The organism is Clostridium malenominatum, assembly GCF_039521365.1.
GTDB classification, from domain to species: domain Bacteria; phylum Bacillota; class Clostridia; order Clostridiales; family Clostridiaceae; genus Clostridium_AW; species Clostridium_AW malenominatum.
Window position 1 is genome coordinate 403,701 of record NZ_BAAACF010000001.1, and the last position, 57,671, is coordinate 461,371.

The 57,671-nt window shown below is 30.6% G+C and carries 56 protein-coding genes and 1 riboswitch (1 of these 57 only partly in view); of the genes, 42 read left to right on the plus strand and 14 right to left on the minus strand.

Annotation, left to right across the window (positions count from 1 at the left end; genetic code table 11):
- The 26 genes from ABDZ69_RS02100 to ABDZ69_RS02225 form a co-directional block, all read left to right on the plus strand.
- Positions 1-549, plus strand: partial view of an ABC transporter ATP-binding protein gene (locus ABDZ69_RS02100; RefSeq protein WP_343765973.1) — the 3' portion only. The gene continues 1,164 nt to the left of window position 1, outside the view; the window shows 549 of its 1,713 coding nt (coding positions 1,165-1,713); its start codon lies off the left edge, out of view; the stop codon is at positions 547-549.
- 62 nt (positions 550-611) lie between these two features.
- Positions 612-713: riboswitch (purine riboswitch) on the plus strand.
- 85 nt (positions 714-798) lie between these two features.
- Positions 799-1,374, plus strand: a complete 576-nt coding sequence (locus ABDZ69_RS02105) for a xanthine phosphoribosyltransferase (protein WP_343769552.1) — start codon at positions 799-801, stop codon at positions 1,372-1,374.
- Positions 1,375-1,408: 34 nt separating this feature from the next.
- A complete protein-coding gene (locus tag ABDZ69_RS02110; protein ID WP_343765975.1) occupies positions 1,409-2,512 on the plus strand; it encodes a BMP family ABC transporter substrate-binding protein in 1,104 nt (367 codons plus the stop codon).
- 17 nt (positions 2,513-2,529) lie between these two features.
- Positions 2,530-4,062, plus strand: a complete 1,533-nt coding sequence (locus ABDZ69_RS02115) for an ABC transporter ATP-binding protein (protein ID WP_343765977.1) — start codon at positions 2,530-2,532, stop codon at positions 4,060-4,062.
- Complete coding sequence (locus tag ABDZ69_RS02120) at positions 4,055-5,125, plus strand: ABC transporter permease (protein ID WP_343769553.1); 1,071 nt, start codon at positions 4,055-4,057, stop codon at positions 5,123-5,125. The genes ABDZ69_RS02115 and ABDZ69_RS02120 overlap by 8 nt, the downstream gene beginning before the upstream one ends.
- 2 nt (positions 5,126-5,127) lie before the next feature.
- Positions 5,128-6,063 carry an ABC transporter permease gene (locus tag ABDZ69_RS02125; RefSeq protein WP_343765979.1) on the plus strand — a complete coding sequence of 312 codons (936 nt, stop codon included), beginning with the start codon at positions 5,128-5,130 and terminating at the stop codon, positions 6,061-6,063.
- A 441-nt stretch (positions 6,064-6,504) separates the two neighbouring features.
- The gene (gene pyrB, locus ABDZ69_RS02130; protein WP_343765982.1) at positions 6,505-7,428 is read left to right on the plus strand and encodes an aspartate carbamoyltransferase; all 924 of its coding nucleotides are present in this window, start codon (positions 6,505-6,507) and stop codon (positions 7,426-7,428) included.
- Positions 7,428-7,874 carry an aspartate carbamoyltransferase regulatory subunit gene (locus tag ABDZ69_RS02135; RefSeq protein WP_343765984.1) on the plus strand — a complete coding sequence of 149 codons (447 nt, stop codon included), beginning with the start codon at positions 7,428-7,430 and terminating at the stop codon, positions 7,872-7,874. The genes pyrB and ABDZ69_RS02135 overlap by 1 nt, the downstream gene beginning before the upstream one ends.
- On the plus strand, positions 7,862-9,049 hold the full coding sequence (locus ABDZ69_RS02140) for a dihydroorotase (protein WP_343765987.1): 1,188 nt from the start codon (positions 7,862-7,864) through the stop codon (positions 9,047-9,049). Before ABDZ69_RS02135 ends, ABDZ69_RS02140 begins: the two co-directional genes overlap by 13 nt.
- Entirely contained in the window at positions 9,036-9,902 is an 867-nt protein-coding gene (gene pyrF, locus ABDZ69_RS02145; RefSeq protein ID WP_343765990.1) for an orotidine-5'-phosphate decarboxylase, read from the plus strand. The genes ABDZ69_RS02140 and pyrF overlap by 14 nt, the downstream gene beginning before the upstream one ends.
- Before the next feature lie 13 nt (positions 9,903-9,915).
- A complete protein-coding gene (locus ABDZ69_RS02150; protein WP_343769554.1) occupies positions 9,916-10,650 on the plus strand; it encodes a dihydroorotate dehydrogenase electron transfer subunit in 735 nt (244 codons plus the stop codon).
- 1 nt (position 10,651) lies between these two features.
- Positions 10,652-11,545: a dihydroorotate dehydrogenase gene (locus ABDZ69_RS02155; RefSeq protein ID WP_343765993.1), complete on the plus strand. Its 894-nt coding sequence runs from the start codon at positions 10,652-10,654 to the stop codon at positions 11,543-11,545.
- A gap of 12 nt (positions 11,546-11,557) precedes the next feature.
- Entirely contained in the window at positions 11,558-12,130 is a 573-nt protein-coding gene (gene pyrE / locus ABDZ69_RS02160) for an orotate phosphoribosyltransferase (protein WP_343765995.1), read from the plus strand.
- A gap of 99 nt (positions 12,131-12,229) precedes the next feature.
- On the plus strand, positions 12,230-13,315 hold the full coding sequence (gene carA / locus ABDZ69_RS02165) for a glutamine-hydrolyzing carbamoyl-phosphate synthase small subunit (protein ID WP_343765998.1): 1,086 nt from the start codon (positions 12,230-12,232) through the stop codon (positions 13,313-13,315).
- A gap of 14 nt (positions 13,316-13,329) precedes the next feature.
- The gene (carB, locus tag ABDZ69_RS02170; protein ID WP_343766001.1) at positions 13,330-16,521 is read left to right on the plus strand and encodes a carbamoyl-phosphate synthase (glutamine-hydrolyzing) large subunit; all 3,192 of its coding nucleotides are present in this window, start codon (positions 13,330-13,332) and stop codon (positions 16,519-16,521) included.
- Between the two features lie 142 nt (positions 16,522-16,663).
- Complete coding sequence (locus ABDZ69_RS02175) at positions 16,664-17,458, plus strand: hypothetical protein (protein ID WP_343766003.1); 795 nt, start codon at positions 16,664-16,666, stop codon at positions 17,456-17,458.
- Between the two features lie 200 nt (positions 17,459-17,658).
- A complete protein-coding gene (gene tig / locus ABDZ69_RS02180) occupies positions 17,659-18,951 on the plus strand; it encodes a trigger factor (protein WP_343766005.1) in 1,293 nt (430 codons plus the stop codon).
- A gap of 70 nt (positions 18,952-19,021) precedes the next feature.
- Positions 19,022-19,633 carry an ATP-dependent Clp endopeptidase proteolytic subunit ClpP gene (gene clpP, locus ABDZ69_RS02185; RefSeq protein ID WP_343769556.1) on the plus strand — a complete coding sequence of 204 codons (612 nt, stop codon included), beginning with the start codon at positions 19,022-19,024 and terminating at the stop codon, positions 19,631-19,633.
- 21 nt (positions 19,634-19,654) lie between these two features.
- Positions 19,655-20,944: an ATP-dependent Clp protease ATP-binding subunit ClpX gene (gene clpX / locus ABDZ69_RS02190; protein WP_343766008.1), complete on the plus strand. Its 1,290-nt coding sequence runs from the start codon at positions 19,655-19,657 to the stop codon at positions 20,942-20,944.
- Positions 20,945-21,055: 111 nt separating this feature from the next.
- Positions 21,056-22,738 carry an ATP-dependent protease LonB gene (lonB, locus tag ABDZ69_RS02195; protein ID WP_343766011.1) on the plus strand — a complete coding sequence of 561 codons (1,683 nt, stop codon included), beginning with the start codon at positions 21,056-21,058 and terminating at the stop codon, positions 22,736-22,738.
- A gap of 166 nt (positions 22,739-22,904) precedes the next feature.
- The gene (gene lon / locus ABDZ69_RS02200; RefSeq protein ID WP_343766014.1) at positions 22,905-25,220 is read left to right on the plus strand and encodes an endopeptidase La; all 2,316 of its coding nucleotides are present in this window, start codon (positions 22,905-22,907) and stop codon (positions 25,218-25,220) included.
- 33 nt (positions 25,221-25,253) lie between these two features.
- Entirely contained in the window at positions 25,254-25,838 is a 585-nt protein-coding gene (gene yihA / locus ABDZ69_RS02205) for a ribosome biogenesis GTP-binding protein YihA/YsxC (RefSeq protein ID WP_343769558.1), read from the plus strand.
- 81 nt (positions 25,839-25,919) lie between these two features.
- Positions 25,920-26,624: a CPBP family intramembrane glutamic endopeptidase gene (locus ABDZ69_RS02210; RefSeq protein ID WP_343766016.1), complete on the plus strand. Its 705-nt coding sequence runs from the start codon at positions 25,920-25,922 to the stop codon at positions 26,622-26,624.
- A 136-nt stretch (positions 26,625-26,760) separates the two neighbouring features.
- Positions 26,761-27,162 (plus strand): hypothetical protein, encoded by a 402-nt coding sequence (locus ABDZ69_RS02215; RefSeq protein WP_343766018.1) that lies wholly within the window; start codon positions 26,761-26,763, stop codon positions 27,160-27,162.
- A 42-nt stretch (positions 27,163-27,204) separates the two neighbouring features.
- Positions 27,205-27,396 carry a hypothetical protein gene (locus tag ABDZ69_RS02220; protein ID WP_343766021.1) on the plus strand — a complete coding sequence of 64 codons (192 nt, stop codon included), beginning with the start codon at positions 27,205-27,207 and terminating at the stop codon, positions 27,394-27,396.
- 66 nt (positions 27,397-27,462) lie between these two features.
- Positions 27,463-27,786 carry a hypothetical protein gene (locus ABDZ69_RS02225; protein WP_343766024.1) on the plus strand — a complete coding sequence of 108 codons (324 nt, stop codon included), beginning with the start codon at positions 27,463-27,465 and terminating at the stop codon, positions 27,784-27,786.
- Between the two features lie 34 nt (positions 27,787-27,820).
- On the opposite strand, the gene ABDZ69_RS02230 is transcribed toward ABDZ69_RS02225, so the two are convergent.
- Positions 27,821-28,171: a bactofilin family protein gene (locus tag ABDZ69_RS02230; RefSeq protein WP_343766027.1), complete on the minus strand. Its 351-nt coding sequence runs from the start codon at positions 28,169-28,171 to the stop codon at positions 27,821-27,823.
- Between the two features lie 315 nt (positions 28,172-28,486).
- On the opposite strand from ABDZ69_RS02230, the gene ABDZ69_RS02235 reads away from it, so the two are divergent.
- Complete coding sequence (locus tag ABDZ69_RS02235) at positions 28,487-29,749, plus strand: ABC transporter substrate-binding protein (RefSeq protein ID WP_343766029.1); 1,263 nt, start codon at positions 28,487-28,489, stop codon at positions 29,747-29,749.
- Between the two features lie 10 nt (positions 29,750-29,759).
- Here ABDZ69_RS02235 and perR read toward each other — a convergent pair whose 3' ends face one another.
- The 3 genes from perR to ABDZ69_RS02250 all read right to left on the minus strand — a co-directional run bounded on the left by perR (position 29,760) and on the right by ABDZ69_RS02250 (position 31,739).
- On the minus strand, positions 29,760-30,182 hold the full coding sequence (perR, locus tag ABDZ69_RS02240) for a transcriptional regulator PerR (RefSeq protein WP_343766032.1): 423 nt from the start codon (positions 30,180-30,182) through the stop codon (positions 29,760-29,762).
- Positions 30,183-30,286: 104 nt separating this feature from the next.
- The gene (locus ABDZ69_RS02245; protein WP_343766034.1) at positions 30,287-31,072 is read right to left on the minus strand and encodes a metal ABC transporter permease; all 786 of its coding nucleotides are present in this window, start codon (positions 31,070-31,072) and stop codon (positions 30,287-30,289) included.
- Positions 31,073-31,082: 10 nt separating this feature from the next.
- Positions 31,083-31,739: a metal ABC transporter ATP-binding protein gene (locus tag ABDZ69_RS02250; protein ID WP_343766037.1), complete on the minus strand. Its 657-nt coding sequence runs from the start codon at positions 31,737-31,739 to the stop codon at positions 31,083-31,085.
- 161 nt (positions 31,740-31,900) lie between these two features.
- Here ABDZ69_RS02250 and ABDZ69_RS02255 point away from each other — a divergent pair, with 161 nt between their 5' ends.
- From ABDZ69_RS02255 to ABDZ69_RS02270, 4 genes are all read left to right on the plus strand, one after another.
- On the plus strand, positions 31,901-32,818 hold the full coding sequence (locus tag ABDZ69_RS02255) for a metal ABC transporter substrate-binding protein (protein ID WP_343766039.1): 918 nt from the start codon (positions 31,901-31,903) through the stop codon (positions 32,816-32,818).
- Positions 32,819-32,909: 91 nt separating this feature from the next.
- On the plus strand, positions 32,910-33,314 hold the full coding sequence (locus tag ABDZ69_RS02260) for an HNH endonuclease (RefSeq protein ID WP_343766042.1): 405 nt from the start codon (positions 32,910-32,912) through the stop codon (positions 33,312-33,314).
- Positions 33,315-33,399: 85 nt separating this feature from the next.
- On the plus strand, positions 33,400-34,377 hold the full coding sequence (locus tag ABDZ69_RS02265) for a tocopherol cyclase family protein (protein ID WP_343766045.1): 978 nt from the start codon (positions 33,400-33,402) through the stop codon (positions 34,375-34,377).
- A 47-nt stretch (positions 34,378-34,424) separates the two neighbouring features.
- Positions 34,425-34,571, plus strand: a complete 147-nt coding sequence (locus tag ABDZ69_RS02270) for a small, acid-soluble spore protein, alpha/beta type (protein WP_343766047.1) — start codon at positions 34,425-34,427, stop codon at positions 34,569-34,571.
- 26 nt (positions 34,572-34,597) lie between these two features.
- Here ABDZ69_RS02270 and ABDZ69_RS02275 read toward each other — a convergent pair whose 3' ends face one another.
- Complete coding sequence (locus ABDZ69_RS02275; RefSeq protein WP_343766049.1) at positions 34,598-35,011, minus strand: bacteriohemerythrin; 414 nt, start codon at positions 35,009-35,011, stop codon at positions 34,598-34,600.
- 153 nt (positions 35,012-35,164) lie between these two features.
- Here ABDZ69_RS02275 and thrC point away from each other — a divergent pair, with 153 nt between their 5' ends.
- The 5 genes from thrC to ABDZ69_RS02300 all read left to right on the plus strand — a co-directional run bounded on the left by thrC (position 35,165) and on the right by ABDZ69_RS02300 (position 40,738).
- Positions 35,165-36,634, plus strand: a complete 1,470-nt coding sequence (gene thrC, locus ABDZ69_RS02280; protein ID WP_343769560.1) for a threonine synthase — start codon at positions 35,165-35,167, stop codon at positions 36,632-36,634.
- Positions 36,635-36,643: 9 nt separating this feature from the next.
- Positions 36,644-37,504: a homoserine kinase gene (gene thrB / locus ABDZ69_RS02285; protein WP_343766051.1), complete on the plus strand. Its 861-nt coding sequence runs from the start codon at positions 36,644-36,646 to the stop codon at positions 37,502-37,504.
- Between the two features lie 25 nt (positions 37,505-37,529).
- A complete protein-coding gene (locus ABDZ69_RS02290) occupies positions 37,530-38,846 on the plus strand; it encodes an aspartate kinase (protein WP_343766053.1) in 1,317 nt (438 codons plus the stop codon).
- Positions 38,847-38,866: 20 nt separating this feature from the next.
- Entirely contained in the window at positions 38,867-40,162 is a 1,296-nt protein-coding gene (locus tag ABDZ69_RS02295) for a homoserine dehydrogenase (RefSeq protein ID WP_343766056.1), read from the plus strand.
- Positions 40,163-40,243: 81 nt separating this feature from the next.
- Positions 40,244-40,738: a metallophosphoesterase family protein gene (locus ABDZ69_RS02300; RefSeq protein WP_343766058.1), complete on the plus strand. Its 495-nt coding sequence runs from the start codon at positions 40,244-40,246 to the stop codon at positions 40,736-40,738.
- A gap of 41 nt (positions 40,739-40,779) precedes the next feature.
- On the opposite strand, the gene safA is transcribed toward ABDZ69_RS02300, so the two are convergent.
- From safA to ABDZ69_RS02315, 3 genes are all read right to left on the minus strand, one after another.
- On the minus strand, positions 40,780-41,391 hold the full coding sequence (gene safA / locus ABDZ69_RS02305) for a SafA/ExsA family spore coat assembly protein (protein ID WP_343766060.1): 612 nt from the start codon (positions 41,389-41,391) through the stop codon (positions 40,780-40,782).
- Between the two features lie 123 nt (positions 41,392-41,514).
- Complete coding sequence (locus tag ABDZ69_RS02310; protein ID WP_343766063.1) at positions 41,515-41,649, minus strand: hypothetical protein; 135 nt, start codon at positions 41,647-41,649, stop codon at positions 41,515-41,517.
- 53 nt (positions 41,650-41,702) lie between these two features.
- Complete coding sequence (locus ABDZ69_RS02315; protein ID WP_343766066.1) at positions 41,703-42,278, minus strand: flavin reductase family protein; 576 nt, start codon at positions 42,276-42,278, stop codon at positions 41,703-41,705.
- Positions 42,279-42,405: 127 nt separating this feature from the next.
- Here ABDZ69_RS02315 and ABDZ69_RS02320 point away from each other — a divergent pair, with 127 nt between their 5' ends.
- Positions 42,406-42,735, plus strand: a complete 330-nt coding sequence (locus ABDZ69_RS02320; RefSeq protein ID WP_343766069.1) for a DUF4912 domain-containing protein — start codon at positions 42,406-42,408, stop codon at positions 42,733-42,735.
- A 14-nt stretch (positions 42,736-42,749) separates the two neighbouring features.
- Positions 42,750-44,336 (plus strand): glycoside hydrolase family 57 protein, encoded by a 1,587-nt coding sequence (locus ABDZ69_RS02325; protein ID WP_343766072.1) that lies wholly within the window; start codon positions 42,750-42,752, stop codon positions 44,334-44,336.
- A 10-nt stretch (positions 44,337-44,346) separates the two neighbouring features.
- Here ABDZ69_RS02325 and ABDZ69_RS02330 read toward each other — a convergent pair whose 3' ends face one another.
- Positions 44,347-44,844 carry a QueT transporter family protein gene (locus ABDZ69_RS02330; RefSeq protein WP_343766074.1) on the minus strand — a complete coding sequence of 166 codons (498 nt, stop codon included), beginning with the start codon at positions 44,842-44,844 and terminating at the stop codon, positions 44,347-44,349.
- 184 nt (positions 44,845-45,028) lie between these two features.
- Here ABDZ69_RS02330 and ABDZ69_RS02335 point away from each other — a divergent pair, with 184 nt between their 5' ends.
- Genes ABDZ69_RS02335 through ABDZ69_RS02345 form a run of 3 tightly spaced genes read left to right on the plus strand, consistent with a single transcriptional unit; the run spans position 45,029 to position 48,089 of the window.
- Positions 45,029-46,261 carry a M16 family metallopeptidase gene (locus ABDZ69_RS02335; protein WP_343766077.1) on the plus strand — a complete coding sequence of 411 codons (1,233 nt, stop codon included), beginning with the start codon at positions 45,029-45,031 and terminating at the stop codon, positions 46,259-46,261.
- Between the two features lie 4 nt (positions 46,262-46,265).
- Positions 46,266-46,919 (plus strand): recombination regulator RecX, encoded by a 654-nt coding sequence (gene recX / locus ABDZ69_RS02340; RefSeq protein WP_343766080.1) that lies wholly within the window; start codon positions 46,266-46,268, stop codon positions 46,917-46,919.
- A gap of 9 nt (positions 46,920-46,928) precedes the next feature.
- A complete protein-coding gene (locus tag ABDZ69_RS02345; RefSeq protein ID WP_343766082.1) occupies positions 46,929-48,089 on the plus strand; it encodes a transglutaminase-like domain-containing protein in 1,161 nt (386 codons plus the stop codon).
- 29 nt (positions 48,090-48,118) lie between these two features.
- Here ABDZ69_RS02345 and ABDZ69_RS02350 read toward each other — a convergent pair whose 3' ends face one another.
- From ABDZ69_RS02350 to ABDZ69_RS02360, 3 genes are all read right to left on the minus strand, one after another.
- Positions 48,119-48,481, minus strand: a complete 363-nt coding sequence (locus ABDZ69_RS02350; RefSeq protein ID WP_343766084.1) for a tetratricopeptide repeat protein — start codon at positions 48,479-48,481, stop codon at positions 48,119-48,121.
- Between the two features lie 125 nt (positions 48,482-48,606).
- Positions 48,607-49,401, minus strand: a complete 795-nt coding sequence (locus ABDZ69_RS02355; protein ID WP_343769561.1) for an ABC transporter permease — start codon at positions 49,399-49,401, stop codon at positions 48,607-48,609.
- On the minus strand, positions 49,398-50,159 hold the full coding sequence (locus ABDZ69_RS02360) for an ABC transporter ATP-binding protein (RefSeq protein ID WP_343766086.1): 762 nt from the start codon (positions 50,157-50,159) through the stop codon (positions 49,398-49,400). The genes ABDZ69_RS02355 and ABDZ69_RS02360 overlap by 4 nt, the downstream gene beginning before the upstream one ends.
- Before the next feature lie 221 nt (positions 50,160-50,380).
- Between ABDZ69_RS02360 and ABDZ69_RS02365 the strand changes: the two genes are divergently transcribed.
- A complete protein-coding gene (locus ABDZ69_RS02365) occupies positions 50,381-54,682 on the plus strand; it encodes an acyl-CoA dehydratase activase-related protein (RefSeq protein ID WP_343766088.1) in 4,302 nt (1,433 codons plus the stop codon).
- 40 nt (positions 54,683-54,722) lie between these two features.
- Here the strand turns inward: ABDZ69_RS02365 and gltS (ABDZ69_RS02370) are convergent, their stop codons facing one another.
- Positions 54,723-55,913, minus strand: coding sequence for a sodium/glutamate symporter (gene gltS, locus ABDZ69_RS02370; protein ID WP_343766090.1), 1,191 nt, complete (start codon positions 55,911-55,913; stop codon positions 54,723-54,725).
- 332 nt (positions 55,914-56,245) lie between these two features.
- Positions 56,246-57,442 carry a sodium/glutamate symporter gene (gene gltS, locus ABDZ69_RS02375; RefSeq protein ID WP_343766092.1) on the minus strand — a complete coding sequence of 399 codons (1,197 nt, stop codon included), beginning with the start codon at positions 57,440-57,442 and terminating at the stop codon, positions 56,246-56,248.
- Between the last annotated feature and the right edge of the window lie 229 nt (positions 57,443-57,671).

Genomic DNA, 57,671 nt, shown 5'->3' on the forward strand with positions numbered 1-57,671 from the left:
AGTATTAAAATAGATGATGTAGATATTAAGGATTTAAAACTTCATAATTTAAGAGGTAATATAGGAGTAGTTCAGCAGGATGTATTTTTATTTTCAGGTACTGTAAAGGAAAATATATTATATGGTAAATTAGATGCTACAAATGAAGAACTAATAAGTGCTGCTAAAGCAGCAAATGCTCACAATTTTATAATGGAATTACCTGATGGGTATGATACATATATAGGAGAAAGAGGAGTAAAATTATCTGGTGGACAAAAACAAAGAATATCTATTGCTAGAATGTTTTTGAAAAACCCTCCTATACTTATTTTAGATGAAGCCACGTCATCGTTAGATAATCAAAGTGAGGCTGTAATTCAAAGCTCTATAAATGAATTAGCTAAAAATAGAACTACTTTTATAATAGCTCATAGATTAGCTACGGTAAAAAGTGCAAAAAGAATTATAGTATTAACAGATAATGGAATAGAAGAGGAAGGTACCCATATTGAACTTATGGAGAAAAAAGGAGTTTATTATGGACTCTATAATTCGCAATTTGAATAAAATAGTCCTTGATTTTTGTAGAGATATGTTATATTATAATATTAACGAACGATAAAAAATAATTAAATGAAAATATTCGCACTCATATATGCTTAGTAATAAGGTCTAAGCGTTTCTACCAGGCTACCGAGAATGGCTTGTCTATGGGTGTTTATGAAGATATATTATTTTCTTGTAATGAATCTTTATAAACTCCCTTGTCGAAGAAACAAGGGAGTTTTTGTTTTTAGAAATAGAAAGGAAGATATTATGGAACTTTTAAAAGAAAGAATAAGAAAAGATGGAATAATTATAGAAGATAGAATCTTAAAAGTTGACAATTTTTTAAATCATCAATTAGATGTAGAACTTTTTAGTGAAATGGGCAAGGAATGGAAAAGAAGGTTTAAAGGTAAGAACATAAATAAGATAGTTACTGTGGAAAGTTCGGGGATAGCCATTGCATGCATTACAGCTCAACATTTTGGAAATATACCTGTAGTTTTTGCAAAAAAACAAAAACCAAATAGTATGGATGGAGAGCTATTTGAAGCCAGAGTTTATTCCTTCACAAAAGAACAAGAATGCTATATAAAGATTTCAAAGAATTATTTAAATGAAGATGATTGTGTGCTAATTATAGATGATTTTTTAGCCAGTGGAAGTGCTGTTGCTGGAATGATAGATATTTGTAAGCAAGCTAATTGTACTATAGCAGGAGTAGGAATTGTAATAGAAAAGAAATTCCAAGGAGGAAGAGAGTTAGTATTAAGTCAAGGTATTCAATTAGAGTCCTTAGCAATCCTTGAAGGTTTAAAAAATGGAGAAGTTATTTTTAGTAAATAATATATATTTTAAATATGAAGGGAGAAATTAAAAAATGAAGAAGTTTAAGGTATTTTCTTTATTAGTAATTTTTACAATGATAATTACTTTATTATCAGGTTGCGGAAGCAAGAAGGACGAAACTTCAAAAGACGGTAAAGGAGAAATTAAAGTAGGTTTTATATATGTAGGACCTATTGGAGATGGTGGATGGACCTATTCTCATAATGATGGAAGATTATATTTAGAAAAAGAATTAAATGTACCTACTATTTATAAAGAGTCAGTAAAAGAAGACACTGCAGAAGTTCAAAAAGTTGTTGAAGACATGATAAATCAAGGCGCTAACGTAATAATTGGAACTAGCTTTGGTTTTATGGAAGGTATGAAAAAACAAGCAGCTAAACATCCAAATGTTAAGTTTTTACACTGCTCAGGCTATGAAACAGCAGAAAATATGTCAAATTATTTTGGAAGAATATATCAAGCAAGATATCTTTCAGGTATAGTTGCTGGAATGAAAACAAAAACTAATAAAATAGGTTATGTAGCAGCATTCTCATTACCTGAAGTAGTTAGAGGAATAAATGCTTTTACTCTTGGAGTACAGTCTGTAAATCCAGAAGCTAAAGTGGCAGTAAAGTGGACAAACACTTGGTATGATCCAGTAAAAGAAAAAGAAGCAGCAAAGGCATTGTTATCTGAAGGTGCAGACGTTATAACTCAACACCAAGATACAACAGGACCACAACAGGCAGCAGAAGAAAAAGGAGCTTTCTCCATAGGATATAACACTGATATGAAAGATAAAGCACCTAAGGCTTACATGACAGCACCAATTTGGAATTGGGGACCATATTATGTTGAACAAGTTAAAGCTGTTCAAGCTGGAACTTGGAAATCAGAAAGTTATTGGAAGGGATTAGACGCAGGAATTGTTGCTCTTGCTCCATTAACTGAAAATGCTCCTGCTGGTGCAAAGGAAGCTGTAGAAAAGGTTCAAAAGGATATACTTGCAGGAACAAATAAAATATTTGTTGGACCTATAAAGGATCAAAGTGGAAATATAAAGGTTGAAAGCGGAAAAGTTATGAGCGATGAAGAACTATTACAGTTTAATTGGTTTGTACAAGGTGTAGAAGGACAAATAGAAAAATAATAGGAATAGGTGAGAGAATGGAAAGAAAAACCCCTTTCATTCAAATGGAAAATATAAGAAAAACCTTTGGAAAAGTGGTTGCTAATGATAATATAAATCTTTCGATATATGGCGGAGAAGTTCATGCTCTACTGGGAGAAAATGGTGCTGGTAAGAGCACTCTTATGAATATGCTGTCAGGGGTATATACCCCTGACAGCGGTTCTATTTATATCAAGGGTAAAAAAGTTGAGTTTTCTTCTCCTATGGATGCCATAAAAGCAGGTATCGGAATGATATATCAACATTTTAAACTAGTTGATAATATGACTGGAGAAGAAAATATTATACTAGGCAAAAAAAATGGTATATTTGTTAATTGGAAAAGTATTAGAAGTAAGATAAATGATATATGTAACAAATATGATATAGCCATAGATTTAAATAAAAAAGTACAGGATATGTCCGTTGGAGAAAAACAAATTATTGAAATATTAAAGGTTTTATATAGAGGTGCAAATATTTTAGTGTTAGATGAACCTACCACAGTTTTTACCCCTCTAGAGGTAGAAAAGCTCTTTAATATGATTAACAAAATGAAGGAAAATGGATGTGCTGTAGTATTTATATCTCATAAAATGGAAGAGGTTATGGCTATATGTGATAAGATTACAGTACTTAGAAAAGGAGAAGTTATTACCACCATAGATAAGAAAAATGCTAAGATAAAAATGCTTGCTGACCTTATGGTAGGTGAGAAGGTAGAATTAAGTATTAAAAAAGATAAAGTAGCTATAGGAAATGAAATTTTAAGAATTCATAATCTATCTTTATATAATGAGGATAAGGTAGAGGTTTTGAAAAAAATAAGTTTTAATATACACAGAGGGGAAGTTGTTGGCATAGCAGGTATTGCAGGAAGCGGTCAAAGGGAGCTTTGCGAAGCTATTGCTGGAATTATTCCTATAAAACAAGGTGAAATTTTTGTTGATGGTGAAAATATAGTTGGAAAGAATCCAAGAGAAATCATAGATAAAGGAGTAAGCATGAGCTTTATCCCAGAGGATAGATTAGGTATGGGATTAGTTGGTTCTATGGATATGGTGGATAATTTATTACTAAAAAGTTACCATTACCAAAAAGGTTTTTTAATAGACAAAAAAGAAACTATAGAAAAAGCAAATAGTATTAAAGAGGAATTAGATATAAAAACACCTGATATTTATCACCCTATAAAAGATCTTTCAGGAGGTAATATTCAAAAAATATTACTAGGTAGAGAGTTAGATATAAATCCTAGTTTGCTTATAATGGCGTATCCAGTAAGGGGATTAGACATCAACACTTGTTACACTATTTATAATCTTATAAATGAACAAAAGAAAAAGAATGTTGGAGTATTGTATATTGGTGAAGATTTAGACGTTTTAATAGAATTATGCGATAAAATTCTTGTTATGTGTAATGGAGAAATTAGAGGAGAACTTATGGGACATAATGTAACAAAAGAGGAAATAGGATTGCTAATGGGTGGAGCAACATTAGAAAGAGAGGAGATTGACGTTGTTTAGAGTAGTAAAAAGAAGTGATGTGTCCAGTAAAGAAGCTTTTGCTATAAGAGCTGTTTCTATTATTTTAGCTTTTATAACTATAGCACTATTTATAGGAATTATAGGTTTTAATCCTATAAAAGTGTATGTAAGTATGATTAAGGGAGCATTTGGTTCGGTTTATAGCTTTAAGCAAACTCTAATAAAAGCAATTCCTCTTTTAATTTCCGCACTTGGAATTTCTGTGGCTTTTAAGATGAAGTTTTGGAATATCGGTGGAGAAGGACAGATAGTAATGGGAGCTTTTTTATCCTCTTATTTTGCATTGAAATTCCCAGATTTAAATGGGTTTATACTTATGCCAATTATGATTTTAGCTGGGGTAGTGGGGGGAGCTATATGGGCTTTCATACCAGCAATTTTAAAGTGGAAATGGGATACTAATGAAACTATTGTAACTTTAATGATGAATTATATTGCTCTAAAATTTATAACTTATTTACAATATGGACCATGGAAGGATCCAAAGGCTCAGGGGTTTCCTAAGATACCTAACTTTAGTGACAATGCAATTTTGCCGGATTTCTTAGGAATTCATATTGGATGGATTATAGCTATTATTTTAACTATTATTATGTATGTGTTTATGACTCGCTCAAAAAAGGGATATGAAGTTGCTGTACTAGGTGAAAGCGTAAAAACTGCCCTTTATGCAGGAGTTAATATAAAGAAAACTATAATTATTGCTATGCTTTTAAGCGGAGGGTTATGTGGTTTAACTGGAATGATACAGGCCTCTGCTGTTAGTAACACCCTATCTGTAGAAGTATCAGGAGGAGTAGGATTTACTGCTATTATAATTGCATGGCTATCAAATTTAAATTCCTTTGCAATATTAATTGTATCTGTATTGTTTGCAGCATTACTTGAGGGAGCTAGCTTTATACAAACGGCCTATAATATACCTCAAGCAGTGGCTTTGATAATTCAATCCTCGGTATTGTTTTTTATATTAGGAAGTGAATTCTTTATTAATTATAAAGTATTTAGGAAAGTACATTCTCCCATAAAGGAGGGAAAATAACTATGGATACATTTATTTTGTTTTTAGAGGCTTCTATTGTAGCGGGAACTCCTTTATTATTTGGAACATTAGGGGAAATACTTTCAGAAAGAAGTGGTAACTTAAATTTAGGTGTAGAAGGTATGATGCTTATGGGAGCAGTTATTGGATTCCTTACAGGGTTAAAAACAGGCAATCCAATAATAGCAATGGTAGGAGCCATGGTAGCAGGAGCCTTTGGGGCTTTAATTTACGGCTTTCTTACTATAAGTTTAAGAGCAAATCAGGTTGTAGCGGGACTAGCTCTTACTATATTTGGAACGGGATTTTCAGGTTTTGTTGGAAAAAGTCTATCCGGAGAAGTTACCCCAGATAAGATTAAAAACTTTTTTAAACCTATATCTTTGCCTGTACTTGGAGATATACCTTTTATAGGTCAAGTTTTTTTTAAACAGGATCCCTTCATATATTTTGGATATATAGTAGCAATAATGCTAGGAATATATATATATAAGACCTCTAAGGGTTTAAATTTAAGATCCGTTGGAGAAGAGCCTAAATCCGCAGATGCTGCTGGAATTAATGTTACTCTTTATAAATATATTCATGTTTTACTAGGAGGAGCATTATGTGGATTAGGAGGAGCATACCTTTCTTTAGTATATGTACCTGCATGGCAAGAAAACGTAACTGCAGGAAGAGGATGGATAGCTGTTGCCCTAGTTATATTTGTAGCTTGGAACCCATACAAAGCATTGCTAGGTTCTTATTTATTCGGAGGTCTTGATATTATAGGTTTTAGACTTCAAGGCTCCAGTATACAAATCTCTCAGTATGTAATAGATATGTTTCCATATATAATTACAATATTAGTAATGGTTATGGTATCCATAAATAAAAACTCTAAAAATTCTCCACCTAAGGGGTTAGGGGTTTCTTATTTTAGAGAAGAGAGATAAAAAAATATTGACTATAAAGTAGAATAGTGATATTATTAGTGAAAGAAAAAAGAATATATGCCTTTAAAGTGGGTCCTGTGAGGCTCGAAAGGAAAGCGTTAGATAAAGCAAAATTTATCTATTGGTAATAGTGTATCTATGCCTTCCTTCAAGGAAGGCATTTTTTTATTATATGAAATTATGATAATAATTTCTTCATTAAAATAGCAAAGTAAATATATATAAATAAGAAAATGCATTGGAGTGAACTTAGCAATTCTTAGATATTTTTAGAGGTTTTCGTTAAAAAACCACATTGTCTGAGCAAAGCGAGTTATGTGGTTTTAGAAAATCGAATAAAAATATATCTAGAATTGTTTAGTGGAACGACACTCATAGAAGATTTATATATAGGTACACACTTTTAATTTAGTACAGAGAGACTAAAAAGGAGGAGTAAACATGTTAAAAGGAAGACATTTACTAGATCCTAGAGATCTTACAATTGAAGAAACTGATAATTTATTAGAACTTGCTGGAGATATATTCCTACAACCTGAAAAGTATTCAAAGCTTTGTGAGGGTAAGATTCTTGCTACTTTGTTTTATGAGCCAAGTACAAGAACTAGATTAAGCTTTGAAGCAGCTATGATGAGGCTAGGTGGAAAGGTTATTGGATTCTCTGAGGCAAGTTCTTCTTCTGTATCAAAAGGGGAAAGTATAGCAGATACTATAAGAACAATATCTTGTTATGCTGACATAGCAGTTATGAGACATCCAAAGGAAGGAGCACCTAAAATTGCATCCATGTATTCATCTATACCAGTAGTAAATGCAGGAGATGGTAGCCATCAACATCCAACTCAAACACTTACAGACTTAATGACAATTAAATCTTTAAAAGGCAGTTTATCAAACTTGACCGTTGGATTCTGTGGAGACTTAAAGTTTGGAAGAACGGTGCATTCACTGATTAAGTCCTTATCTCGATATGAGAATAATAAAATAATTTTAATATCACCGGAAGAATTAAGAATTCCAAATTATATAAGAAAAGAAGTATTGCAAAAAAATAATATTGAATTTATAGAAGTAGAAAATATAGAAGAGGTTATAGGTTCCTTAGATATCCTTTATATGACTAGAGTACAAAAAGAAAGATTTTTTAACGAGGAAGATTATATAAGATTAAAGGACAGTTATATACTAGACAGGGAAAAAATGAAAAAAGCCTCTGAAAACATGATAATATTACATCCATTACCAAGAGTTAATGAAATTAGTTATGAAATAGATGAAGATCCTAGAGCAGCGTATTTCTTACAAGCTAAGTACGGAATGTATGTAAGAATGGCACTTATCCTAAAACTTTTGGGGGTGATGTAATGTTAACTATAGCTAGTATAAAAAATGGTGTAGTTATAGACCACATTAAATCAGGTTATGGAATAAAAATTTATAATTATCTGAGACTTAACAAAGTAGACTATTCTGTGGCACTAATAATGAATGTATATAGTGAAAAGTTAGGTAAAAAGGATATTATAAAAATTGAAAATAATATAGATATAGACTTTACTGTGTTAGGATTAATAGATCCAAATATCACTATAAACATTATTCAAAATGAAAATATAAAAGAAAAGGTGAATCTTCATCTTCCAAGTAAGGTAGAAAGCATACTAAGATGCAAAAATCCAAGATGTGTAACTTCTATAGAAAAGTATATGCCACATGTATTTCATCTAACAGATGAGAGTAAAGGCGAGTATAAGTGTGAATACTGTGAAGAAATATTAAAAGTTGAGGTGGATTACCTATGGAACTTTTAATAAAGGGAGCAAGAGTTGTTGATTGGAGAGGAGATTTCTACGGAGATATTTATATAAAGAATGGGTTAATAAATGAAATAGGAGAAGACCTAAAGAAGGATTGTAAGGTTATAGATGGACAAGGAAAAGTTGTAATGCCAGCTTTTGTAGACCTCCATGTACACTTTAGAGAACCTGGGTTTACTTATAAAGAGGATATTGAAAGCGGAAGTAGAGCAGCAGTTCGGGGCGGATATACTGCAGTAAATTTAATGGCAAATACAAATCCTATATGCAGTAATATGGAAGTAGTAAATGAAGTAATTACTAGGGGAGAAAAAATAAATCTAGTAGATATTCATCAAACGGTTTCTATAACAAAGGATTTTGATGGAAAGACTATAAGTCACATAGATACATTAGAAGATAAGGTTAAGATAATGTCCGAAGATGGGAAAGAAGTGATGAATAGTAGCACAATGCTCAATGCAATGGTCAAAGCAAAGGATAAAAATATAATAGTAATGTGTCATTGCGAAAATGAAGAACTGGTAGCTTTAGATACAAGACTATCGGAAAATACTATGACATGGAGAAATATAGCTTTAGCTAAATATACAAAATGTCCAATTCATATAGCTCACGTAAGTACTAAGGAAGCAATGGAATATATAATAGATGCTAAAAAGGGCGGGTATGAAATAACTTGTGAAGTAGCTCCACATCATATTGCTCTTACAGATGAGGTAGAGTATAGAGTAAATCCGCCTATAAGGAAAGAAGAGGATGTTAACTTTTTAATAAAAGCTATACAAGATGGATGGGTAGATGCCATAGCTACAGACCATGCTCCTCACAGTCATGAAGATAAACTAAAGGGAGCACCGGGAATATCAGGAATAGAAACAGCTTTTTCTATATGCTACACAAAATTAGTAGTGGAAGAGGGGCTAAGTTTAAGCAAGCTATCAGAGATAATGTCCAAAAATCCTAGTAATATCATGGGATTAAATAAAGGAGAAATAAAAATCGGGTTAGAGGGAGATTTGGTTATAATAGATTTAGAAAAGGAAATTGAAATTCAGGGGAAAAAATTTATTTCAAAGGGTAAAAATACGCCTTTTGATGGAATGAAATTTAAGGGTCAAATATTAAAAACCATAAAGGGAGGAAGAATAGTATATGATTATAGATAAATTGTATGAGAGAGTAAAGGAAAAAGGGCATGTATGTGTAGGACTTGATACATCAATAGATTATCTTCCTAAAGAGTTTATAAATAAATGCGGGTCACAGGGAGAAGCCATATTAAGATTTAACCAAAGAATAATAGATGCAACCGATGATGTAGCAGCTTGTTTTAAAGTTCAAATTGCATATTACGAAGCTTTAGGTTTAGAAGGACTATTAGCCTATAAAAAAACCTTAGATTATCTTAAAAGCAAAGAAGCTATAATTATATCAGATATAAAAAGAGGAGACATTGCAGATACGGCAAAAATGTATGCTAAAGCTCACTTTGAAGGAGACTTTGAAACGGATTTTATAACTTTAAATCCTTACATGGGAATGGATAGTATAGAGCCTTACCTAGACTATGTAAAGGAGAAAGAAAAGGGACTTTTCGTCCTAGTTAGAACTTCCAACAAGGGAGCTAAAGATATAGAATACTTAGAAACAAAAGAAGATGGCAAGGTATATGAAGCTGTGGGGGAAAAAATAAATACCCTAGGAAAAGAGTATGTGGGTAAATATGGGTATAGCTCCATAGGAGGAGTAGTGGGATGTACTCACGTGGATGAAGCCATAAGCATGAGAAGCAAATTAAGCAATACCTTCTTTTTAATACCAGGATACGGTGCTCAAGGAGGAAAAGCTGAAGATGTGGCTCTATATTTAAAGGAAGGCAATGGAGGAGTTGTAAATTCTTCAAGAGGAATACTTTTAGCTTACAAAAAGGAAGAAGGAAACTTTGAACGTTTTGAGGACTACTCAAGGAAAGAAGCAATAAACATGAGAGATGCTATTCTAAAACATTGTAAGAAATAAAAAAGTAAAGGAGATAACCATGGAGTATAGAGAAGATAAGGTTTTATATAATAAGGAAATTTGTAGTGGTATATGGGAACTTAAAATTTCAGGAGATTTTAAAGGAGAACCTGGACAATTTTATATGTTAAGGGCTTGGGAAAATGAACCTTTACTTAGTAGGCCAATAAGTATTTACTCCATAGATGAAGAGGGAATAAGTTTCTTATATAAGATAGTAGGAAAAGGCACTGAGATATTAAAAAAGCTTCAAAAGGGAAATGAAATAAAGTTAACTGGGCCACTAGGCAATGGATTTTCTTTAGATAAGATAAAAGGAAAGGTAGCTTTAGTCGCAGGAGGAATTGGCATAGCGCCAATGTACTATCTAGCTCAAAAGTTAAATTTATGCGAAATTCATCTTTATGGAGGGTTTAAAGATGAATCATATTCTACAGAAAAGTTTTCTCCCTATGTGAAAAAGGTGTTAATAGCAACGGAAAGTGGGGAAGAAGGCGAAAAAGGATATATAACTGACTATGTAGATGTAGATAATTATGATGTGGTTATAAGCTGTGGACCAGAAATAATGATGAATAAGTTAGTTTCAAAGTGCAAAGAAAAAGATGTGACTATTTACGTATCAATGGAGAAGCACATGGCTTGTGGAGTGGGAGCATGCTTAGTGTGTACTTGCAAAACTAATGATGGTTATAAAAGAGCCTGCAAAGAAGGACCAGTATTTTTAGGAGAGGAGCTTAGGGAATAGTATGATGGTGAATATATGTGGTGTAGAATTTAAGAACCCTGTTATAGCAGCCTCTGGAACCTTTGGATTTGGAGAAGAGTACAATGGATTTTACCCTGTAAGTAAGCTGGGTGGAATAAGTACAAAGGGATTAACCATTAATAAGAAAAATGGAAATGATGGTTTGAGGGTATATGAAACCACAGGGGGAATGTTAAACAGTGTAGGACTACAAAATCCCGGGGTGGAAGACTTTATAAAATATGAATATCCTAAAATGAAAAAGTTAAATACGGTAATACTTGCAAATCTAGGCGGAGGAACAATAGAGGATTATTTAAAAGGAGTAGAGCTTTTAAATAAAACAGAAGTGGATATGATTGAATTAAATATATCTTGCCCTAATGTAAAAGAAGGGGGCATGGCATTTGGTATAAAATCAAAAGTTGCTTACGAAGTAGTTAAAGAAGTTAAAAATATATGCAATAAGCCTCTTATGGTAAAATTATCCCCTAACGCAGAAGATATTGTAGACATGGCCTATAAGTGCTGCGAAGGGGGAGCGGATGGCTTATCATTAGTTAATACCTTCAAAGCCATGGCTATAGATATACATGATAAGAAACCAGTATTTAAAAACATAACAGCAGGACTTTCTGGGCCGGCTATAAAACCAATTGCACTTAGAATGGTCTATGAAGTTTGTAAAGCGGTAGATGTACCAGTGATAGGCCTAGGTGGCATAATGAATTGGCAAGATGCTATAGAGTTTATCATGGCAGGAGCTTCAGCCATACAAATAGGTACAGTAAATTTTATAAACCCTAGAGGGGGCATAGAAATTGTAGATGGTATAGAAAATTATATGAAAGCTCAAGGAATTAAAAGTTTAGAAGAAATAAGAGGAATAATTTAGGAGGTTTTAAGTATGGAAAAAGTAATAATTGATATATTAAAAGAATGTGATGCACTTTTAGAGGGACACTTCTTACTATCATCAGGAAGACATAGTGATAAATACTGTCAGTGTGCAAAATTGCTTCAATATCCAGATAAGGCTGAGAAGGTACTTAAAGTAGTAAGTGAACAGTTAAAAAATGTAGAATTCGACTTAGTAGTTGGTCCAGCTATGGGAGGAATTGTTGTAGCTTATGAGCTAGCTAGACAGCTAAATAAACCAGGAATATTTTCAGAAAGACAAGATGGGGTTATGACTTTAAGAAGAGGATTTGAAATTAAAAAAGGGCAAAAGGTTATAATATCTGAAGATGTTATAACTACAGGAAAATCTTCACTAGAAGTTGTAAAGCTAATAGAAGAATTAGGTGGAGAGGTAGTTGGACTCAGCTGCATAGTAGATAGAAGAGATGAGGGGGTAAATCTGACCTATCCAATATATAGTGCAGTTAAAATAGATGTAAAATCTTATGATAAGGAAAATTGTCCTTTGTGTAAAGAGGGCATAGAGTATGTTAAACCAGGAAGTAGAAATATAAAATAATAATATCCTTTAAATTAGTCCAGTGAGACTAAAAAGGTTAGGGAATTTGGAATAAATCCATTTTTCCTCACCTTCAAATTTAAATATGAGGTGATGAAAATGAAGGGATTTTTATATTTAGAAGATGGAAGTATATATGAAGGAAAGATTTTTGGTAAAAAAGGGATAGCAATAGGCGAAATAGTTTTTAATACAGCAATGACAGGATATCAAGAAACGTTGACAGATCCTTCCTATGCAGGGCAAATAATAAACATGACCTACCCTAACATAGGTAACTACGGAACAAATAAATTTGATATGGAAAGTAATAAAGTATATGCAAAAGGATTAGTAGTAAAAAACCTTTGCAATATTCCATCTAACTATAAGAGTGAAGAAAGCTTAGAAGAATTTTTAAATAAGATGAATGTTGTTGGGATATATGGAGTAGATACAAGAAGTATAACTAAAAAAATAAGAAGCACAGGCACTATGAGATGTGTCATATCTGATAAAGAAATGAAAAGAGAAGATATAGAAAGTACTATGAATAGCTATCATTGGGATAAGAATTTTGTTCAAATGGTAAGTAGAAAATCCATGGAAAGAATTAATGGCAATGGGCATAGAGTAGGGATAATAGATTTTGGAATAAAGAAAAATATAATTGAAAAGTTCAAAGAATTAAATTGTGATATAACTCTTCTTCCATACAATGCAACTTTGGAAGAGATTGATAAACTAAAATTAGATGGTGTATTTTTAAGTAATGGACCAGGAGATCCAAAATCACTTTTAGAAACTGTTGAAGTTGTAAAAAAGTTAATAGTTAAGTATCCTACTTTTGGTATATGCTTAGGACATCAAATAATATCCTTAGCACTTGGGGCAGACACATACAAAATGAAGTATGGGCATAGGGGCGGAAATCATGGGGTTTATGATATTGAAAAGGATAAGGCTTTTATAACCTCTCAAAACCACAGCTATGCAGTAGATATGGAAAGTATAAAAGATAAAAACATAATAATTACTCACACAAATTTAAATGATAACACTGTAGAAGGAATAAAGCATAAATACTTGCCGGTATTTTCAGTACAATTCCATCCTGAGGGTTCCCCAGGACCTGAGGACACAGATTATCTTTTCCATAGATTCATGAAAAATATTGAGATTAATAAGATAAGCAAAAGTGCGTAAGGGAGGAATATAATATGCCATTAGATAAATCATTAAAAAAGGTAATAATACTAGGTTCAGGTCCAATTATAATAGGTCAAGGAGCAGAATTTGATTATTCAGGTACTCAGGCATGCAAAACTTTAAAAGAAGAAGGTATAGAAGTAATATTAGTAAATAGTAACCCAGCTACTATAATGACAGATAGCAATATAGCAGATAAAGTTTATATAGAACCTTTAAATGAGGAAACCTTAGAAAGAATCATTGAAAAAGAAAAGCCGCAGGGAATACTTGCTGGATTTGGAGGACAAACAGCCCTTAACTTGGCAATGAAGTTAAAGGATAGTGGAATATTAGATAAATATTCAGTTAAAATGTTAGGAGTAAACTCAGAGGCAATTAAAAAGGCGGAAAGTAGAGAAGAATTCAAGAATCTAATGATAGAAATAGGTGAGCCTATTCCCATGAGCATAATAGCTACAAAGCTAGAAGAATGTGAAGAGTTTGTTGAAAAATATGGTTTTCCAGTTATCATTAGGCCTGCGTATACTCTTGGAGGAACTGGTGGCGGAATAGCAAATAATATAAATGAGCTAAGAGAAATAAGTAGTTTAGGGTTAAAATTAAGCCCTATAAATCAAATACTTTTAGAACAAAGTGTAGCAGGCTGGAAGGAAATTGAGTTTGAAGTAATAAGAGATAGAAAAGATAATTGTATAATAATATGTAGTATGGAGAATTTTGACCCAGTTGGAATTCATACAGGAGATAGTATAGTAGTTGCACCCTGCCAAACTCTTAGAGATGAAGAGTATCAAATGCTTAGAAAATCCTCAATTGATATTATAAGGAGCTTGAAACTAGAGGGGGGCTGTAATGTACAATTTGCTCTGCACCCTACGGATAAGAAATATATTGTAATAGAAGTAAACCCAAGAGTTAGTAGGTCCAGTGCTCTAGCATCTAAAGCGACGGGATATCCCATAGCAAAAATTGCTGCTAAAATAGCCATAGGATACAGTTTAGATGAAATAAAAAATACTGTTACAGGAACCTCTAGTGCTTGTTTTGAGCCTGTAGTAGATTACGTTGTGACAAAGATACCAAAGTGGCCTTTCGATAAATTTACAAAAGCAGAAAGAACCTTAGGAACTCAAATGAAGGCTACAGGGGAAGTAATGGCTATAGGAAGAAGTTTTGAAAACTCTTTAATGAAAGGTATAGTATCTTTAGATGGAAAGTTTAATTCTCTAAAGCTTAAAGAACTAAAAGATAAAAATAGAGAAGAACTTTTAGAGATAATAAAATTAAGAGATGATAGAAGAGTTTTTGCTATAGCAGAAGGATTAAGAAAAGGCTTAAGTAAAGGCATCATAAACGAAATCACAGAAATTGATTTATGGTTTTTGAACGGTATAGAAAATATTGTAACTTTAGAAGAAAGAATTAAGAATGAATGTTTGAGCAGAGAGTTTCTTAAGGAAATAAAAGAGTTAGGATTTACAGATAAGTTCATAAGTGAATTAAAAGATATTTCTGTTGAAGAGGTAGAAAAATTAAGAGAAGAATATGATTTACGTCCAATTTACAAAATGGTAGATACATGCTCAGGGGAATTTGAATCTAATACACCGTATTATTACTCTTCTTATGAAAATGATAATGAAAATATAGTTACTAATGATAAAAAAGTATTAATTATAGGGTCAGGACCAATAAGAATAGGTCAAGGAATAGAATTTGATTATTGTTCTGTTCACGGAATATGGGGAATAAAAAAGGCGGGATATAAGGCAATAATAATAAATAACAACCCAGAAACTGTAAGTACTGACTTTGATACCGCAGATAAACTGTATTTTGAACCTATATATATAGAAAATATAATGGATATAGTTAAAGAAGAAGGAGTAGAGGGAGTAATAATAGAATTAGGGGGACAAACTTCTATTAATTTAGGAGAGGAGCTTAATAGAAGAGGAGTTAAAATATTAGGTACATCCTTTAAAGGAATAGATTTAGGGGAAGACAGAGATAAGTTTAAGGAGTTCTTGGATGGATTAAATATAGATTCGCCACAGGGAGGGTGTGTAACTAAGGAAGAAGAGGCTTATAAAGTAGCAGAGAAAATAGGATATCCAGTGGTAGTTAGACCTTCTTACGTAATAGGTGGACGAGCTATGGAAGTAGTTTATAATGATGAAACCCTAGAAAAATATATTAAGGAAGCGGTAAGTTTATCTAAAGATCACCCAATATTAATTGATAAATATGTAAAGGGAATTGAAATTGAAGTAGATGCATTATGCGATGGAAAGGATATTTTAATACCAGGAATAATGGAACATATTGAACGAACAGGGGTGCATTCTGGAGATAGTATGATAGCTTATCCAAGTATTAATTTAAGAGAAGAAGTAATAAGTAAAATTGTAGAGTATACAAAGAAAATAGGTACAGGCCTTAATATAAAAGGTTTATTAAATATACAGTATGCTTACGATGGTAATAAATTATATGTAATTGAAGTAAATCCAAGGGCTTCAAGAACTGTTCCGATTTTAAGTAAAATAACTCAAGTGCCTATGGTAGACATTTCAGTGCAAATAAAATTAGGAAAAACTCTTAAAGAGTGCAGCTATGGTACAGGACTTATGGAAAATAAAAATATTTGTGCAGTAAAGGTACCAGTTTTTTCTGGAGAAAAATTAAATAATGCGGATATTTACTTAGGGCCAGAAATGAAGTCTACTGGAGAAGTATTAGGAGTTGGAAAGAACTTAGAAGAATCTCTATACAAAGGATTTGTGGGGGCAGGAATTAAAATTAACACTAAAGGAAACATATATGTATCTTTAAAAGAAGTAGATAGAAAAGAAAGCTTAGACATATTAAGAGAGTATATAGGTTTAGGATTTAAAATATATGCTACTTCAGGAACGGCTAAATTCTTGAAAAGTAATGACGTAGACTGTGAAGAAACAGATTTTCATAGAGGAGAAACCATGATAAAAAATGGAGAAATGGATTTGATTATAAACACTCCTACTAGAGGAAATGAACTTTATAGAGAAGGATTTAAGTTAAGAAGAAATTCTTCACAGTATAGGGTGCCAATATTTACTTGCATAGACACGGCAAAGGCTTATTTAAAAGCAATAAATGTGGGAAAAAACTATAAAGAAGCTATAGAATATAATCCTATAAGTTATTATTTAGACTAATTTAGAAGAAGGGGAAATAATTATCCCCTTTTTTCTATATTATACGGAATATTTACAAAAAATTATTACTAATTCACTGCTAATTGAGTTATAATAAATATGACTTCTAGTAATATTATAATGGTAATTAGGAGGAGTTGTCGTGGGCAAACCAAGTATTTTTAGTAAAGATTATGATGAGAGAATGAAGAAAAGAAAACGAAGAAGAACTATATTATTTTTAGTTATTACGCTTATAGTAATAGGAGCTTGGGTTAGCCAAGGAATAAATATGAAGAATATAGTTTCTATTAAAAAAATTACTTTTTTTAATAGAAAAAGTAATTTAAATCCTAAAAATAATGAAAAAACTCTTACTGATAATAATGGTAATAGTAAACAAGAAGAAAAACAAGAAGAAAAAAAGGAAGAAGGATATAACTTTTCTTTAAGTAGTGGGGAAAGTGTAAAGGTTATTTATGAGTCCATAGGGAAAGATAGAAAGTTTAAATACATACATCCCTTAGAGAGTAAGATAATATATGACATAAGTCCTTCAGGAAAACTCATAACAATATATGATAAGAAGGTTCAAAGAATCTATTCTATGAACATTGATGGAAAGGTTTTTGATATTACTAAACCCAGCTACACCTCTACCAATGGTACATTTTCTATAAGCAGAGAAGAACAATTAAAAACTAACCCCAGCTATATATGGTGTGAATCTCCTAAATTTATAGATGAAAGCACCATAGCTTATGTTAGTCAGTTACCTTGGTTTAATAAGAATACAAAATATATTTGGACTATAGATTTAAAAAATAACATTCATAAAAACATTCAAAATTTAGAAGGAAACGAAATAAAATTTGAAAGTTTAAATGAAAAGGGATTGGATATAATTATAGATAAAGAAAAATTTATTTTAAAGGCTAGTGGTGAAATCCTAAAGTAATGGCCATATACATAAAAAAATAATTTCTCTTTAAAAAAGTGTTTGTAAAATATAAATACTTCCTATATAATTATAAATTGATATGTTAATTTTAGAGTAAATTAACATTATTTGAGCTTACTTGTATATTAATAACTTTAAATATATGTTATAATATTTAGGTTAATATAAGCATTTACGTGATTAGGAGGAATAATGTAATGAAAGCTACTATGGAAAAAATAGAAAAGAACATAGTTAAGTTAGAAATAACTGTAGAGAGTGACAAATTTAATGAGGCTATGAAGAAAGCCTATGCAAAAAATGCTAAGAGCTTCAATATACCAGGCTTCAGAAAAGGAAAGGCTCCAATGAACATAATAAAGAAGCATTATGGTGAAGGAGTTTTCTATGAAGATACTATAAATATTTGTTGCGATAGTACATATCCAGAAGCTTTAAAAGAACATAATATAAAGCCAGTAGATTACCCAACAATAGATATAGTTCAAATTGGAGAGGGCAAAGAATTTATATATACTGCAACTATTACAGTAATGCCTGAAGTTGAACTAGGAGAATACAAAGGATTAGAAGTTAAAAAGAACAGCTATCCAGTAAGCGATGAAGAAGTGTCAGAAAAATTAAAAGCTATGCAGGCAAGAAATGCTAGAGTAGCAGCAAAAGAAGAAGGCACAGTTGAAAAAGGAGATATAGCTGTTATCGACTTTAAAGGCTTTGTAGATGAAGTAGCTTTTGAAGGTGGAGAAGGAACTGACTATAGTCTTGAAATAGGTTCAGGAACATTCATAGGTAACTTTGAAGAACAATTAATTGGATTAAAAGCTGGAGAAGAAAAGGCTGTTAATGTAAGCTTCCCAGAAGAATATGGCAGAGAAGATTTAAATGGAAAACCTGCTAGATTTGATGTAACTATTAAAGAAATTAAAATTAAAGAATTACCAGAGCTTGATGATGAATTTGCTAAAGAAGTATCAGAGTTTGATACTATAGATGAATTAAAAGCAGATATGAAAAAGAAAATGGAAGAAGAAGCTGAAGGAAGAGCAAAAAGAGAATATGAAGAAGCGGTTATAGATGCTGCTTGTGAAAATGCTAAAATAGAAATTCCAGAAGTAATGGTAAATACTGAAATAGATAATATGATAAAAGATTTAGAAATGAGATTAAAATACCAAGGACTAGATTTAGAAACATATTATCAATATACAAATAGCAATGAAGAAAAAGTAAGAGAATACATGAATGATGCTGCTGTAAAGAGAGTTAAAACAGAGCTAGTTCTAGGAGAAATTGCTAAAGCAGAAGCAATTGAAGCTACAGAAGAAGAAATGATGGAAAGAGCTAAAGAAATGGCTAAACAATATGGAGATAAAGAAGTTGAAAAAACTGCTAAGTTAATTATGGATAGCCAAAAGAATTTCTTAAAATTAGATGTTATAAATGAAAAAGTAGTTAAATTATTGGTTGACAACAGCAAAGCTATAGCATAATATATGATAATTGCCAGGAGAACTTCTGGCAATTAAATTTTAATTATTTTTAAAACCACAATGGGGTTCAATTAAAGCTAATAAGGAGGAGAAAGTTATGAGTTTAGTTCCTATAGTTGTTGAGCAAACTAATAGAGGAGAAAGGTCTTACGATATATATTCTAGACTTTTAAAGGATAGAATTATTATGTTATCTGATCAAATAAATGATGTTACAGCTAGCTTAGTTGTATCACAGTTATTATTCTTAGAGGCAGAGGATCCAGATAAAGATATATACTTATATATTAATAGCCCAGGAGGATCTATAACATCTGGAATGGCAATTTACGATACTATGCAATATATAAAGCCAGATGTAGCTACAATATGTATTGGTATGGCTGCTTCAATGGGAGCATTTTTACTTGCGGCAGGCGCAAAGGGAAAAAGATCTTCCCTGCCAAATAGTGAAATAATGATTCACCAACCATTAGGTGGATTCCAAGGGCAGGCTACAGATATAGGTATTCATGCAGAAAGAATATTAAAAATGAAGAAAAAGCTTAATCAAATACTAAGTGAAAAAACAGGTCAGCCATTAGAGGTTATTGAAAGAGATACAGAAAGAGATAACTTTATGGATCCTGAGGCAGCAAAAGCTTATGGATTAATAGATGAGGTTATGACAAAGAAAAAATAAGCTTGATTGAGGGGTGAAAAGATGGCGAAAGGTGATGACAAGAAACAGTTGAAGTGCTCTTTTTGTGGTAAAACACAGGATCAAGTAAGAAGGCTTATAGCTGGGCCAGGAGTATACATTTGTGATGAATGTATTGAACTTTGTTCAGAAATAATAAGTGATGAATTTGAAGAAGATGTTAACATTGAAATAGAATCTTTACCAAAGCCAATGGAGATCAAAAATTATCTTGATCAATATATTATAGGGCAAGATGAGGCAAAGAAAGCATTATCAGTGGCAGTTTATAATCACTATAAGAGAATAAATGCTTCAAACTTTTCAGAGGATGTAGAAATACAAAAGAGTAATATACTATTGCTTGGCCCAACAGGTTCAGGAAAAACATTACTTGCACAAACTTTAGCTAAGTACTTAAATGTACCCTTTGCTATTGCAGATGCAACTACTTTAACAGAAGCAGGCTATGTAGGTGAGGATGTTGAAAATATTCTTCTAAAACTCATTCAAAATGCAGATTATGATGTAGAAAAAGCTGAAAGAGGAATAATTTATATAGACGAAATAGATAAAATTGCTAGAAAGTCTGAAAATCCTTCTATAACTAGAGATGTATCTGGTGAAGGAGTGCAACAAGCGCTATTAAAGATTTTAGAAGGAACTATAGCATCTGTTCCGCCACAAGGTGGAAGAAAGCATCCACATCAAGAGTTCATTCAAATAAATACTACTAATATTTTATTTATCTGCGGTGGAGCTTTTGATGGTGTAGATAAAATTATTGAAAAGAGAACTAAAAATAGTTCTATAGGATTTGGTGCTGATATTTTATCAAAAAAGGAAAAAGATATTGGAAGCCTATTAAAGGAAATAATGCCAGGAGATTTATTGAAATTTGGCTTAATTCCAGAGTTTATAGGAAGACTTCCTATCCTAGTAACACTAGCTGCACTAGATAAAGAGGCTCTTGTAAATATTTTAAGTAAGCCTAGAAATGCATTGGTTAAACAGTATAAAAGGCTATTTGAAATTGATAATGTAGAGCTGGAATTTGAAGAAGAGGCACTTCAAGCTATTGCAGAAGAGGCAATAAAGAGAAGTACTGGTGCTAGAGGATTGAGAGCAATTCTTGAAGATATTATGAAAGATATTATGTTTAGGATACCATCTGAAGAAAGCATTAAAAAGGTTATAATTAATAAGGATACTATGACTTCGAAGTCTCCTGAGTTAATTCATTCAGAAGATGGAAAAAGAGCACCAATAAAGACTAAAAAAACAAGAAGTAAAAAGGGACCAGAAACGGCTTAAAGAATAGGTAAAATCCTATTCTTTTTTATTTCCTCATATGGAATAGTAATTAGGAAAATTGTGCATAATAAAGAATAGTTTACTAAGGATTTTCATGAGAGGATGATGACAATGACAAATGCGTTTATGGCAGTGCAATTTGTAATTACAATAATAATGGGGTTATATTTTTTTAATGCATTAAAAGGTCAGCAAAATAGTAAGGTTGTTATTAATAAAGAAAGCAAAAAGGAAATGGATAATTTAAAAAACTTAAGAAATATAAAGCTTTCTGAGCCACTAACGGAAAAAAGTAGACCTTCAACTTTTAGTGAAATAATAGGCCAGGAAAAGGGAATAAAAGCTTTACAGGCAGCTTTATGCGGCCCTAACCCTCAACATGTAATAATTTATGGTCCACCAGGAATAGGAAAAACAGCTGCTGCAAGGCTTGTGTTAGAAGATGCAAAAAAAAGGGAGTATTCCCCATTTAAAAATGAAGCGAAATTTATTGAAATCGATGCTACTACTATAAGATTTGATGATAGGGGAATTGCTGATCCCTTAATTGGATCAGTTCACGATCCAATATATCAAGGGGCAGGACCTCTTGGAGTAGCGGGAATCCCTCAACCTAAACCAGGAGCAGTAACTAAGGCTCATGGAGGAGTATTGTTTATTGATGAAATTGGGGAGCTTCATCCTATAGAAATGAATAAATTATTAAAGGTTTTAGAGGATAGAAAGGTATTCTTAGATAGTGCTTACTATAATGCTTCAGATCCAAATATGCCATTGCATATAAAAGATATATTTGATAATGGTTTACCTGCAGATTTTAGATTAGTTGGAGCCACTACAAGAAGCCCTCAGGAGATTACTCCTGCTCTTCGTTCAAGATGTGTAGAGGTCTTCTTTAGACCATTACTTCCAGAAGAGATAGAGATAATAGCTAAAAATGCTACAGATAAAATCGGATACTCTTTAGATGAAAAAGCCTGCAATACGATAGGAAGATATTGTAATAATGGAAGGGATGCAGTAAATTTAATACAGCTTGCCTCAGGTATAGCTTTGCATGATGGTAGAAAAAATATTACATTAAGTGATGTAGAGTGGATAATAGAAAATGGTCAATATTCTCCTAGACCTGAAATTAAGATAAATGATGAGCCTAGAATTGGTCATGTTAATGGGCTTGCGGTTTATGGAGCCAATATGGGAACATTGATGGAAATAGAAGTAACAGCTAAGAAAAGCCATTTTTCAAAGGGGAAAATAAATGTAACAGGCATAGTTGAAGAAGAAGAAGTAAGTTCTTTCGATAGGAAAATTACCAGAAAAAGTACTGCAAAATGTTCTGTTGAAAATGTATTAACTGCTCTTCAAAATGTTTTTGATATAAACTTTAATGAATATGATATACATGTAAACTTTCCAGGAGGTGCTCCCGTGGATGGTCCATCAGCTGGAATAAGTATGGCTTCAGCAATATATAGCGCTGTAAATAAAATACCTATTCATAATGAAGTAGCTATGACAGGAGAAATTTCTCTTTATGGTGAAGTAAGGCCAGTTGGAGGAGTAAATAGCAAGATAGAAGCAGCTGTAAAGGCTGGGGCTAAAAAAATTATCATACCTCATGATAATTGGCAAGAGGGATTTAATAATGTAGAAGGAGCAGAAGTTATTCCAGTAAAAAACATAGATGAGGTTTTAAATCTATCATTAATAAATTCGGAAAATAATTCTAATATAACGTCTATAAATATTAGTAATGAAGTTCTATCCGCCACTCCCCTTGAGATTCAATAGAAGTATTGAGGTATAAAATCTCCTTTATAAAGGAGATTTTATAGTTTTATTAACTTTTAAGCCATATTTACAATGCTAATTTTCATTGAAAAATAATACTTTTATGGTTATAATATATTAGTCAAATCATAAATATAAATGGATTAAGTAAAGTGAGGAGAGAAGCATGGAAAAAGAATTAATAGTTCTTCCTCTAATTCCTTTAAGAGGTATAACCATATTTCCGTATATGGTAATGCATTTTGATGTAGGTAGAGAAAAATCTATTTTGGCTTTAGAAGAAGCTATGCTAAATGGTCAGAAAATATTTTTAGCAACTCAAAAAGAAGCAAAAGTAGAGGAACCAGAAGAAAATGACATATTCCAAGTTGGAACTATTTGTAATATAAAGCAAATATTAAAGTTGCCAGGAGATACGGTAAGGGTACTGGTAGAAGGTGAAGATAGAGCTAAAATAAATAGTATTGTACATAAAGAACCATTTTTTAGAGCAGAAATAGAAAAATTAGAGGATATAATTTGTGATGAAGGAAATAAATGTGAGGCCCTGCTGAGAACTCTTAAAAAAGCTTTTGATGAGTATATGAAATTAGCAGGTAATATACCACCAGATACTATGGTAAGCTTAGAAGATGTAGAGAGTGCAGGTAGGTTTGCAGATGTAATCAGTTCTTATTTAATTTTAAAACAGGATAAAAAGCAAGAGTTATTAGATGCTTACACAGTTGAAGAAAGATTAGAGAAGCTTATAATATTTTTAAACAATGAAATAGATCTTTTAAAAATAGAAAAAAAGATAGGAACTAAAGTAAAAAATAAAATAGATAAGGTTCAAAAAGAGTATTATCTAAGGGAACAATTAAAAGCTATACAAGAAGAGCTTGGGGAAGATGATGAAGATAAAAAGGAAATATCTAAATACAAGAATAGAATAAGTAAAGCTAAGTTACCAAAGGGAGTAAAAGAAAAAGCTCTATATGAATTGGATAGACTAAAAAATAGCGGTTCCTATTCTGCAGAAGGTGGAGTAATAAGAACATATCTAGATTGGATCTTAGATTTACCTTGGAATGCGGAAACAGAAGATAACTTAGATATAAAAAGAGCAAGAGAAATTTTAGAAAAAGAACATTATGGACTAGAAGATGTAAAAAACAGAATAATTGAGTTTTTAGCTGTTAAAAAGATGAGTAATTCCTTGAAAGGACCTATACTTTGTCTTGTTGGTCCTCCAGGAGTTGGAAAGACTTCTATAGGTAGATCAATTGCACATGCTCTAAATAGGAATTTTGTTAGAATGTCTTTAGGTGGTGTTAGAGATGAGGCTGAGATAAGAGGCCATAGAAAGACTTATGTAGGAGCTATACCAGGAAGAGTAATCTATGGATTAAAGCAGGCTAAATCAAAAAATCCACTATTTTTGCTAGATGAAATAGATAAAATGAGCAATGATTTTAGAGGGGATCCAGCAGATGCCTTATTAGAGGTTTTAGATAGTGAACAAAATTCTACCTTTAGAGATCATTACTTAGAATTAGATTTTGATTTATCAAATGTTTTATTTATAACTACAGCCAATACACTTCATACTATTCCAAGACCATTAATGGATAGAATGGAAGTTATAGAAGTGTCTGGATATACATCAGAAGAGAAATTACATATTGCTAAGGATCATTTAATACCTAAAAAGCTAAAAGAACATAGTATTGATGAAGGTAAAATTCAAATATCAGATTCAGCTATAGAATTTATTATAGATGGATATACTAGGGAATCTGGAGTAAGAAGTCTAGACAGAAAAGTTGCCTCTGTTATAAGAAAAGCCATTGCCGAAATGGTGGAAAAAAATAAAGAAAGCATAAGTATTAATACAAATAATGTAAGGAAGTACTTAGGGCCTGTGATTTATACCTATGAAAAGAGTAGCAAAGTAGATCAAGTAGGTGTAGTTATGGGAATGGCTTGGACTGGATATGGTGGAGATACTCTACCTGTAGAAGTAACAGTGATGAATGGAACGGGAAAACTAGAGCTTACTGGCAAACTAGGAGATGTTATGAAAGAATCTGCTAGAACTGGATATAGCTACATTAGAAGCAATTCGGATAAGTATGGAATAGATGGTGATTTTTATAAAAATAAGGATATACATATACATGTTCCAGAAGGTGCCGTACCAAAAGATGGTCCCTCAGCAGGTCTTACTATGATAACTGCTATGGTTTCAGCATTAAGTAATAGAAAAGTAAAACACAATATTGCCATGACAGGAGAAGTAACACTTACTGGTAGAGCATTGCCTATTGGTGGTTTAAAAGAGAAGACTCTTGCAGCTTTTAGGGCTGGCATTGATACAGTAATAATTCCAAGAGAAAATGAAAAAGATTTACTTAAGATACCAAAAACTATTAAAAATAAAGTGAAATTTATATTAGTAGATAATGTAGAAGAAGTACTTAAAAATGCGTTAGCGGAATAAGTTGGGAGGATGAAAATGGAAATGGAAATGGAAATGGAAATAAAACAATCTGAATTTATTACATCAGCTGTGAATCCCTCTCAATATCCAAAAGATGAAAGATATGAAATAGCTTTTGTAGGTAGATCAAATGTGGGAAAATCTTCTTTAATAAATAGCCTAACTAACAGAAGAAAATTAGTTAAGGTTAGTGGTACACCTGGTAAAACTAGATTGATAAATTTCTTTCTTATAAATAATCATTTTTACTTTGTAGATTTACCTGGGTATGGTTATGCTAAAGTATCTAAAGTGGAACAAGCAAGTTGGGGTAAGACAATTGAAACCTATTTAAATAATAGACCTCAATTAAAAAAAATTGTACTATTAGTAGATTGTAGACGTAAGCCAACAGAAGATGATATGATAATGCATGAGTGGATTAAGCATTTTGGATATGACTACGTAGTAGTTGCTACTAAAAGTGATAAATTAAATAAAAGTGAACTAGCTAAAAGTAGAAAAGATATAAGAGACACCTTAGAGATAAGTGATGATAAAATTATATATCATTCAACCTTAAAAAAAGTTGGAAAAGAAGATTTATTAGAAAATATTTTTTCATCATTAAATCAGTAATGTATGCTGGCATGTAGTACTAAAGATTTCAGTATTACATGCCATATTTATATCTATATATTTTTTGAGGAAGTGATTTTCATGTATTTAAATTTTATTAAAAATGCTATAGTATTTTTAGTGCTGTATATTCCTCCTCTGATATTATTTATGAAATATTGGAATGAAAGAGGAAGAGGAAAAGTTTTATTGTTAGTTATTAGCATTATATATTTAATTTTAAGTTTATTTACACAAAATTTATTGCCCTTTATATTGGTTTTAATTTGTATTAAATATATAAGAGATAGCGGTAGGGAAGATTATTATTCATATGGTTTTACCATTAAAAACTTTAAAATACTTAGAGCCTTTAAATATTCTCTGATTTCTTATTTGGGAACCATAATTATAGCTATAATAGCTTTAAGCGTTTTTTCATTATTTAATTTTCCCATAAAAGACCAAGAAATAATTACTCAAATCACTGAGCTTCCATTGAAAAGGTATATTATGACTATTCCTATAATAGTTATATTTGCCCCTATAATTGAAGAATTTACCTTTAGATGGTTATTCTTGCAAAAGATTTTTAAGAATAGATTAGGTATGGTTATATCTTCAATAATAACTAGTTTAATTTTTAGCCTAGTTCATTTTAATTTAAAATCATTTCCGGCCATATTTTGGATAGGACTTTTTAACTGTTATTTAATAAATAAACATGGTTATTGGTATGCGGTATTTAACCACGCTTTCTTTAATTCTGTATCTACTTTTGCTATACTAATTCAAAAATTATATTAAAATTAGAAAAAGATAAAAATAAATGAAATTATTTCATTTATTTTTATCTTTTTTTATGTGTCAAAATGGAAGAATAGGAATAGTATATAATATAAACAAAAGAAATACAAAGAATCTTCTGAAAGGAGGAAGTATAGTGGATTTCAACAGCATATTAAATGGATTACTAGCCGGTGATGAGAACTCAGCTCTAAAGATGCCAGCAAGTCCAGTTGGTTTTTTCGGAGGCAATTGGATTATATGGATAATATTATTAATAATACTATGTTGTTGCTGCAATGATGAACAAGGTTTTGATGATTGCTGTTGCAGAAGAAGGCACCATAGACGTCGTAGAAGATCTAGATGTAGATGTAAATCTCAATGTGGGTGCGGTAACGGGTTTGGATTAGGATCAGGATTCTGTGATGATAATTTTATCTTCCTAATCGCAATAGTTGCATTAATATTCTGCTCTTGCAATAGACACAGATTTTTACCAACTAATAGTGTTTTAAATTTAGATGCTGACAGTTTAAGAACAGAGGTTGAAGAATAGATAACAAATAAAACCATAGCCCAAAAGAAAGGGGGGTTTAGCATGTCAAGAGGAAGAAGAAAAGGCTCAGGAAGCGGTCTGTTAATATTAATATTAATAGTTCTACAGTTTAGCTGCAACAGACCTCATCATGGCGGAGAACATGGACAATGCATAGACAATAGCATATTGTTTATCATAGCTCTATACTTCTTAGCTTGTTGTGGAAATATCGATTTATGTTGTGGTTGCTAAGAAATTTAGTGGGGGGCATTTTATGCCCTCCATATAATAAATATTATATGGTAGAGGAGGGGGAAGATGAGTAAAAAGAAACATAGACGAAAAAGGGAAGAAAATAATAATAGCGATAATAATAACAATAATATAATGGATTTATTAAATAATATAGATGAAGATCAAATATCAAGCTTACTTTCAAATTTTAACTTAGGTAACTTAGGTAATCTAGGAAATATGAATAATAGCGGAATAAATAATAATAACATAAATCTAAATAATGTTGAAAAAGACGAAACCCTGCAACTCCTATATGCAATAAAGCCAATGGTAAATGCTGAGAGAGGAGCAATAATTGAAAAAATCATACAATTATATTCAATTGGAAGAATGTTGAAGAAATAAGGCTGTTTAATAGAAAGACATATTAGTCTTTCTATTATTTTGTTATGGAGCATTTGCCTTCTAGAGAGCCGCCTTCTTTAATTACTATATTTTTTATGGAGATGTCTCCATAAATTTGTCCAGTATTTTCTATAGTTAAAATCCCATCACAAGTTACATTACCTTGAACCTTACCACTTATGTATGCGTTTTTACAGATAATATCGCCCATGCACTGAGCGGAACTTCCAAGAATAATATCGTCTTGCCAAATTATATTACCTTCTAGGTAACCATTAATTTTCAATAGATTTTCCCCTTTTAAGCAACCGATTATGCTGCAGCCTTCTCCTATTAAAGTTTCTATTTTACTAGTGTTTTTCTCCTTATCTGAAGACATAAACATAAGATAACCTCCTTTAGTATTCTTAAATATTTATATTGAAACTTTATGAAAAATATTACTAAAAAAATAAAATTAATAAAAAAATATGTATATAATATTTAGAAATGGTTATTATAATAAATGAAAGTGGAGATAAAATCTCCATGGCAATAAATAGAGTTAAATAATTTTGTTTATTGCTAGAACCCCCCATCCCCCTTGGGACCGTAAAGGTCCCATTTGTTTTTTGGAAAATATAAGATATATTTAAAAATATATAAAAAGATTTATATATTTTTAATAAATTGCACAAAATAAAGTAAATATATTTTGGGGGTGAGTAATATAAATAACAAGCTAGGAATTCTTAATTATAGAAAAATCTTATGTATATTTTTAATATTAATAACAAGTATAACTGTCTTTGGTTGCAAGAATAATAAAGACAAGGAGGAGAGTGCTGAGAAGAAGTTAGATGTATTTATTGATATTAAAGATAAGCATAGTCTTGATACTATGAAGTTATTAATTGAAGAGTTTAAGAAAGAAAAACCTAAAATTAATGTAACAATAAATAATTCTATAAGTTTAAATAACGTAGAGGATGTTGGAAAGCAGAAGATAGGTGATATAATTATAACTTCTAGAAATAAGATGATAGAATTACAAAAAAAAGGATATTTAAATGATTTAGGCAATTATTATGAAAAAAATAAAATTAATGATAAGTATTACAACGTAGTAAAATCTTATGGAAGATATAATGATAAATATTATGGAATTGCATTAAATCCGTATACAATAGAGATATTTTACAATAAGGAATCTCTAGAAAAATATAAGCTTTCTACCCCTACAAATATAAAAGATTTAGACAGTCTTTTAAAAAGATTGAATGAGTTATCTATTGAAGTACCAGTAATTTTGACTGATGACTTAGATGTTTATACCGCAGCTATATCTCTTGTAATCAGAGATAAAACTAATATGTATAATATGGATAGTATATATAATTGTTCAAAAGAAATTTATAAGGAAAGAAAAGAGGTTCAAACTTTATTTGATGATATAAATTCTCTCTATAAAAAGGGAGTTTTAAATAAAAATACTTTTAAAATAGGAAATGAAACCTCTATTAAAAGATTTTTAAATGGAGATATTCCATTGATAATATCCACATCTTATTATTATGGAGAGTTAAATAAAAGCAATATAGGTATAATAGAGGACTATGATTCTATAATCTCCTATAAAGGAAGCGTACCTGTTATAGTTAATTCTTTATTATGCATACCCATAAATGGTAGTAGTGGTGAAGAGGTGGGGGAGTTTATAAAGTTTATATATAGTGATAAAACTCAAAAGAAATTATTAGACAAAGGTCATGTAACAGCTAATATAGAGGCGAACAAAGAGCTTACTGGTATCGGAGCGTTGATGAGAAAGCACTTGGAGGATAATAATGAAAATGGTATATTATTATCGTATAATTTACCATCTAAGTTTTATATAGGAATATATTCAAAGATAGAAGAAATTCTTTCAGGAAAATATACAGGAAAAGAGTGGGAGACTATATTAAATGAAGCATGCAAATAAAAAATAGTGGTTAATTACCACTATTTTTTTTACACTCTTTACAAATTCCATAAAAATATATTTGATTATTTAAAACTTCATAGTCTGTATATGAAGAAACTTTTTTATTTAAGTCTTGAAAACATATATCTTCTATATCATCTACTTTTCCGCATTGAAGGCATTGAATATGGGAGTGTGAATTAGTATATCCGTCATATCTAAAATTACCTTCTCCTACATTAATTTCTTGTATGAGATTAACTTCCACTAGAGTTTTTAATGCTTTATACACTGTAGCTAAACTCATGGTAGGATATTCTTCTTGCAAAGCTTTATAAATAACTTCAGCAGAAGGGTGCTCTTTTGTAGACTTTAAGTATTTGTATACTGCTATGCGCTGAGGAGTTAATTTTAATTTTTTATCTTTAAATATGGAAGTTATATTATCCATAGACACCATCCTTCAAATAATATTTATATTATTATATAATAACTATTATTCGAAGTCAATTATTTTCATGTAAAAATTATTATCGCATAGAATTATATATACAATTATTTTTTCTTTAAAATAATTGTTATAAGTAGTATAAGAACAGATATTATAGCAATAGTTCCACCGGGAGCGCAGTCAATATAAAAAGATAGCATTAAACCCGAGAGTATATCAACAAATCCGAATAATATTGAAAGAAAAAAAGTTTGCTTAAAACCTTTCCTAAGTTGTAATGCAGTAGCAACAGGAATTGCAATTATTGATGAAATAACTAGTATTCCCATTATTCTTATTGACAGTGAAATGGTAGCACCAACTAAGAGAGAAAATATGTAATTTATAAATTTTACATTTATTCCTATAACTTTGGCACCCTCTTCATCAAAGGTTATATAAAGTAATTTATTATATAAATAGTATAATAGAAATAAAGAAATTAAGCTTAATATAAACATAGTTAAAAGATCTAATTTAGAAACAGTTAATATGCTTCCGTATAAAAATGAATTTACATTACCTTTAGTTTTGCCAGAACTTATTAAAGTTATAGCAACTCCAACGCTTAAAGTCATTATTATAACAAGAATTATTTCTTCATATTTTTTATAGTAATTTCTCAATAATTCAATTAGCAAAGCACAAATAGAAGTAAATATGAAAGCGGATAATATAGGATTAAAATTAACTATTAAACCTATGGCTACCCCAGCAAAAGAAGCATGAGATAAGGCATCGCCCATGGTGGAATATCTTTTTAAAACTAAAAAAGTTCCAACGGAAGGACATATAATTGAAATAAGTAATGTAGCAATAATAGCATTTTGTATAAAAGAGTATTGTAGCATGAAATTCTCCTTAATCTAATATTATATGATTTTTTGACAAATAGTCTTGAACATTATGTAAAGTAACGTCTCCTTTACACATTTCAAGAATTTCTGTAGAATTTTCTATAACTGGTTTCAAATTGTGCTCTACAGAAATTATTGTAACAGAATGAACTCTATTAATATGTTTAAGAAAGCCATATATTTCATTTTGACTTTTTAAATCTACTCCAGTGGAAGGTTCATCTAATATTAATAAATCAGGTTGACCAATTAATGCTCTAGCAATAAAAACCTTTTGTTGTTGTCCTCCAGATAAGTTTCCAATTAAAGAGTTTTTTAATTGAGTTATTCCTAGTTGTTCTAAACATTGATAAACTATTTTTTTATCTTTAATTTTCAAATTAGCAGCGTGACATTTCATTATCTCGTAAACAGTGATAGGAAATTCAGAATTATAGTTGCCTCTTTGAGGAACGTAACCAATATTATTACTAGTAACTTTTATGCTACCTTCATTAGGCTTTAAAAGTCCCAAAATTAGCTTTAATAAAGTGCTTTTATAACTACCATTTTCACCTACTATAGATGTATATGAGCCTTCGGTTATTTTAAAATTTAAGTTATTTAACATATAAGGTTTTATTCCATTATAGGAAAATGAAATGTTATCAATATGTATCATAATACCCTCCAAAAATAGTTCTAACATTAACATTATATACCTATATGCAAATTATTTGCAATATAATTGTATTATATACTTGACTTTGGAAATAATTAATAATAATATGTATATGTAACAAATGCAAATGATTTGCAATATAAACATTTCGGGAGGAAAGTATGAAGAAAAGAATTTTAACAGGATTTATCATAATTTTTTTGTTTTCGTTAATGGGATGTGAGAGTAAAAAGGTATCTACAGAAAAGAATGATAGTTCAAAAATAAATGTAGTAGTTACATTCAATCCATTAAGGGAATTAGCTGAATACATAGGTGGAGAAAAAATTAATATAAGTACAATTATTCCAGATGGAACAGAAGCTCATGATTTTGAGTTAAAAGCAAAAGACCTAGCTAATATTAAAAATTCTAATATATTTATATATAATGGGTTTGACATGGAAAACTGGGTAGATAAAATATTAGATACCATGGATGGAAAAACTATAGTGGTTGAAGCATCAAAGGGAGCTGAACCTATAATGGTTGTAGAAAGTGAGCACCATGAGGATGAGGATGACCACAATCACGGTCAATATGATCCTCATACTTGGTTAGGAGTAACTACTGCTTTAGTTCAAGCTAACAATATAAAAGATGCATTAATCAAAGCAGATAGCGCAAATAAAGAATATTATGAAGAAAATTTCCAAAAGTTTAAAAAGGATGCGGATGCTTTATTAAGTGAATATAGGGAGAAATTTGACTCTTTAAAAAATAAAAGTTTTGTTACTAGTCACGCCGCTTTCGGTTATTTTTGTAGAGATTTCGGACTAAAGCAGAACAGTGTAGAAGGGGTCTTTGCTGAAGGGGAACCTACTCCTAAAAAAATGGCTGAGTTAATAGATTATTGTAAGAAAAATAATATAAGAGCTATCTTTGTAGAAGAAAATATAAGCACAAAAGTATCGGAAACCTTAGCAAAGGAAGTAGGTGCAGAGGTTAAAGTAATTCATACTTTAGAAAGCAAAGGCGACAAAAATTATATAGAGTCTATGAGAGAGAATTTAGAAATAGTCTATGAAAATTTGAAATAATTGCATTTTAAAATTCCTTCTAAAAGTAGTATACTTATGATATAAAGTTGATAATCATGGGATAAAATATTAATTAGAAGGAGGGAATTTGTTGGCTAGATGTGAAGTATGCGGCAAAAAAGCCGAAATACATCATATAGTTAATAGATGCCAGGGAGGAATAGACTTCGATTTAAACTACAAATATTTATGTTCTGAGCATCATAGAGGGGAGAATGGTCCTCATAAGAATTGGAAGATAGACTTACAATACAAGCTAGAGATGCAAGAAAATTTATGTGAAATATTATTAAAAGATTTTTATAATTTAGAAGAAATTTCATATATACTCCATATTAATAAAAATAAGACTAAAAAAATAATGAAGCATTCTAAAGTTTATAAAGAAGGATATAAAAAAGAAGATATAATATTTAAACTTATGGGAAATGAGTTATACGAATTAAATATGTTAGCGGATTATAATGATGAATTTATACCGCTATTTGTTGGATAAGATGCCTTATGGGGCATCTTTTTTGTTTTACTATTTGAAATTAGGGAAAACTAATTATATATATAATTAGAATGGAGGAAAAGTTTTGATTAAACAAATACTAAACCCTGACCTATTTCATAAAAAATCTAGAAGAAAAAGTTATTTTGAAGGATGGTATTTTAAATTAGTAGATAAAGAAGAAAAAAATTCTTATGTGTTCATACCAGGAATATTTTATAGCAAAGATGACAACTATTCCCATGCATTTATTCAAGTCCTTTGCGGAGAGGAAGTTCTATATTATTACAATAAATATTCTAAAGAAAGTTTTAAATGGAGCAATAATAAATTTTTAATTAACATAGAAAAAAATATTTTTTCAGCCAAAGGAATTCAACTAGATATAAATAATGAAAATATTAATGTAGAGGGAAAAATTTTATTTAAAGACCTAGTCAAATGGCCAGATAGTAAATTAAATCCTGGAAGCATGGGTTTTTATAATTACATTCAGTTTATGCAATGTTATAGCCAAGTTTCTTCCATAGACATGAATCTTCAAGGATATTTAAACATTAATGATAGAAAGATAAACTTTACAGGTGGAAAAGGATATATTGAAAAAAATTGGGGAAGGGATTTTCCGTATGCTTGGATATGGGTCCAATGTAATAACTTTAGCAATAATACTTCTCTTACCTGTTCCATAGGTCAAGTACCTTTTTTACTAGGAAGTTTTGATGGATTTTTAATAGGAGTTCTAATTGAGGACACTTTTCATAAGTTTACTACAATTAATGGAAGCAATTTAAGAACTTGGTGGAAAAATGGGGATTTTATAATGGAATGTAGGAACAAAAAGTATACTTTACACATAATTACTGAAACAAATAAAGAGGACTATGTTATTTGTAATGCCCCGAGGGAAGATAAAATGATACCTTTAGCTAAAGAAACTTTAAAGGGAAAGGTATTTATAAAATTAATATGCAATAGAACTGGTTCTACTATTTATGAAGATATGGGAATATGTGCAGGAATAGAATATGGTGGAAGAGTAGAAGAACTCATAAAAAATTAAATAATGGTTACATTATATTTGTAAAACAATTTAAGGAGGAGACTTCTATGTCACACAAAAATAATAAAAATAGTAAAAATAATAAAAAAGCAGGGCAAAAAACTAAAAAAGAATTAACAAAAATGAGAGTAGAGACTGCAAATGAAATTGGTGTTTCAAATGAATCTAAAAAATTAGGTAAGAATGAAAAATAAAGTTTAGGCCCCTAAAGGGGCCTGTCCTAATAAATACCTTTATTATTTAAAAACTCTTTATACCCCATATCAGTTTTTAATATATGATTTCCAATCCAATCTAAAATGAAAGTAAGTAAATCCATGGAAACCTTTTTCTGATTTAAATCCATATATTCTTCATCTATACTTGTTACTTTTTTTATAAAAGCTTCATGTTGCTTTTTATGTTCTTCTATATTTTCATAGCCGTGTAGTTTTAAAAGGTTTTCCTCGAATTCAAAGTGATAAATTGTATAGTTTCTTAGCTCTTCTAAGGTTTTGACAATTTCATCAAAACGGTCATATTTCTGAGATAAAGATACTATAGTATAGAGTTTGTTACCTAATTCGAATAGGTTTTTATGTTGTAAGTCAATTTCGCTAACATTACAACTATACTCATCCTTCCAGTTAAACAAAATAATCCCTCCAAAATGTTTTTATTTTATTTTATTATAATATAATTTATTGAATAAAACAAATATGCTTTCTTTGCAAAAACACTTGACTACCGTAGACGAACAATATAATATATAAATTATAGTATTTATTCTGAGGTGATAATAATGGAAATTCTATATAAAAGTACAAGAGGCAAGGAAAAAGTAAGAGCTAGCGAAGCTATTATTAATGGACTAGCTTCTGATGGGGGACTATATATTCCTACTATAATTCCTAAGATTGATTTGTCTTATGATGAATTAATAAAGTTTGACTACAGAGAGCTAGCTATGTACATATTAAAGAAGTATCTTACAGATTTTTCAGAAGAAGAAATATCCTATTGTGTAAATAACGCATACAATGATAAATTTGAAAGAGAAGAAATTGCTCCTTTGGTAAAAAAGGGAGATGAATATTATTTAGAATTATATCATGGAAGAACTCTAGCTTTTAAAGACATGGCGCTATCAATATTACCTTATTTGATGAAGGTAGCCTGTAAAAAGCTTAATATCAAAGATGAAATAGTAATATTGACAGCAACGTCAGGAGATACTGGTAAGGCTGCTCTAGAAGGATTTGCAGGAATACCAGGGTTTAGAATAATAGTTTTCTATCCTGAAAATGGAGTTAGCCATATACAAAAGCTTCAAATGGTAACGCAAAAGGAGGAAAATACGTTAGTCTTTGGTATCAAAGGGAATTTTGATGATGCGCAAAGTGGTGTAAAGGAAATATTTGAAGATAAGAACTTTAATGAATCATTAAAAGAAGAAGGCTACATACTTTCTTCAGCTAACTCAATAAATATAGGAAGGTTAATACCTCAAATTATATATTACGTTTATTCATATATAAGTATGATTAAAAAGGGTTATATTTCTAAGGGACAAGAAATTAATGTTTCAGTACCAACGGGTAACTTTGGAAATATTTTAGCAGGTTTTTATGCTAAATCTATGGGAATTCCCATAAATAAGTTGATATGTGCTTCTAATGAAAATAATGTACTTTGGGAATTTTTTAATGATGGAAGTTATAATAAAAACAGAGATTTTAAAGTGACTGTTTCTCCTTCTATGGATATATTAGTTTCTAGTAATTTAGAAAGGCTTTTATACAACATAAGTGATGAAAAGACAGTGAAAAACATGATGGAGGACTTAAAAAGAAAAGGAGAATATACTCTTTCTGAGAGCATGATTTCATCTCTAAAGGACTTTTATTCTAGTTTTGCAACGGATAAGGAAACCTATGAAGCTGTAAAGAAAATGTATGAAAAAAACTTATACCTAATGGATACTCATACTGCAGTGGCATATAAAGCCTATAAAGATTATAGTGAAACCACAAAAGATGAGAAAAAGACCATAATAGTAAGTACGGCAAGTCCTTTTAAATTTAATAAAGATATTTGCAAAGGATTAGGTATAGATGAAGAAATTGAAGATTTTAGACTGATAGAAAAACTATCTGCTTATACAGGGGTAGAGATTCCTATATCTTTAAAAATCTTAGAAAGTTCTCCTGTGGTTCATAAGTTATCTTGCAGCAAAAGTGAAATGAGAGAGAGTATAAAAAAATATTTAAGAGTATAGGTGAGGTTTATGATAGAAGTAATTGTACCTGCTACTAGTGCTAATTTAGGACCAGGATTTGATTGTTTAGGAGTAGCATTTAATTTTTACAATAAATTTTATATAGAGGAAAGCAAAGAATTTGTGGACAATGATGATAACTTAGTTAATTTAAGTGCACAAAAGGTGTTTAACAAATTTGGTTATAAAGAAAAATATCTTAATATTAAAATTGAGGGAAATATTCCTCAATCTAGAGGACTGGGAAGTAGTGCCACTTGTATTGTAGCTGGAATAATGGGGGCAAATAAAATTTTAGGAGATATTTTAAGTCAAGATGAAATCATAAAAATTGCTACAGAAATCGAAGGACATCCAGATAACGTTACACCAGCTATAGTGGGAGGGCTTACTGCAGCTATAATGAATGAAGATAGGGTGTATTATGAAAAACTCATATTAAGAAAAGGTATAAAATTTATTTCCCTTACACCAGACTTTAAATTATCCACTAGTGATGCCAGAAAGGTTTTACCTAAGGAAGTTTCCTATAAAGATGCAATTTTCAATGTAGGTAGAGTTGCTTTAACTATGGGAGCTTTAGCAAATGGAAACTTTGAGCAATTGAGGATTAGTTGTGAGGATAAATTACATCAACCTTATAGAAGTAGGCTCATAAGAAACTATGATAAAATAATAAGTAAGTGTAAGGAGCTAAATAGCTTAGGAGTATTTTTAAGCGGTGCAGGACCAACAATAATGGCATTAATAGAAGAAGGAAATGACCATTTCTTAGAAGAAATAGAGAATTATTTAAATACTTTAGAGGATTTTTGGAAAGTGAGAGAACTGAATATAGACAATTTAGGAACTAGAGTTAATATATTATAAAAGATATAAAAGTGAGGTAATGAATATGAGAGATATTATAGTAGCAAAATTTGGCGGAAGTTCACTAGCAGATAGTAAGCAATTTGAAAAGGTGAAAAACATTATAGAAGATAATAAAAATAGAAAATTTATTGTTCCTTCAGCTCCAGGAAAAAGAAATAAAGAAGATCAAAAGATTACAGATTTACTTTACTTATGTCATGCCCATGTACAGCAGAACATTTCCTTTGATTATTTATTTCAAATTATAAGTGATAGATATTTAGAATTGGCAAGGGAGTTAAATGTAGATGTAGATATAAAATCACATTTACAGATTATAAAAAAGAATATTTCAGAAGGTGCTTCTGCAGATTATACTGCCAGTAGAGGTGAGTATTTGAATGGATTAATTTTAGCTAAATATTTGAACTATGAATTTATTGATCCAGCAGAAATAATTTGTTTTAAGGAAAATGGAGCTTTTAATGAAGAAAAGACTCAAATGGAGGTTAGCAAAAGATTAGAGACAATAGAACGTGGAGTCATACCAGGTTTTTATGGAGCTATGCCAAATGGTGAGATAAAAACTTTTTCTAGAGGAGGGTCAGATGTTACAGGCGCAATTATTGCAAGAGGAGCAGGAGCGGATATATATGAAAACTGGACAGATGTTTCAGGTTTTTTAATGGCAGACCCTAGAATAGTGGAAGATCCTAAAAATATAAGTGAAATAAGCTATAGAGAATTAAGAGAATTGTCTTATATGGGGGCTACGGTTCTTCATGAAGATGCAATTTTCCCAGTTAGAAAAGCTGGTATACCAATAAATATTAAAAACACTAATAGACCTGAAGATAAAGGCACATTAATTGTAAATGATTTAGATCCTATAAGCTATAGTAAAACCATTACTGGTATAGCTGGAAAAAAAGACTTTGCGGTAATTACTATAGAAAAAAACATGATGAATGCAGAGCAGGGGTATTGTAGAAAGGTTCTTTCTATTTTAGAAGATAATAATGTATCCTTTGAGCACATGCCATCAGGAGTTGATACTGTATCTCTAGTAATAGCACAAAGTCAATTAAATAGCAAGCTTGATAGAATTTTAAAGGAAATAGAGTTAAAATGTTGTCCAGATTCTATAGAAGTACATCCACATATGGCACAGATTGCTGTAGTTGGAAGAGGGATGTCTAGAACAATTGGTATATCTGCTAAAATATTTATGGCTTTAGCTAAAGAAAATATAAATGTAAGAATGATTAGCCAAGGTTCAAGTGAAATAAATATAATTATTGGAGTAGAGGACAATGATTTTGAAAGAGCTATAAAATCAATTTATAATGTATTTAATTAAAAGTATAAGAGGGGATTAAAATGAAAAGAGTAAATATTGGTCTTTTAGGATTTGGAAATGTAGGCAGAGGGGTTTGGACAATTGTAGAAGAAAATAGAGCTGAACTTAAAAAAAGGTCGGGTTATGATGTAAATATAACTAAAATTTTAGTTAGAGACATTAATAAGTATAGAGGGGTTAATGTACCCGAAGGAATTCTAACCACAAAATTTGAAGATATATTAGAAGACGATGAAATAGATATTGTAGTTGAAGTAATTGGTGGCATAGAGCCATCTGTAGACTATATGATAAGAAGTATGAAAAGAAAAAAACATGTAGTTACAGCTAATAAAATGGCTATAGCTACAAAGGGAAGTACTCTTTTAAAAACTTCTAACGAGGAAGCAGTAATGCTTTATTATGAAGGTAGTGTAGGAGGAGGTATTCCAATAATAAATGGATTAAATGAAAATTTGGTCGCTAATAAAATTGAAGAAGTTATTGGGATAATAAATGGAACTACAAACTATATTTTGACAAAAATGACTAGAGAAAACCTAAGCTTTGAAGATGCTTTAAAGGAAGCTCAAGAAAAGGGTTTTGCTGAGTCAGATCCTACTTCTGATGTAGATGCTTTCGACCCTATGTACAAAATATGTATATTATCTTCACTAGCTTTTGATACTGTTGTAAATGTAAATTCGATTTATAGAGAAGGTATAAGAGGGATTAAACCAATAGACATTGAGTATGCTAGGGAGCTTGGATATGTTATAAAATTACTTGGCATTGCAAAAAACGTGGAGGGCGAGTTAGAATTAAGAGTTCATCCAACTATGGTTCCAATTAATCATCCATTAGCCAATGTAAATGATTCTTTTAATGCGATTCTAGTTAAGGGTAATGCGGTAGGAGAGTTGATGCTATATGGAAGGGGAGCGGGGGATCTTCCAACAGGAAGTGCCGTTGTTAGTGATATTATTTCTATCTTAAGAAACAGAGATAATCCTCTATATTATTCTAAATTCGAAAATGGAACAGAGCCTCATGAATTAAGAGAGATAAATAAAGTAGAATGTGAATATTATATTAGAATGACTGTTAAAGATAAGCCAGGAGTTCTCGGAGAAGTATGTACTGTATTTGGTCATAATAATGTAAGTATGCTTTCTGTTATACAAAAGGGTAAAAGAGAAGAATGCGTGTCACTAGTATTTATGACCCATAACACTTTGGAGGGAAACATAAGAAAATCTATAGAAAAATTAGAGGGAAATAATGTAGTAGTTAAGGTTGAAAATATTATAAGAATAGAAAATTTAGGAATGGAATAAATAGAGGTGTATATTTTAATATCATATTTATGAAATAACTCATAAGATATAGTGCTAGTTATTTTAGTAGAGGGTGGTTTGTTGAAAATAGGAGTTATTTCAGATACGCATTTTACCAAGCGTAGCGAAGATATTCTTAAAATAATTGATAAGTATTTTAGCGATGTAGATATGATTATTCACGTTGGAGATTTTAACTCCCCAGAGGTTATAGATAATATTAGGAAGAAAAAGAAATTTGCTGGGGTATATGGTAATAATGACAGTAGCGGCGTAAAAGCATATTTAAGAGAAAAAGATATGATAAGTATAGAGGGTTATAAAATCGGCATGTATCATGGTCATGGGGATAAAAAAACTACTATGGATAGAGCTTATAATGAATTTAAGGATAGTAAAGTTGATATTATAATATTTGGCCACAGTCATAAACCTATTATTGAAACAAAAAACAAGATTTTAATGATTAATCCAGGATCTCCAACTAAAAAGTTAAAAGAAAGATGGTATTCCTACATTGTATTAGAATTAAGTAAAAAAAATATTGAAGCTAAGATGGTATTATTTTCAAAATAATAAAGAGAACAGTATAGAGATTTTATACTGTTCCCTTTATTTTAAAGTGGTTTCATGAACATTTGAGTCCAATAAGGCACTCCATTTTTATCTCTAGCTAAGCCTACTCCAATGTGAGTAAAATTAGCGCTTAGAATATTAGCTTTATGGCCAGGGGAGTTCATCCAACCATTCATTACTTCTTGAGGAGTTCTTTGTCCTTTAGCAATATTTTCCCCACCAGATGAAAATCTCATACCGAAGTTTTCCATCATAAAAAATGGAGAACCATAAGTAGGAGAGATGTGTGAAAAATAATTTTTATTTGCCATATCAGCAGACTTATATCTAGCAACTCTAGATAGTTCCCAATGAGCAGTAAGAGGTCTTAAGCCAACCTTACTTCTTTCGATATTAACTAATCTTATAACTTCTTTTTCTTGAGTTTTAACATCGGTCATGTTAGGAACTTGAATTTTTTGACCGGGGTAAATTAAACTAGGATTTTTAAGGGTAGGATTTAAGGAGATTAACTCTGATAATCCTACTTCGTTCTTAACAGCTATCTTCCACATGCTATCTCCGGGTTGTACTGTGTAAGTCAAAGGAGCGGCAATAACAGTGGAGGATAAAGCTACAGAAAATAAAAATGATGTCAATATTTTTTTAATCATTAATTATCACCTCTTATATTAGTGTGAAATATTAACGATTTTTTATGTCAAGCAAATGTTGTAAAATTGCAAAGCAAATTTTGCTTTGCAATTTTTTGAAACTTGAGAGGGTTCTAAAAGATATTACAAGTTCATCATTTCACATATATAAATTGTATTAATATGTTTGTTAGAATTCTTATATCCTACGTATATTAATATAATTTCAATTAATAGTATAAAGAGTAAAATAAATAAAAGTTTTTTAAACTTAGACATCTCCATCCCTCCCTAGTTTATTTTATGAGAAATGGAGTTTATAAAGAAGCAAATTATTTTTTCTTTCTTTTTTGTACTGAAAACCCAAATTTACCAATAGGTTTTTGAGGAATTGGAAAATATTCTCCATGGGAATAGCACATTAAGTCTCCATTTTGAAAATGTATTTTACCTTTCTCATCAATCAAATCCTCATCTACTCTAACGGATAAAACCTCTGCTAAAAATAAATCGTGGGAGCCTAAAGGTATTATTTCTTTCAATTTACATTCCAGCGCCACAGGGCATTCTTTTATCCCAGGAACTTTTACTTTTTCCGAATCTTCTAAGGTTAGGTTTAAATGTTTTATTTTATCTATATTTTTACCAGAGCGCACTCCACAAAAATCTACCTCTTTTACTAAAGATTTAGGAGGTAAATTTACTACGAATTCCTTTGTTTCTTTAATGTATTCATAAGATAATCGCTCAGGTCTTATAGATATGGTAATCATAGGAGGACGAGTACAAGCAGTTCCTACCCAACCAACAGTAAACACGTTATTTTTACCTTCTTTATTACTTGAAGTTACTAATACAACTGGAACTGGATTTAGCATAGCGCTACCTTTAAATGATACTTTAGTCATATTTATCAATCCTTTTTAATATTTTAATATGAATTACAAATAGTATTATATATTAAATAAAGGAATTTTTAAATGAGAGGAGAAATTAAACAGTATAAACCATTAAAATAATGGGGGTGATTTTCTTATGTATAATAGCAATTATATAACGCTTATGGTACAAAGTGGTTATAAGGTGTTTTGTTATTTTAATATTTCACCGCAGTATGTAGAGAAACTGAAAATAGAATATGGTGAAGAAAACACAAGAAATTACAAAAGAAAAATAAAAGTGTATAATGCAGATACTATGACAGAAGTAAAAACTATACATATAGACCCTTTTGCAGATAACTGGTATATAGATATGGAAGCAGGGGGAATTAGAATTGTGGTAGAGTTAATTTTAATTTTATCTAATGGTTATGAATTCAAGGTTGCAAAATCTAATATAGTAAATACCCCAAATACAAATTGATTGGAGGAATATTTATGAATAAAGGTTATGTGGCTATGCTTTTACACAGTCATATGCCTTATGTAAGGCACCCTGAAAAGGAGGATTCTTTAGAGGAAAGATGGCTTTTTGAAGGTATTAGTGAGTGTTATCTTCCTATGATCCAAGGTTATGAAAAATTAGTAGAAGAAAATATTGATTTTATGATAACAATGTCAATTACTCCAACCTTAATGTCTATGTTACTAGATCCATATTTAAATAAAAGATATAAAAATTACTTAAAACTATCAATTGAGTTATCAGAAAAAGAAATAATAAGAACAAGAGATGATAAGGAATTAAATAAAGTAGCTTACTTTTACCATGAAAGACTTAAAAGCTTATATTTTACATATAAAAGTTATGACTATAATATAATGAATGCTTTTAAAAGATTTGATAATCTAGGTGTTTTAGAAATAATTACATCTTCAGCAACTCATGGATTGCTTCCACTGTTAGATGTAAATATTGAAACTGTAAAAGCACAACTTTATCAAGGATTTAATCATTATAGCAAAAGTCTTGGACATGACCCAAAAGGAATATGGTTACCTGAATGCGCCTATAATTATAGTTTAGATAATATTTTAAAAGAGCTAGGATTAAAATATTTTATAATGGAAGGCAAAGGAGTAACTATGGCAACACCAAAGCCTATTTATGGCACAAATGCTCCTATTCGTACTGAAGGTGGTGTTTATGCTTTTGGAAGGGATGAGGAGTCTTCTAAGCAGGTTTGGAGTAGCTTTATAGGATATCCTGGGGATTGGGATTATAGAGAGTTTTACAGAGACATAGGATATGAATTGCCTTTGGATTATATAGAACCATATATTGACAAATCTGGTATAAGGATAGATACGGGAATAAAATACTATAGAATAACAAATAAATCAGACCACAAAGAATATTATAATAGGGAAAGAGCTATGGAAAAGGTGAAAAATCATAGTATGCATTTTTTAAATTCTAGAAGATGCCAAATTGAAGAAATATCAAAAAATATGAATAAACCTCCTATAATACTTTGTCCATATGATACAGAACTATTTGGTCATTGGTGGTTTGAAGGTCCTGATTTTATTTATAATTTTATTAAGGATTCTTATAGAGAAAATGTTAATTATAAATTAGTTACTCCTTCATATTATCTAGAAAATTATACTGAAGCGGAGGTGTGCAAGCCTAATCCTTCAACTTGGGGAGAAAATGGAGATTATTCAGTATGGATAAATCCTTCTAATGATTGGATGTACAGACATTTGCATTTTGCTGCTAGAAAAATGATAAATTTAGCCAATACATATAGTGATCCTACTGAATTAGAAGAAAGAGCTTTAAATCAAGCTGCTAGAGAGTTGATGCTAGCCGAATCTTCAGATTGGCCATTTATAATAAAAAACAATACTACCGCAGAGTATGCTTCAGAAAGGGTAAATACACATATCAATAGATTTAATGAATTATATAACGCAATAACAAAGGAAAATATAGATGAAAGTTATTTAGAAGATATTGAAAAGATGGATAACATATTTCCAGATATAGACTTTAGAATATATAGAAGTAATAAATAGAAAAATATCCTCAAAATGAGGATATTTTTTTTATTTCAGCATTTTTTTCCATAGCCATAAGAAGGGGAAGTCCTAAGCCGTAACAGCATAATAATTGGCCGAGACCTACTTGTAACATAGTTAAAAATAATGGCCATTTTAATGTATAATTCAACAGTAATCCAACTACTACCATGTTTATTAATACTGGAGGTAGAGGAGCCAAGTATTTTTTGTACTTCAAATCGCTCTTACCTATATAGTAGGTTAATATAGCAGCTAGTAGTGTTGCCAGAGAACCAAAAATGATATCTAGAGGTCCCACTGGACTTAATAAATTTGCTATAAGACAACCTATAAAAAGACCGTATATAGCAGATGATGAGAAAAAGGGTAAAATTGTTAAAGCTTCTGCTACCCTAAATTGAGAAGCTTGATAGCTCATAGGATAAGTTAAGTACATAGTAACCACTGCATAAATTGCAGCAATAATCGAGCTAATAACCAAGCTTTTGGTATTTTTTTTCATATTAAATTTCCTCCTCCATAGTTTTATTTAGGGACAGGATGGTTACGAACTGTCCATATTCCTTTTAAGAATACTCGTATATTTTAATACATGAAAAGACTTTAGTCAAATAGTTATTTTATTTTAATACAATATAAACTATAATTATTTATGTAGAGTATTTTAATTTAAAGGAGATTATTTAATGTTTGATTCAAATAAATATAAATTGTCCAACGGGATAGAGCTTATAACTACAAAGAAAGATACCCAAATCTTTTCTATACATGTTGGATTAAAAGTAGGATCTCTTTATGAAAAGAAATCCGAAAAGGGTATATCACACTTTGTTGAGCACATGATGTTTAAGGGTACTACGAAAAGAGATAATGAAAAATTAAACAGTGATTTAGAGGCTTTAGGGGGAGAATATAATGCTTATACAGACAATAACTGTACTGTATATAGTATTACTGCGTTAAAGGATGAATTTAATAGTACAATAGAAATATTAAGTGATATGATTAAAAATTCAATATTTCCAGAGGAAGAAATTGAAAAGGAAAGAGGAGTAATACTTGCAGAAATTAGGACAAGTAAGGATGATATAGAAGACTACAGCTTTAGTAGAATTAATGAGTTAGCTTTTAAAAAAAGCCCTCTTAAATATGACATATTAGGTACAGAAAAACATGTAAAAGCCTTTAGTAAAAATGAACTATTAAACTTTTATAAGCTTCATTACATACCTAATAATTGTTTTATATCTATAGTCTCGCCTTATGAGCATTCAGAAGTTTTTGATATGATAGAGAAATATTTTGGAGATTGGAAGGAAGGGAAGCTTCCTACAACTATTATTGCCACAGAAAAAAATATAGAAGAAACTTTTATTTCTTATAAAAATGATATAGAGCAAAGCACCATTATTTATCTTTATACCTTTCACGGCATAGACAAAAGAGGAGAACTTGCTCTAAGAGTGTTGAATCATAAGTTAGGTGATAGCAGTAATTCAATTCTTTTTAGAAAATTAAGAGAAGAGAAGGGGCTTGCTTACGATATATATACTAGTTTAGATACTACAAGTTATGTAAAAACCTTATATATATATACTTCCGTTGAAGAAGAAAAGATAGAAGAGAGTATAGAGGTTATAAATAATTGTATTAGGGATATAATTAATGAAAATATAGTTTTTGATGACAATACCATTGAATTGATGAAAAAGGTTTTAAAAACTGCTGTTGTATTTACTTTAGAGGATTCTACAGATTTAAGCAATTATGTTATTCATCAAATGATAGATGGAGATAATATTTATGAATTTATTGAGGATATGAAGGAATTAGATAACATTAAAAGAGAAGATATATATGAAATAAGTAGAAATGTATTAAAAGATGCTACTATTCACATATTAAAAAAGACTAAATAAATAGATGAGGAGTAGATATTTTGGGGTAATTACTAAAATTGAAATAGGAAAAAGAAATAAAAACAGAGTGAATATATATTTAGATGAGGAATTCGCTTTTGCTTGTAGTATGGAAATAGTTTATAGATATCATTTTAAAGAAGGCAAAGATATAGATTTACAAATTTTGGAGGAAGTAATAGAAGAAGATAACTATATTAAGGGTAAGAGCGATAGTTTGAAGTTTTTGGGAAAAAGTTACAAAACTCAAAAGCAAATATATGATAAACTATTAGATAAGGGGTATGATGTAAACACTATAAACAGAGTTATAGATTTTCTTGAAGAATACGATTTTGTGGATGATGAAAGATATGCTGAATTGTATATAAAGGAGAAAATGACTAAAGAGGGAACAAATAAAATAAAATTTTCTCTTTTAAGTAGAGGAATAAAGGAAGAAATAATCATGGAAAAGCTTGAGGAAATAGACTCTTCTGTGGGAGATGATGCGCTTTTAAAAGTAGCTGAAAGTAAATATAATCAAATAGTTAAAGGTGAAGATGATAAGAGAAAAATATATAAAAAATTAAGTGAATTTTTATTTAGAAAAGGATATGATTGGGAAAATATAAAGGGAGTTGTAAATAAGATATTAAAGATGGATTCTTATGATTGAGGTGGTTAAATGCCAAATATTAATCCTATTACAGCTTTGTTAACTATAATATTTTTATATCCAATAGTAAAAGGATTGCTATTTAAATTTTCTTCTAAGGATCTAAAAATAGACCTTGAAGAATTGAGTAAAACCCTTTCTTTTATTGTGGCTCTTTTTTTAGGAATATATTATGGAAGAAGAATATTTTTTAACCATGATGATGGGGTTTATAAAATTCTATATAATTTAATACCATCAGGAATTGTTAATTATATAGAGGATAAGCCCTTTGTAATTTATTTAATTTTAATTCCTATTTTGATGTTCATAATATATAAAATTACTTTTTTAGTTTTTCATCTATTCCATAGTATAACTTTTTATCCAATGTTAGATAATCTAGAAGACTATTTAAAAAGAAAAAATAATTTTTTTAAAAGTATAGCTGGGGCTTTATTTCAACTTCCAAGGGCGATAGCTTATTTATTATTTGTAACCTTAGTATTAAACTTATCTTCTATGTTTTATAAAAACGGGTTATTTAATCAGTATTTAAGTGATTCAAAAACCTATAATTATTTATGTTACAAGGTGGTTATACCAGTTACTAAATCAAAGCTAGCAAGTAAGTTACCTACTGTGATAAATAACTCTTTTAGAATAGTAATTAAAGAAGGTTCAAAGGACGTTTCTGAAAAGAATACCATAGTTTATTATAATGGAGTTACATTAAACGAAGGTATTAAATCAAATGATAGAATAAATGAATTTGCTAAAAGATTAGTATCTAAAGAAGAGAGTACTAAAAGTAAAGCAAAAATTATATATAACTGGGTAGGAAGTAATATAGTTTATGATTATGATAAAGCAGATAAAGTATTAAACAATGAGTTCAATATTAAATCTGGAGCTATATATGCTTTTGATACAAAGAAGGGGATATGTTTTGATTATGCCTGCCTGTTCGTGGCAATGTGCAGAGCAAATGGTATAAAGGTTAGGCTTATAACTGGAGAAGGATTTAATGGTGTGAGCTGGGTAAATCATGCATGGAATCAAGTATATATACCTGAAGAGGATGTATGGATAAATGTAGATTCTACTTTCTATAAGGGTGGAAACTATTTTGATAATAAAAGATTTGATACAGATCATAAAGAAGAGAAAATAGCTGGAGAATGGCAATGAAAAAGCTTGAGAGAATAAATCTCGCAAGCTTATTTTTTAGGTTTATTTTTTAAATTATTTACTATTAAATTTATGGCTTTCTCACAATCTTTATCATCATTATCTAAAGCCCAAGCCGTATTAAAATAAACTAAAGCTTTTTTATTGTCTTTAAGCATTGCATGACAGTAGCCTAAATTAAAATAATATTTACTATCTTCTTTTAAACTTACAGCACTCATTAAAAGGGGGATGGCCTCAGCATATTCCTTTAGTTTGATAAAACAAACGGCTGAATTATATAGAGATGCTGCTTCATTTTCCTTTGCTTCAATGGATTTTTGATATAAAAGTATAGCTTTTTTATAATCCTTTGAATTATAATAATCATTTGCTTTTTGAAAGAAATTCATCTGTAAACCTCCCTTAGTTCCCTAAACCTATGTGATACTTTATTTATATTGCTGAATTATGAAAAATATTACATTAGAGATACTATCCAAATTGGAGATTTAATATACATAGTTTTAAATTTTTACTACGCTTTAATAAGCTTTTTTTCTACAAAGGCTACTATTTCGTACATTATATAAGCTATTACAGATAGTATTATTATACTCATCATTACCATATCTAATTGAGAGATTTGCCCACCAAATATGATAAGAAATCCTAGACCTTCCTTTGCCACCAGAAATTCACCCATTATAACTCCTACCCAAGAGAGTCCTACATTTATTTTTAAAGCGGATATTAGTGTAGGAATGCATGCAGGTATTATAAGATTAAATAATATTTGCATCTTAGTAGCTCCAAAGGTTTTTAAAAGTTTTATTTTATCCACATCTACTTCTTTAAAACCATTAAGCACACTAATTATTGTAACTACCACAGATATTAATAAGGCAACCATAATAATTGCTTTCATGCCATTGCCAACCCAAAAGATTATTATAGGAGCTAAAGCTACCTTAGGAAGGGCGTTTAATACCACTAAATAAGGATCTAGAACCTTTGATAAAAAATCGGACCACCATAATAGTATAGCTACGAGGGTACCTAGTATTGTACCCAAAAGAAATCCTAAAACAGTCTCAAAACAAGTTATTCCAATGTGTAAAAATAGAGTTCCTTCATTATAAATCTTAAGAAAACTTCTCCACATCCTTGAAGGAGTACTAGTTAAGAAGGGGTCTATCCATTTTAGGTTACCGGATATTTCCCAAAGTGCAAAAAAGCATATAAGTATTAATATTCTAGTAAAAAGTATGCTACGATTAAATTTCTTGATATTATTAACATAAATTTCATGTTCTTTTCTAAAATCAATCATTGCTGTAAATTCAACTCCTTCCACAACATGTTAAAGTAAGTTCTAAACTCTGGAGCTTCTCTACACTTTAGGGGAGAAATACTTTCAATACAAAAGTCCATTTTAAACTCTTTTTTTACCTTAGCAGGTCTATTAGATAACACTATAATTCTATCGGACATGGATATGGCTTCCGACAAATCATGAGTCACCATTAATACAGTCTTCTTCTCAGTTTTTAATATCTTATATATTTCGTCACTAACATTTAAACGAGTTTGATAATCTAAGGCAGAAAAAGGTTCATCTAAAAGCAATACTTGTGGACTTAAAGCTAGAGTTCTAATGAGAGCGGCTCTTTGCCTCATACCTCCAGATAGCTCTTTGGGATAGTGATTTCTAAAATCCCAAAGATTATAATTTTTAAGCAGTTGTATTACCTTTAGACTATTCTCATCGTTTAACTTGTTCTGTATTTTTAGTCCAAGATTTACGTTCTGGAGAACTGTTAACCACTCAAATAAATGATCTTTTTGAAACATGTATCCAACCTTAGGAGAAACATTTGTTACTAGTTCACCATCTATATATACTTCTCCAGAAGAGGGTTTCAAAAGACCAGCTATAATATTTAATACAGTAGATTTGCCACAGCCAGAAGGACCAACAATACTTACAAATTCTCCACTTTCTACGGAGAAGTTAATATTATCTAGTGCCCTGGTGGAATTTTCTAAGGTGTGGTAATTCATATAAACTTCCTTAATATCTACTTTCATTTCAATCAACTCCTATCATACTAGACTTAAAGGAATTATAGTCTAGTATATGAAGAAAGGTAACATAGTGTTAAAGACTTTTAATATTATGAAAAATGATTTATAATTAGTATATAAAAACATTGCTGTCATTTTATTTAATATTCTATAAATTATATCCATATATTTATATAAGTAAAATTTCATATGACAATTATTATATTAAAAAAGGTGATATGATCATGAAAGGATTATTACATTTAGGTTTAGATGTAGGTTCAACCACAGTTAAGGTAGTTTTGTTAGACGGTAATGATAAAATTCTTCATAGTAAATACGAAAGACATTTTTCTGATATTAAAAGTACCATAATTAAAGTTATGGATGAGATTTTTACTCTATTTCCAGAGGAAAAGGTAACTATTAAGGTAACAGGTTCTGGTGGACTAGGAGTATCTGCTTGGCTAGAAATACCCTTCATTCAAGAAGTAATTGCATGTACTAAGACTATTGAAAAACTTATACCTATGACAGATGTAGCTATAGAACTTGGTGGAGAGGATGCGAAAATAACATTTTTTAGAGGTGGCATAGACCAAAGGATGAATGGTACATGTGCTGGAGGTACAGGTGCCTTTATTGACCAAATGGCAACACTTCTTCAAACGGATGCTAGTGGACTAAATGAATTAGCTAAAAACTATAAAACCATTTATCCTATTGCAGCCAGATGTGGAGTTTTTGCAAAGACGGATATTCAACCTTTGCTAAATGAAGGGGTAAGAAAAGAGGATATAGCAGCGTCAATATTTCAGTCTGTTGTAAATCAAACAATTAGTGGACTTGCTTGCGGAAAGGTGATAAGAGGAAATATTGCTTTTTTAGGAGGACCTTTATACTTTTTATCAGAACTAAGGAATAGATTTATAGAAACTTTAAAACTTAAAAAAGAGCAGATTATTTTTCCGAAAAACTCTCAACTATTTGTGGCTATGGGAGCGGCTATGGCTTCGAAGGAAGAAAAAGTAGTTTGTTTAAAAGAGCTTATAGATAGGCTTCATGTAATTACACAAAAACTTGATGAAGATATTAATAGACTAACTCCATTATTTAAAAATAGAGAAGAAATAAATAAATTTAACAAGAGACATTACTCATATAAAATAGGAAGAAAAGAATTAGAAAACTTTAAAGGTAAATGTTATTTAGGAATAGATGCAGGATCTACTACTACTAAGGTTACTCTTATTGATGATGATGGGGATTTATTGTATTCACATTATGGAAGTAATAAGGGAAATCCTCTTAATTCCACTATAGAGGTTTTAAAAGCGATGTATAACATAATACCAAAGGAAGCAGAGATAGTAAACTCTGCTGTTACAGGGTATGGGGAGGGATTAATAAAAGAAGCTTTGTGTGTTGACGAGGGTGAAGTTGAAACTATTGCTCATTATAAGGGAGCAGAGTTTTTTTTGCCTGGAGTAGAGTTTATATTAGATATTGGTGGACAAGATATGAAGTGTCTTAAAATTAAAGATGGAACCATTGATAGCATTATGCTAAACGAAGCCTGTTCGTCAGGATGTGGTTCTTTTATAGAAACATATGCACACTCTTTAAATATTAATATAGGAGAGTTTGCAAAGGCTTCTTTAGAGAGCAATAATCCTGTGGATCTTGGAACTAGATGTACTGTGTTTATGAATTCCAAGGTAAAGCAAGCCCAAAAAGAGGGGGCTACCATAGGAGACATTTCATCAGGATTATGTTATTCAGTTATTAAAAATGCTCTGTACAAGGTAATTAGAATAAAAGGCTCTGAGGATTTGGGCAAAAAAGTTATAGTACAAGGAGGAACTTTTTATAATGATGGTGTCCTAAGAGCGTTTGAAATAGTATCTGGCATAGAACCTGTGAGACCAAATATAGCAGGAGTAATGGGAGCTTTTGGAGCAGCTTTGATTGCAAAGGAAAGATATCTGGAAGGTTACAAATCTAAGTTGGCTACTATAGAGGAGCTCTATAAATTTAGTTCTGCCGTTACTATGAGAAGATGTACTTTATGTAGTAACCAGTGTTTGTTAACTGTGAATAGCTTCGCAGAAGGAAGAGAATTTGTATCTGGTAACAGATGTGAAAGAGGAGAAGGGAAAGAAAAGATTAAAGAAGAGTTACCGAACCTTTATAAATATAAACTTCAAAGATTATTTAGCTATAAACCTTTGAGAAAAAGTGAAGGAATTAGAGGAATAGTTGGTATTCCAAGAGTATTAAATATGTATGAAAATTATCCATTTTGGTTTACTTTTTTTACTAGTTTAAAATATAGAGTGGAACTGTCACCTATTTCTTCAAAAAAAATATATGAGTTGGGTATGGAAACCATACCTTCGGAATCTGCCTGCTATCCAGCAAAGTTAGTTCATGGACATATAGTAAGTCTAGTTAATAAAGAGGTAGATTTTATATTTTATCCATGTATTCCCTTTGAACAAAAGGAAGATAGGGGAGCTAATAATCATTTCAATTGCCCTATGGTTACTTCTTATCCTGAAGTTATAAAAAACAATATGGATATATTAAAGGATAAAAATGTTGTTCTAATGAATCCTTTTTTACCCTTAGATAATAAAAATAAATTAATTGAAAGACTTTATGAGGAATTTAATTATAAAGGTATAACTAAAGAGGAAGTAATAATAGCCGTAAATAAAGCCTACGAGGAAGATAGAATATTCAAGGAAGACATTAGAAAAAAGGGAGAAGAGGTATTAGAGTATTTAAAAGCGACAAGTAAGATGGGAATTATCCTTGCGGGAAGACCATACCATGTTGATCCAGAAATAAATCATGGCATACCAGAATTAATAAATTCTTTCAATATGGCAGTTTTAACGGAGGACTCAGTAGCTCATTTAGGGCATGTAGAAAGGCCTTTAAGGTCAGTAGATCAATGGATGTATCATACTAGGTTATATGCTGCAGGAACCTTTGTAGCTAAGGAAAAAAATATAGAACTTATACAATTAAACTCTTTTGGCTGTGGATTAGATGCCGTGACTACAGATCAGGTTGCAGAGATACTTAATAGCTACGGTAAAATATATACAGTTTTAAAGATTGACGAAGGTAGTAATTTAGGAGCTGTTAAAATTAGAATTAGATCTTTAATGGCAGCGCTTAAAGAAAGAAAAGATAAAGGATTCATTCCAAAGAAGATAAAATTTCCTTCAAAAAGAATTATTTTCACTGAAGAAATGAGAAGAGAACATACTATATTATGTCCTCAAATGGCACCTATACATTTCGAATTAGTTCAAGAAGTATTTAAAAGTTCAGGTTATAATTTGGAAATTTTACCTTCTGTAGATAAAGGGGCCATAGAAGAAGGGTTAAAATATGTAAATAACGATGCGTGCTATCCTTCAATAATTGTAATAGGTCAAATTATTGAAGCATTAAAATCTGGTAAATATGATATTAACAACACTTCTGTTATAATGTCACAGACAGGAGGAGGGTGCAGAGCCACAAATTATATAGGTTTTTTGAGGAAGGCTCTAAAAGAAGCAGGCTTTGAAAATGTACCAATAATATCTGCTAATGTTATTGGTATAGAAAAGAATCCGGGATTTAAATTATCATTACCATTAGTTAATAAAGCGTTAATGGCCTTAGTATATGGAGATTTACTTATGAGATTGCTCTATAAGGTAAGACCCTATGAAGAGATTCCAGGTTCAGCAAATGCTTTATATAATAAATGGATGAAAATATGCAAAAGGAATGTGAGAAGTGGAAACTTTATAGAGTACAAAATAAATATATCTGATATGGTAATTGAATTTGATAATTTAAAACTAAAAGATGTGATTAAACCAAAAGTTGGAGTAGTAGGAGAAATATTGGTAAAGTTTCACCCTACTGCAAACAATGATGTAGTTTCTATTTTGGAAAAAGAAGGAGCAGAAGTTGTAGTTCCAGATCTTTTAGACTTCTTCATGTATAGTGCTTATGGAGCTAATTTTAGATATTATAAATTATCTGGTTCCAAAGTAACTAAAGTTATTTCAAATTCTGCTATAAAAATTATGGAGTTTTACAGAAAAGATGCAAGAAAGGCTTTAAAAGAGAGCGATAGATTTTATCAGCCAGAAAAGATAGAAACTTTGGCGGAGATGGCCTCTCAGGTTGTATCTGTTGGTAATCAAACAGGGGAAGGATGGTTACTCACAGCTGAAATGATTGAGCTTATAGAAACCGGGGTGAAAAATATTGTATGTATGCAACCTTTCGCTTGCTTACCTAATCATGTAACGGGAAAAGGAATGATTAAAGAGTTAAAAACTATATATCCTGGAGCTAATATTGCTGCAATAGATTATGACCCTGGTGCTAGTGAGGTCAATCAGTTAAATAGAATCAAATTAATGATGGCTGTTGCAAATAAAAACTTACAGTATGAAAGTACAATTGCTCCTAATATTAATAAGGAAGTAATTGTTCAAAAATACTTAAATAATTTTAATATAAATTATTAATAAAAAAGAAGAACCTAAAGTCAGGTTCTTCTTTTTTGCATTATTTACCGAATATATTAATAAATGCTGTTATAACAATTGCGTTAGTGAAGTCTATTAAGAAAGCACCAACTATTGGTAGTACGAAGAATGCTCTAGGAGCATCGCCGTATCTTTCAACAACAGCTCTCATGTTAGCTATTCCGTTTGGAGTAGCTCCCATACCAAATCCACAGTGACCAGCAGACATAACTGCAGCGTCAAAGTCTCTTCCTACAAGGTTAAATGTTATAAAGTATGCAAAGGCAGCCATTAATAATGTTTGAGAAACTAATATTATTAGTAATGGACCTGCTACTGCAGCAAGTTCCCAAAGCTTTAATCCAACTAAAGCCATGGATAGGAAAACATTTAATCCTATGGAACCAAGGATGTCTGTACATGTTGTATTGATTTTTAATTTTCCAGTAGATTCACCAACGTTAAGGATTATAGCAGCTATAATCATTGAGTTAACGTAGGATGGTAATGTTATACCCATTTTTACGAATTGTTTTTCTAAAACAGCACCGATACCGATTGATATTAAAATTATTGCTAGTGTTCCAAATAGTGAATTATAATCAACTACTTCATCTTTTGTAACTGTTTCAGTAGCAGATTTACCAACAGCTGTTGATTTTAATCCTTTACCTTCAATTAATTTCTTACCAAGAGGTCCTCCGATTAAGGAACCCATAACAAGTCCGAAAGTAGCAGCAGCCATTGCTGTAGTAGTTGCACCTACGAATCCAAAATCTTTTTCAAATATTGGACCAAAAGCTCCACCAGTACCATGTCCACCTGTCATAGTTACTGAACCTGCGATTAATCCTAATAATGGATGTTGGCCAAGTAATTTAGCTAATCCTACTCCAAGAGCATTTTGGAAAACTGTTAATAAAGAAGCGATTAACCAGAAAACAACAACCTGAAGTCCACCTTTTTTAACAAGATCAAGACTAGCTCCAAGTCCAATAGATGTAAAGAATACCATCATAAAAGGCTTTTGTAATGATGTATCCAATGTTAATTCTAAAATTCCATTTTGTTTTAAGATAAGGTTTACAATTGCGAAAATAAGTCCTCCTACAACTGGAGCTGGAATACAAAACTTTTCAAGAAAAGAAACTTTAGTTTTTACCCAGGCACCAAAGTAGTAAATAACTACAGCAAGAGCTACAGTTTGCATCATGTCAAGTTTAATGTTCATAATAAGTCCACCTTTCAAATTATAATAGCTTGGTTAATTAATCCATTAGTTCAATGGTATAATTGACTAAGCTTTCACAAAACATATATTATCACAATATTTTAAGGAGTTCAACAATAAAATATTGTAATATGACAAAACAATCAATAAAAATGGCTAATATTGTAATATTTTTGGCACATATTACAATATAATAATAATATATTCAATAAAGATATGAACATATTAGATGTTTATTAAATACAGTTATTTCAATAGTTTGAGTTAAATTAAAATAAAAAAAGTTGTTGGAAAAACCAACAACTTTTTTATTTTAAAAAATATTTTTAATATTATTTACCAAACATATTAGCAAATGTAGTTATTATCAATGCGTTAGTAAAGTCTATTAAGAAAGCACCAACTATTGGTAATACGAAGAATGCTCTTGGAGCTTCACCGAATCTTTCAGTTACAGCTCTCATGTTAGCTATTCCATTAGGAGTAGCTCCCATACCGAATCCACAGTGACCAGCTGATATAACTGCAGCATCAAAGTCTCTTCCAACTAAGTTGAAAGTTACAAAGTAAGCAAAAGCAGCCATTAATAATGTTTGAGTTATTAAGATTACTAAAAGTGGTCCTGCTACTGCAGCAAGTTCCCAAAGTTTTAATCCAACTAAGGCCATGGATAAGAATACATTTAGTCCTATAGAACCAATAATGTCTGTACAAGCTTGATTAATGTGCCATTTTCCAGTGGATTCACCAACGTTAAGAATAATAGCAGCTATAATCATTGAGTTAACGTAGGATGGTAATGTTATACCCATCTTTACGAATTGTTTTTCTAAAACAGCACCAACACCGATTGATATTAATATTATTGCTAATGTTCTAAATATTTCACTATAGTCAACAACTTCTTCTTTAGTTTCAACTTTTAAATCCTTTGGATTTACAGCAGCAGCATTTGATTTTAAACCTTTAGACTCAATTAACTTCTTACCAATAGGTCCACCTATTAATGAACCCATAACAAGTCCGAAAGTAGCAGCAGCCATTGCAGTAGTAGTAGCTCCTACAAAACCAAAGTCTTTTTCAAACACTGGTCCGAAAGCTCCACCAGTACCATGTCCACCTGTCATAGTTACTGAACCTGCGATTAATCCTAGTAATGGATGTTGTCCCAAAGCTTTAGCTAAAGCAACTCCTATTCCATTTTGGAATATACATAGTAGGGAAGCAACCATCCAGAATATAAATACCTGAATTCCGCCTTTTTTAACAAGTTCTAAGCTTGCACCCATACCTATGGATGTAAAGAACACCATCATGAATGGTTTTTGTAGTGTTGTGTCAAGAACTAGCTTTAACGCTCCACTTTGATATAAGAATAAATTTAGTATTGAAAATATAAGTCCTCCTACAACTGGAGCAGGTATACAGAATCTTTCTAGAACTGCTACCTTTGTTTTTACCCATGCACCGAAGTAATAAATTACAACAGCTAGGGCAGTGGTTTGCATCATGTCCAATTTAATTTCCATAATAAGTCCACCTTTCAATTAAAAAAATTTTGTAATGAAAACGTTTTTCGTTACAAATTTAATTATATATAAACTCAATATAAAAATCAATGAAAAAATTAAATAAAATGAAAATTTTGCAATAAAGAATAGTCTTTTTATTTAATTTTTAATATATTAAAATTTTTTAAAAAACTTTAATAAAATTATAAATATTAAAATAAAAATAATGTCGTAAAAAGACCAGATA

Coding starts and splice junctions, on each gene's coding strand:
- ABDZ69_RS02105 (WP_343769552.1), top strand. CDS start 799: ATGGAACTTTTAAAAGAAAGAATAAGAAAAGATGGAATAATTATAGAA.
- ABDZ69_RS02110 (WP_343765975.1), top strand. CDS start 1,409: ATGAAGAAGTTTAAGGTATTTTCTTTATTAGTAATTTTTACAATGATA.
- ABDZ69_RS02115 (WP_343765977.1), top strand. CDS start 2,530: ATGGAAAGAAAAACCCCTTTCATTCAAATGGAAAATATAAGAAAAACC.
- ABDZ69_RS02125 (WP_343765979.1), top strand. CDS start 5,128: ATGGATACATTTATTTTGTTTTTAGAGGCTTCTATTGTAGCGGGAACT.
- pyrB (WP_343765982.1), top strand. CDS start 6,505: ATGTTAAAAGGAAGACATTTACTAGATCCTAGAGATCTTACAATTGAA.
- ABDZ69_RS02135 (WP_343765984.1), top strand. CDS start 7,428: ATGTTAACTATAGCTAGTATAAAAAATGGTGTAGTTATAGACCACATT.
- ABDZ69_RS02140 (WP_343765987.1), top strand. CDS start 7,862: ATGGAACTTTTAATAAAGGGAGCAAGAGTTGTTGATTGGAGAGGAGAT.
- pyrF (WP_343765990.1), top strand. CDS start 9,036: ATGATTATAGATAAATTGTATGAGAGAGTAAAGGAAAAAGGGCATGTA.
- ABDZ69_RS02155 (WP_343765993.1), top strand. CDS start 10,652: ATGATGGTGAATATATGTGGTGTAGAATTTAAGAACCCTGTTATAGCA.
- pyrE (WP_343765995.1), top strand. CDS start 11,558: ATGGAAAAAGTAATAATTGATATATTAAAAGAATGTGATGCACTTTTA.
- carA (WP_343765998.1), top strand. CDS start 12,230: ATGAAGGGATTTTTATATTTAGAAGATGGAAGTATATATGAAGGAAAG.
- carB (WP_343766001.1), top strand. CDS start 13,330: ATGCCATTAGATAAATCATTAAAAAAGGTAATAATACTAGGTTCAGGT.
- tig (WP_343766005.1), top strand. CDS start 17,659: ATGAAAGCTACTATGGAAAAAATAGAAAAGAACATAGTTAAGTTAGAA.
- clpX (WP_343766008.1), top strand. CDS start 19,655: ATGGCGAAAGGTGATGACAAGAAACAGTTGAAGTGCTCTTTTTGTGGT.
- lonB (WP_343766011.1), top strand. CDS start 21,056: ATGACAAATGCGTTTATGGCAGTGCAATTTGTAATTACAATAATAATG.
- lon (WP_343766014.1), top strand. CDS start 22,905: ATGGAAAAAGAATTAATAGTTCTTCCTCTAATTCCTTTAAGAGGTATA.
- yihA (WP_343769558.1), top strand. CDS start 25,254: ATGGAAATAAAACAATCTGAATTTATTACATCAGCTGTGAATCCCTCT.
- ABDZ69_RS02210 (WP_343766016.1), top strand. CDS start 25,920: ATGTATTTAAATTTTATTAAAAATGCTATAGTATTTTTAGTGCTGTAT.
- ABDZ69_RS02220 (WP_343766021.1), top strand. CDS start 27,205: ATGTCAAGAGGAAGAAGAAAAGGCTCAGGAAGCGGTCTGTTAATATTA.
- ABDZ69_RS02225 (WP_343766024.1), top strand. CDS start 27,463: ATGAGTAAAAAGAAACATAGACGAAAAAGGGAAGAAAATAATAATAGC.
- ABDZ69_RS02230 (WP_343766027.1), bottom strand. CDS start 28,171: ATGTTTATGTCTTCAGATAAGGAGAAAAACACTAGTAAAATAGAAACT.
- perR (WP_343766032.1), bottom strand. CDS start 30,182: ATGGATAATATAACTTCCATATTTAAAGATAAAAAATTAAAATTAACT.
- ABDZ69_RS02245 (WP_343766034.1), bottom strand. CDS start 31,072: ATGCTACAATACTCTTTTATACAAAATGCTATTATTGCTACATTACTT.
- ABDZ69_RS02250 (WP_343766037.1), bottom strand. CDS start 31,739: ATGATACATATTGATAACATTTCATTTTCCTATAATGGAATAAAACCT.
- ABDZ69_RS02255 (WP_343766039.1), top strand. CDS start 31,901: ATGAAGAAAAGAATTTTAACAGGATTTATCATAATTTTTTTGTTTTCG.
- ABDZ69_RS02270 (WP_343766047.1), top strand. CDS start 34,425: ATGTCACACAAAAATAATAAAAATAGTAAAAATAATAAAAAAGCAGGG.
- thrB (WP_343766051.1), top strand. CDS start 36,644: ATGATAGAAGTAATTGTACCTGCTACTAGTGCTAATTTAGGACCAGGA.
- ABDZ69_RS02290 (WP_343766053.1), top strand. CDS start 37,530: ATGAGAGATATTATAGTAGCAAAATTTGGCGGAAGTTCACTAGCAGAT.
- ABDZ69_RS02295 (WP_343766056.1), top strand. CDS start 38,867: ATGAAAAGAGTAAATATTGGTCTTTTAGGATTTGGAAATGTAGGCAGA.
- safA (WP_343766060.1), bottom strand. CDS start 41,391: ATGATTAAAAAAATATTGACATCATTTTTATTTTCTGTAGCTTTATCC.
- ABDZ69_RS02310 (WP_343766063.1), bottom strand. CDS start 41,649: ATGTCTAAGTTTAAAAAACTTTTATTTATTTTACTCTTTATACTATTA.
- ABDZ69_RS02315 (WP_343766066.1), bottom strand. CDS start 42,278: ATGACTAAAGTATCATTTAAAGGTAGCGCTATGCTAAATCCAGTTCCA.
- ABDZ69_RS02320 (WP_343766069.1), top strand. CDS start 42,406: ATGTATAATAGCAATTATATAACGCTTATGGTACAAAGTGGTTATAAG.
- ABDZ69_RS02325 (WP_343766072.1), top strand. CDS start 42,750: ATGAATAAAGGTTATGTGGCTATGCTTTTACACAGTCATATGCCTTAT.
- ABDZ69_RS02330 (WP_343766074.1), bottom strand. CDS start 44,844: ATGAAAAAAAATACCAAAAGCTTGGTTATTAGCTCGATTATTGCTGCA.
- ABDZ69_RS02335 (WP_343766077.1), top strand. CDS start 45,029: ATGTTTGATTCAAATAAATATAAATTGTCCAACGGGATAGAGCTTATA.
- recX (WP_343766080.1), top strand. CDS start 46,266: ATGAGGAGTAGATATTTTGGGGTAATTACTAAAATTGAAATAGGAAAA.
- ABDZ69_RS02345 (WP_343766082.1), top strand. CDS start 46,929: ATGCCAAATATTAATCCTATTACAGCTTTGTTAACTATAATATTTTTA.
- ABDZ69_RS02350 (WP_343766084.1), bottom strand. CDS start 48,481: ATGAATTTCTTTCAAAAAGCAAATGATTATTATAATTCAAAGGATTAT.
- ABDZ69_RS02355 (WP_343769561.1), bottom strand. CDS start 49,401: ATGATTGATTTTAGAAAAGAACATGAAATTTATGTTAATAATATCAAG.
- ABDZ69_RS02360 (WP_343766086.1), bottom strand. CDS start 50,159: ATGAAAGTAGATATTAAGGAAGTTTATATGAATTACCACACCTTAGAA.
- ABDZ69_RS02365 (WP_343766088.1), top strand. CDS start 50,381: ATGAAAGGATTATTACATTTAGGTTTAGATGTAGGTTCAACCACAGTT.
- gltS (WP_343766090.1), bottom strand. CDS start 55,913: ATGAACATTAAACTTGACATGATGCAAACTGTAGCTCTTGCTGTAGTT.
- gltS (WP_343766092.1), bottom strand. CDS start 57,442: ATGGAAATTAAATTGGACATGATGCAAACCACTGCCCTAGCTGTTGTA.